62 protein-coding genes and 1 tRNA gene (1 of these 63 only partly in view) are annotated in these 52,149 nt (G+C 71.6%); 33 read left to right on the plus strand and 30 right to left on the minus strand.

The window, feature by feature from the left end:
* Positions 1-1,135: the 5' portion of a cation:proton antiporter gene (locus KAF39_RS01475; protein ID WP_210675633.1), read on the minus strand. Its footprint begins 80 nt before the window's first position; 1,135 of the gene's 1,215 nt are visible here — the first part of the coding sequence; its start codon is at positions 1,133-1,135; its stop codon lies off the left edge, out of view.
* An 83-nt stretch (positions 1,136-1,218) separates the two neighbouring features.
* Here KAF39_RS01475 and purU point away from each other — a divergent pair, with 83 nt between their 5' ends.
* Entirely contained in the window at positions 1,219-2,070 is an 852-nt protein-coding gene (gene purU / locus KAF39_RS01480; RefSeq protein WP_210675634.1) for a formyltetrahydrofolate deformylase, read from the plus strand.
* Between the two features lie 11 nt (positions 2,071-2,081).
* Here purU and KAF39_RS01485 read toward each other — a convergent pair whose 3' ends face one another.
* From KAF39_RS01485 to KAF39_RS01495, 3 genes are read right to left on the minus strand one after another with little or no spacing between them, the layout of a single operon-like run.
* Positions 2,082-2,471 carry a type II toxin-antitoxin system VapC family toxin gene (locus KAF39_RS01485; RefSeq protein ID WP_210675635.1) on the minus strand — a complete coding sequence of 130 codons (390 nt, stop codon included), beginning with the start codon at positions 2,469-2,471 and terminating at the stop codon, positions 2,082-2,084.
* On the minus strand, positions 2,468-2,725 hold the full coding sequence (locus KAF39_RS01490) for a type II toxin-antitoxin system Phd/YefM family antitoxin (RefSeq protein ID WP_210675636.1): 258 nt from the start codon (positions 2,723-2,725) through the stop codon (positions 2,468-2,470). The genes KAF39_RS01485 and KAF39_RS01490 overlap by 4 nt, the downstream gene beginning before the upstream one ends.
* Before the next feature lie 31 nt (positions 2,726-2,756).
* Positions 2,757-3,794 (minus strand): nitronate monooxygenase family protein, encoded by a 1,038-nt coding sequence (locus tag KAF39_RS01495; RefSeq protein WP_210675637.1) that lies wholly within the window; start codon positions 3,792-3,794, stop codon positions 2,757-2,759.
* Between the two features lie 91 nt (positions 3,795-3,885).
* Between KAF39_RS01495 and KAF39_RS01500 the strand changes: the two genes are divergently transcribed.
* Together KAF39_RS01500 and KAF39_RS01505 are read left to right on the plus strand one after the other, a co-directional pair.
* Positions 3,886-4,158 carry a DUF6412 domain-containing protein gene (locus KAF39_RS01500; protein WP_210675638.1) on the plus strand — a complete coding sequence of 91 codons (273 nt, stop codon included), beginning with the start codon at positions 3,886-3,888 and terminating at the stop codon, positions 4,156-4,158.
* Positions 4,159-4,221: 63 nt separating this feature from the next.
* Entirely contained in the window at positions 4,222-4,986 is a 765-nt protein-coding gene (locus KAF39_RS01505; protein ID WP_210675639.1) for a membrane protein insertase YidC, read from the plus strand.
* A gap of 16 nt (positions 4,987-5,002) precedes the next feature.
* Here KAF39_RS01505 and KAF39_RS01510 read toward each other — a convergent pair whose 3' ends face one another.
* From KAF39_RS01510 to KAF39_RS01520, 3 genes are all read right to left on the minus strand, one after another.
* On the minus strand, positions 5,003-5,920 hold the full coding sequence (locus KAF39_RS01510) for a DMT family transporter (protein WP_210675640.1): 918 nt from the start codon (positions 5,918-5,920) through the stop codon (positions 5,003-5,005).
* Between the two features lie 59 nt (positions 5,921-5,979).
* Positions 5,980-6,879 (minus strand): SDR family oxidoreductase, encoded by a 900-nt coding sequence (locus KAF39_RS01515; RefSeq protein WP_210675641.1) that lies wholly within the window; start codon positions 6,877-6,879, stop codon positions 5,980-5,982.
* 110 nt (positions 6,880-6,989) lie between these two features.
* Entirely contained in the window at positions 6,990-7,331 is a 342-nt protein-coding gene (locus KAF39_RS01520) for an ATP-dependent DNA ligase (RefSeq protein ID WP_210675642.1), read from the minus strand.
* On the opposite strand from KAF39_RS01520, the gene KAF39_RS01525 reads away from it, so the two are divergent.
* Complete coding sequence (locus KAF39_RS01525; RefSeq protein ID WP_246878200.1) at positions 7,318-8,064, plus strand: FHA domain-containing protein; 747 nt, start codon at positions 7,318-7,320, stop codon at positions 8,062-8,064. The genes KAF39_RS01520 and KAF39_RS01525 overlap by 14 nt on opposite strands.
* Here the strand turns inward: KAF39_RS01525 and KAF39_RS01530 are convergent.
* Complete coding sequence (locus KAF39_RS01530) at positions 8,040-8,717, minus strand: DUF6766 family protein (RefSeq protein WP_210677903.1); 678 nt, start codon at positions 8,715-8,717, stop codon at positions 8,040-8,042. The two genes, KAF39_RS01525 and KAF39_RS01530, sit on opposite strands and share 25 nt — an antisense overlap.
* A gap of 264 nt (positions 8,718-8,981) precedes the next feature.
* Between KAF39_RS01530 and KAF39_RS01535 the strand changes: the two genes are divergently transcribed.
* Complete coding sequence (locus tag KAF39_RS01535; RefSeq protein WP_210675643.1) at positions 8,982-9,491, plus strand: CinA family protein; 510 nt, start codon at positions 8,982-8,984, stop codon at positions 9,489-9,491.
* 4 nt (positions 9,492-9,495) lie between these two features.
* Here KAF39_RS01535 and KAF39_RS01540 read toward each other — a convergent pair whose 3' ends face one another.
* Together KAF39_RS01540 and KAF39_RS01545 are read right to left on the minus strand one after the other, a co-directional pair.
* Positions 9,496-10,584, minus strand: a complete 1,089-nt coding sequence (locus KAF39_RS01540; RefSeq protein WP_210675644.1) for an alcohol dehydrogenase catalytic domain-containing protein — start codon at positions 10,582-10,584, stop codon at positions 9,496-9,498.
* A gap of 419 nt (positions 10,585-11,003) precedes the next feature.
* Positions 11,004-12,146: a sensor histidine kinase gene (locus KAF39_RS01545; protein ID WP_210675645.1), complete on the minus strand. Its 1,143-nt coding sequence runs from the start codon at positions 12,144-12,146 to the stop codon at positions 11,004-11,006.
* Positions 12,147-12,372: 226 nt separating this feature from the next.
* Between KAF39_RS01545 and KAF39_RS01550 the strand changes: the two genes are divergently transcribed.
* Entirely contained in the window at positions 12,373-13,026 is a 654-nt protein-coding gene (locus KAF39_RS01550) for a response regulator transcription factor (RefSeq protein WP_246878201.1), read from the plus strand.
* Between the two features lie 12 nt (positions 13,027-13,038).
* On the opposite strand, the gene KAF39_RS01555 is transcribed toward KAF39_RS01550, so the two are convergent.
* Positions 13,039-13,902, minus strand: coding sequence for an EamA family transporter (locus KAF39_RS01555; RefSeq protein ID WP_210675646.1), 864 nt, complete (start codon positions 13,900-13,902; stop codon positions 13,039-13,041).
* Positions 13,903-14,008: 106 nt separating this feature from the next.
* Between KAF39_RS01555 and KAF39_RS01560 the strand changes: the two genes are divergently transcribed.
* From KAF39_RS01560 to KAF39_RS01570, 3 genes are all read left to right on the plus strand, one after another.
* Positions 14,009-15,292, plus strand: a complete 1,284-nt coding sequence (locus KAF39_RS01560) for a M18 family aminopeptidase (RefSeq protein WP_210675647.1) — start codon at positions 14,009-14,011, stop codon at positions 15,290-15,292.
* Positions 15,293-15,336: 44 nt separating this feature from the next.
* The gene (locus KAF39_RS01565) at positions 15,337-16,776 is read left to right on the plus strand and encodes a cytosine permease (RefSeq protein WP_210675648.1); all 1,440 of its coding nucleotides are present in this window, start codon (positions 15,337-15,339) and stop codon (positions 16,774-16,776) included.
* A 110-nt stretch (positions 16,777-16,886) separates the two neighbouring features.
* On the plus strand, positions 16,887-17,414 hold the full coding sequence (locus KAF39_RS01570; RefSeq protein ID WP_210677905.1) for an isochorismatase family protein: 528 nt from the start codon (positions 16,887-16,889) through the stop codon (positions 17,412-17,414).
* Between the two features lie 207 nt (positions 17,415-17,621).
* Here KAF39_RS01570 and KAF39_RS01575 read toward each other — a convergent pair whose 3' ends face one another.
* Entirely contained in the window at positions 17,622-18,332 is a 711-nt protein-coding gene (locus KAF39_RS01575) for an MBL fold metallo-hydrolase (RefSeq protein ID WP_210675649.1), read from the minus strand.
* 78 nt (positions 18,333-18,410) lie between these two features.
* Here KAF39_RS01575 and KAF39_RS01580 point away from each other — a divergent pair, with 78 nt between their 5' ends.
* From KAF39_RS01580 to KAF39_RS01605, 6 genes are all read left to right on the plus strand, one after another.
* Positions 18,411-18,935, plus strand: a complete 525-nt coding sequence (locus KAF39_RS01580; protein ID WP_210675650.1) for a TetR/AcrR family transcriptional regulator — start codon at positions 18,411-18,413, stop codon at positions 18,933-18,935.
* Between the two features lie 51 nt (positions 18,936-18,986).
* Positions 18,987-20,045 (plus strand): alpha/beta hydrolase, encoded by a 1,059-nt coding sequence (locus KAF39_RS01585; protein ID WP_307805006.1) that lies wholly within the window; start codon positions 18,987-18,989, stop codon positions 20,043-20,045.
* 156 nt (positions 20,046-20,201) lie between these two features.
* A complete protein-coding gene (locus KAF39_RS01590; protein ID WP_210675651.1) occupies positions 20,202-21,053 on the plus strand; it encodes a tryptophan 2,3-dioxygenase in 852 nt (283 codons plus the stop codon).
* The gene (locus KAF39_RS01595) at positions 21,053-22,072 is read left to right on the plus strand and encodes a hydrolase (RefSeq protein ID WP_210675652.1); all 1,020 of its coding nucleotides are present in this window, start codon (positions 21,053-21,055) and stop codon (positions 22,070-22,072) included. Before KAF39_RS01590 ends, KAF39_RS01595 begins: the two co-directional genes overlap by 1 nt.
* Position 22,073: 1 nt before the next feature.
* Positions 22,074-23,345 (plus strand): kynureninase, encoded by a 1,272-nt coding sequence (locus KAF39_RS01600; protein ID WP_210675653.1) that lies wholly within the window; start codon positions 22,074-22,076, stop codon positions 23,343-23,345.
* On the plus strand, positions 23,335-24,156 hold the full coding sequence (locus KAF39_RS01605; RefSeq protein ID WP_210675654.1) for a PaaX family transcriptional regulator C-terminal domain-containing protein: 822 nt from the start codon (positions 23,335-23,337) through the stop codon (positions 24,154-24,156). The genes KAF39_RS01600 and KAF39_RS01605 overlap by 11 nt, the downstream gene beginning before the upstream one ends.
* On the opposite strand, the gene KAF39_RS01610 is transcribed toward KAF39_RS01605, so the two are convergent.
* Positions 24,153-24,647, minus strand: a complete 495-nt coding sequence (locus KAF39_RS01610; protein ID WP_210675655.1) for an FBP domain-containing protein — start codon at positions 24,645-24,647, stop codon at positions 24,153-24,155. The genes KAF39_RS01605 and KAF39_RS01610 overlap by 4 nt on opposite strands.
* A gap of 294 nt (positions 24,648-24,941) precedes the next feature.
* On the opposite strand from KAF39_RS01610, the gene KAF39_RS01615 reads away from it, so the two are divergent.
* Positions 24,942-25,289, plus strand: coding sequence for a hypothetical protein (locus KAF39_RS01615; protein ID WP_210675656.1), 348 nt, complete (start codon positions 24,942-24,944; stop codon positions 25,287-25,289).
* 21 nt (positions 25,290-25,310) lie between these two features.
* On the opposite strand, the gene KAF39_RS01620 is transcribed toward KAF39_RS01615, so the two are convergent.
* Positions 25,311-25,688 carry a hypothetical protein gene (locus tag KAF39_RS01620; protein ID WP_246878202.1) on the minus strand — a complete coding sequence of 126 codons (378 nt, stop codon included), beginning with the start codon at positions 25,686-25,688 and terminating at the stop codon, positions 25,311-25,313.
* A gap of 213 nt (positions 25,689-25,901) precedes the next feature.
* Between KAF39_RS01620 and KAF39_RS01625 the strand changes: the two genes are divergently transcribed.
* Positions 25,902-26,108, plus strand: a complete 207-nt coding sequence (locus KAF39_RS01625; RefSeq protein WP_025102515.1) for a CsbD family protein — start codon at positions 25,902-25,904, stop codon at positions 26,106-26,108.
* A gap of 69 nt (positions 26,109-26,177) precedes the next feature.
* Here the strand turns inward: KAF39_RS01625 and KAF39_RS01630 are convergent, their stop codons facing one another.
* On the minus strand, positions 26,178-26,342 hold the full coding sequence (locus KAF39_RS01630) for a hypothetical protein (RefSeq protein ID WP_164498167.1): 165 nt from the start codon (positions 26,340-26,342) through the stop codon (positions 26,178-26,180).
* 124 nt (positions 26,343-26,466) lie between these two features.
* Between KAF39_RS01630 and KAF39_RS01635 the strand changes: the two genes are divergently transcribed.
* The 6 genes from KAF39_RS01635 to KAF39_RS01660 all read left to right on the plus strand — a co-directional run bounded on the left by KAF39_RS01635 (position 26,467) and on the right by KAF39_RS01660 (position 31,487).
* Positions 26,467-26,733 (plus strand): Rho termination factor N-terminal domain-containing protein, encoded by a 267-nt coding sequence (locus KAF39_RS01635; RefSeq protein ID WP_210675658.1) that lies wholly within the window; start codon positions 26,467-26,469, stop codon positions 26,731-26,733.
* A 5-nt stretch (positions 26,734-26,738) separates the two neighbouring features.
* Positions 26,739-27,815 (plus strand): YbdK family carboxylate-amine ligase, encoded by a 1,077-nt coding sequence (locus tag KAF39_RS01640; protein WP_210675659.1) that lies wholly within the window; start codon positions 26,739-26,741, stop codon positions 27,813-27,815.
* 37 nt (positions 27,816-27,852) lie between these two features.
* On the plus strand, positions 27,853-29,259 hold the full coding sequence (locus KAF39_RS01645) for an MFS transporter (RefSeq protein WP_210675660.1): 1,407 nt from the start codon (positions 27,853-27,855) through the stop codon (positions 29,257-29,259).
* Positions 29,259-30,134 carry an endo alpha-1,4 polygalactosaminidase gene (locus KAF39_RS01650; protein WP_210675661.1) on the plus strand — a complete coding sequence of 292 codons (876 nt, stop codon included), beginning with the start codon at positions 29,259-29,261 and terminating at the stop codon, positions 30,132-30,134. The genes KAF39_RS01645 and KAF39_RS01650 overlap by 1 nt, the downstream gene beginning before the upstream one ends.
* Before the next feature lie 103 nt (positions 30,135-30,237).
* Entirely contained in the window at positions 30,238-31,284 is a 1,047-nt protein-coding gene (locus KAF39_RS01655; protein WP_210675662.1) for an iron-containing redox enzyme family protein, read from the plus strand.
* A complete protein-coding gene (locus KAF39_RS01660; protein WP_210675663.1) occupies positions 31,281-31,487 on the plus strand; it encodes a CDGSH iron-sulfur domain-containing protein in 207 nt (68 codons plus the stop codon). The genes KAF39_RS01655 and KAF39_RS01660 overlap by 4 nt, the downstream gene beginning before the upstream one ends.
* Before the next feature lie 7 nt (positions 31,488-31,494).
* Here KAF39_RS01660 and KAF39_RS01665 read toward each other — a convergent pair whose 3' ends face one another.
* On the minus strand, positions 31,495-32,277 hold the full coding sequence (locus KAF39_RS01665) for a YggS family pyridoxal phosphate-dependent enzyme (RefSeq protein ID WP_210675664.1): 783 nt from the start codon (positions 32,275-32,277) through the stop codon (positions 31,495-31,497).
* 26 nt (positions 32,278-32,303) lie between these two features.
* On the opposite strand from KAF39_RS01665, the gene KAF39_RS01670 reads away from it, so the two are divergent.
* Entirely contained in the window at positions 32,304-33,017 is a 714-nt protein-coding gene (locus tag KAF39_RS01670) for a glutamine amidotransferase (protein WP_210675665.1), read from the plus strand.
* A 67-nt stretch (positions 33,018-33,084) separates the two neighbouring features.
* On the opposite strand, the gene KAF39_RS01675 is transcribed toward KAF39_RS01670, so the two are convergent.
* Positions 33,085-33,630 carry a carboxymuconolactone decarboxylase family protein gene (locus KAF39_RS01675; protein ID WP_210675666.1) on the minus strand — a complete coding sequence of 182 codons (546 nt, stop codon included), beginning with the start codon at positions 33,628-33,630 and terminating at the stop codon, positions 33,085-33,087.
* Between the two features lie 120 nt (positions 33,631-33,750).
* Between KAF39_RS01675 and KAF39_RS01680 the strand changes: the two genes are divergently transcribed.
* Complete coding sequence (locus KAF39_RS01680) at positions 33,751-34,602, plus strand: AraC family transcriptional regulator (protein WP_210675667.1); 852 nt, start codon at positions 33,751-33,753, stop codon at positions 34,600-34,602.
* A 2-nt stretch (positions 34,603-34,604) separates the two neighbouring features.
* Here KAF39_RS01680 and KAF39_RS01685 read toward each other — a convergent pair whose 3' ends face one another.
* The 5 genes from KAF39_RS01685 to KAF39_RS01705 form a co-directional block, all read right to left on the minus strand.
* Positions 34,605-35,717, minus strand: coding sequence for a DegT/DnrJ/EryC1/StrS aminotransferase family protein (locus KAF39_RS01685; RefSeq protein WP_210675668.1), 1,113 nt, complete (start codon positions 35,715-35,717; stop codon positions 34,605-34,607).
* Positions 35,718-35,763: 46 nt separating this feature from the next.
* Positions 35,764-35,834: transfer RNA gene (locus KAF39_RS01690), tRNA-Cys, on the minus strand.
* A gap of 13 nt (positions 35,835-35,847) precedes the next feature.
* The gene (locus KAF39_RS01695) at positions 35,848-37,095 is read right to left on the minus strand and encodes an aminotransferase class I/II-fold pyridoxal phosphate-dependent enzyme (RefSeq protein WP_210675669.1); all 1,248 of its coding nucleotides are present in this window, start codon (positions 37,093-37,095) and stop codon (positions 35,848-35,850) included.
* Positions 37,092-38,444, minus strand: a complete 1,353-nt coding sequence (locus KAF39_RS01700; RefSeq protein WP_210675670.1) for an aminotransferase class I/II-fold pyridoxal phosphate-dependent enzyme — start codon at positions 38,442-38,444, stop codon at positions 37,092-37,094. The genes KAF39_RS01695 and KAF39_RS01700 overlap by 4 nt, the downstream gene beginning before the upstream one ends.
* 51 nt (positions 38,445-38,495) lie before the next feature.
* Positions 38,496-38,645 carry a hypothetical protein gene (locus KAF39_RS01705; protein ID WP_210675671.1) on the minus strand — a complete coding sequence of 50 codons (150 nt, stop codon included), beginning with the start codon at positions 38,643-38,645 and terminating at the stop codon, positions 38,496-38,498.
* Positions 38,646-38,836: 191 nt separating this feature from the next.
* Between KAF39_RS01705 and KAF39_RS01710 the strand changes: the two genes are divergently transcribed.
* Together KAF39_RS01710 and KAF39_RS01715 are read left to right on the plus strand one after the other, a co-directional pair.
* Complete coding sequence (locus tag KAF39_RS01710; RefSeq protein ID WP_210675672.1) at positions 38,837-39,526, plus strand: DedA family protein; 690 nt, start codon at positions 38,837-38,839, stop codon at positions 39,524-39,526.
* A 37-nt stretch (positions 39,527-39,563) separates the two neighbouring features.
* Entirely contained in the window at positions 39,564-40,349 is a 786-nt protein-coding gene (locus KAF39_RS01715; RefSeq protein ID WP_210675673.1) for a DNA/RNA non-specific endonuclease, read from the plus strand.
* Between the two features lie 17 nt (positions 40,350-40,366).
* Here the strand turns inward: KAF39_RS01715 and KAF39_RS01720 are convergent, their stop codons facing one another.
* From KAF39_RS01720 to KAF39_RS01735, 4 genes are read right to left on the minus strand one after another with little or no spacing between them, the layout of a single operon-like run.
* Entirely contained in the window at positions 40,367-41,455 is a 1,089-nt protein-coding gene (locus KAF39_RS01720) for an alkene reductase (protein ID WP_210675674.1), read from the minus strand.
* Positions 41,456-41,515: 60 nt separating this feature from the next.
* Positions 41,516-42,007 (minus strand): MarR family winged helix-turn-helix transcriptional regulator, encoded by a 492-nt coding sequence (locus tag KAF39_RS01725; protein ID WP_210675675.1) that lies wholly within the window; start codon positions 42,005-42,007, stop codon positions 41,516-41,518.
* A 52-nt stretch (positions 42,008-42,059) separates the two neighbouring features.
* On the minus strand, positions 42,060-42,515 hold the full coding sequence (locus KAF39_RS01730; protein ID WP_210675676.1) for a MarR family winged helix-turn-helix transcriptional regulator: 456 nt from the start codon (positions 42,513-42,515) through the stop codon (positions 42,060-42,062).
* A gap of 1 nt (position 42,516) precedes the next feature.
* Positions 42,517-44,244 carry an MDR family MFS transporter gene (locus KAF39_RS01735; protein WP_210675677.1) on the minus strand — a complete coding sequence of 576 codons (1,728 nt, stop codon included), beginning with the start codon at positions 44,242-44,244 and terminating at the stop codon, positions 42,517-42,519.
* A gap of 123 nt (positions 44,245-44,367) precedes the next feature.
* Here KAF39_RS01735 and KAF39_RS01740 point away from each other — a divergent pair, with 123 nt between their 5' ends.
* Positions 44,368-44,829, plus strand: a complete 462-nt coding sequence (locus KAF39_RS01740; protein WP_210675678.1) for a DUF2243 domain-containing protein — start codon at positions 44,368-44,370, stop codon at positions 44,827-44,829.
* A 5-nt stretch (positions 44,830-44,834) separates the two neighbouring features.
* Positions 44,835-45,716 (plus strand): cytochrome c oxidase assembly protein, encoded by an 882-nt coding sequence (locus KAF39_RS01745; RefSeq protein WP_307805009.1) that lies wholly within the window; start codon positions 44,835-44,837, stop codon positions 45,714-45,716.
* Here KAF39_RS01745 and KAF39_RS01750 read toward each other — a convergent pair.
* The 3 genes from KAF39_RS01750 to KAF39_RS01760 all read right to left on the minus strand — a co-directional run bounded on the left by KAF39_RS01750 (position 45,650) and on the right by KAF39_RS01760 (position 47,671).
* The gene (locus KAF39_RS01750; RefSeq protein ID WP_210675679.1) at positions 45,650-46,018 is read right to left on the minus strand and encodes a hypothetical protein; all 369 of its coding nucleotides are present in this window, start codon (positions 46,016-46,018) and stop codon (positions 45,650-45,652) included. The two genes, KAF39_RS01745 and KAF39_RS01750, sit on opposite strands and share 67 nt — an antisense overlap.
* Before the next feature lie 56 nt (positions 46,019-46,074).
* A complete protein-coding gene (locus KAF39_RS01755; protein ID WP_210675680.1) occupies positions 46,075-46,239 on the minus strand; it encodes a hypothetical protein in 165 nt (54 codons plus the stop codon).
* Between the two features lie 106 nt (positions 46,240-46,345).
* On the minus strand, positions 46,346-47,671 hold the full coding sequence (locus KAF39_RS01760) for an NAD(P)/FAD-dependent oxidoreductase (protein ID WP_210677908.1): 1,326 nt from the start codon (positions 47,669-47,671) through the stop codon (positions 46,346-46,348).
* A gap of 251 nt (positions 47,672-47,922) precedes the next feature.
* Here KAF39_RS01760 and KAF39_RS01765 point away from each other — a divergent pair, with 251 nt between their 5' ends.
* The 3 genes from KAF39_RS01765 (at position 47,923) to KAF39_RS01775 (ending at position 49,097) form a co-directional block, all read left to right on the plus strand.
* Positions 47,923-48,129 (plus strand): hypothetical protein, encoded by a 207-nt coding sequence (locus tag KAF39_RS01765; RefSeq protein WP_210675681.1) that lies wholly within the window; start codon positions 47,923-47,925, stop codon positions 48,127-48,129.
* Positions 48,130-48,177: 48 nt separating this feature from the next.
* Entirely contained in the window at positions 48,178-48,612 is a 435-nt protein-coding gene (soxR, locus tag KAF39_RS01770) for a redox-sensitive transcriptional activator SoxR (RefSeq protein WP_210675682.1), read from the plus strand.
* Between the two features lie 146 nt (positions 48,613-48,758).
* Entirely contained in the window at positions 48,759-49,097 is a 339-nt protein-coding gene (locus KAF39_RS01775) for an ATP-dependent DNA ligase (RefSeq protein WP_210675683.1), read from the plus strand.
* 29 nt (positions 49,098-49,126) lie between these two features.
* On the opposite strand, the gene KAF39_RS01780 is transcribed toward KAF39_RS01775, so the two are convergent.
* A complete protein-coding gene (locus KAF39_RS01780) occupies positions 49,127-50,584 on the minus strand; it encodes a serine/threonine-protein kinase (RefSeq protein ID WP_246878204.1) in 1,458 nt (485 codons plus the stop codon).
* 133 nt (positions 50,585-50,717) lie between these two features.
* On the opposite strand from KAF39_RS01780, the gene KAF39_RS01785 reads away from it, so the two are divergent.
* Positions 50,718-52,118 carry a threonine/serine exporter ThrE family protein gene (locus KAF39_RS01785; RefSeq protein ID WP_210675684.1) on the plus strand — a complete coding sequence of 467 codons (1,401 nt, stop codon included), beginning with the start codon at positions 50,718-50,720 and terminating at the stop codon, positions 52,116-52,118.
* The last annotated feature ends 31 nt before the right edge of the window (positions 52,119-52,149 follow it).

Genomic DNA, 52,149 nt, shown 5'->3' on the forward strand with positions numbered 1-52,149 from the left:
TCAGCGGATACAGGAGCACCGACAGCATGCCCGCCCCGACGAGGGCGGCCGCGGTCCCGGAGTCGAGCATGTCCTGGTCCACGCCGATCGCCGTGACGGCCACGATGATCGGCAGGCCGGTGGCGGCGAGCAGACCGAGCGCGGCCCGGTCTCGGCGGCTCGCGCCGGTCGGCGCCGAGAGCTGAGCGGCCGATCCGCGGATCACCAGGAGCGCCAGCAGGAACACCGGCACCAGCGACATCGCGGAGGGGGACGCCAGCAGCGCCTCCAGGTCGAACGTCACGCCGGTGTAGACGAAGAACACCGGGACGAGGAACCCGAAGGCGATGCCCTCGATCTTGCTCTCGACGTCCTCCGCGTCCTTCTCCGGTGCGCGCGCCATGATGATGCGCCAGATCGCACCGGCGACGAAGGCGCCGAGCAGCATGTCCAGATCCAGCATCACGCTGAGACCGACCAGCGCGGCGATGAGGAGGATGACGAACCGCACCCCGAACTGGTCGGAGGTGTGCAGCGTCGCGCGCACCAAGCCGTGCAGGCGCCCGTGCGGCATGCGGCGGGCGAGGAGGACGGCGAGCCCGGCCAGGACGACGAAGGTCAGCAGCACCGCGGTCGCGAGCGGCGTCGCGCGGGTGCTGAGGAAGATCGAGATCGCGATGAGCGGCAGGAACTCCCCGACCGCGCCGATCGTGCTGATGGCGTGCCCGAACGGGGTGTCCAGCTCCTTCGCGTCACGAAGGATCGGCATGAGGGTGCCGAGGGCCGTCGAGCTGAGGGCGATGCCGATCACGACCATGCCCTCGCCGGGGGCGAAGAAGAACCCGAGGCCGATGCCCAGCAGCACGCTGAGCAGCCAGCCGAGCGACGCCCGGACGAGCGGCCTCCCCGACACCTGACGGAAGTCGATCTCCGAACCGGCGATGAAGAACAGCACGGCGAGGCCGAAGTCGCTGAGCTTCTCCAGCACCGGTCCCGGTTCCACCCAGCCCAGCAGCGCCGGCCCGACGAGGATGCCGAGGACGAGCTCGAAGACGACGATCGGCACCCGGACGAGCGGACGCACCCCGCGGGCGAGAAGTGGCGCGGCCACCGCCAGCAGCGGGATCAGCACCAGCCCGACGTCGCTCGCATCCACGGTCTCAGGGTAGCGACGACGCCCGCGATTCGCTCCCCACCCGCGCTTCACGGCAGAATCGATGCACACCCCGAGGAGCAGCCATGACCCAGCCCGATACCGCCCGACTGCTGATCGCCTGCGACGATCAGCCCGGCATCGTCGCCGCGGTCGCCGGCGTGCTCGCCCAGCACGGGGCGAACATCATCTCGCTCGACCAGCATTCGACCGACTCCGAGGGAGGCCGGTTCTTCCAGCGCACCGTCATCCACCTCGACGGGCTGGCCGCCGCGCGTCCCGCGCTGGAAGCCGACATCGCGACGGTCGCCGAGCGCTTCGGCATGGAGTGGTCGCTGCACGACGTCGCCCGCCGCAAGCGCGTCGCGATCTTCGTCTCGAAGTACGACCACTGCCTCATGGAGCTGCTGTGGCGCACGCAGCGCGGACAGCTGGACATCGACATCACCATGGTCGTCTCGAACCACCCCGACCTCGCCGAGGCGGTCCGCTCGTTCGGCGTCCCGTTCGTGCACATCCCCTCGACGGACAAGCAGGCGATGGAGCAGCGCCAGCTCGACCTCCTCCGCGGCAATGTCGACCTCGTCGTGCTCGCCCGGTACATGCAGATCCTCAGCGACGACTTCATCACGCGGCTCGAGGCTCCGGTCATCAACATCCACCACTCGTTCCTGCCCGCGTTCATCGGCGCGAACCCGTACGCGCGGGCGAAGGAGCGCGGCGTGAAGCTGATCGGCGCGACGGCGCACTACGCCACCGCAGACCTCGACGAGGGCCCGATCATCGAACAGGACGTCACGCGGGTCACGCACTCCGAGTCCGCGGCCGAGCTGCAGAGCCGGGGCGCCGACGTGGAGCGCCTGGTCCTCGCCCGGGCCGTGCAGTGGCATGCCGAGGACCGTGTGATCGTGCACGGCCGCTCGACCGTCATCCTGTAGCCCTCCGCCGCTCAGCGGTCGAGGATGTCCACGGCGAGCCCGTGCGACGCGGCTGCGAGGCGCTTGTCGTTCGTCCACAGCTCCGTGCACCCGGACAGCTGGGCGGCGGCGAGGTGCAGCGCGTCAGGGGTCTTCAGCCCGAAGTCGGCCCGGAGCTCGGCCGACCGGATGAACGCGGCCGCATCGAGTGCGACGGTCTCCATCCGCTCGAAGAGAGCCAGGTACCGGTCGCGCAGCTCCGGATTGCGCTCGCGCGCGGGCAGCACGAGGCACTCGTGGAGCGCCAGCGCACTGGAGGCCACCGCGACATCCACCTCGCGGAGGGCCCGCCGCACCGCGTCGCCTCTCGGGCCGGCGTCCTCCACCGCACAGATGAGGATGCACGAGTCGAGATAGATCATTCCCAGGCGTCCCGGTTCTCGTCGATCCGGGCATCCAGCTCCTCGGCGGTCCGAGCGAGCCGGGGCGGAAGCGGATGCTCGTCGATCCACTCGACGAGGAGGCGCCCGCTCCGCACCGCGTCGACGGGCCCGATGGGGACCAGGCGGGCGACCGGAGTCCCGCGCTTCGTGATGACGACGTCCTCCCCCGCCTGGGACTCGGCGATCAGGCGCGAGAGGTTGTTGCGCGCCTCCAGGACGTTCTGCGTGGACATGACGCCATTCTAGCCAGAAACATGGCGTTCGTCACCGGCCGGGGACACCAGCCGCGAGCTCCGCGAAGACATCGACGGCGGTCGTCCCGCGGGCGAGAGGAGCCGCCTGCCCCATCCAGAGCGACTGCAGCTCGCCGAGGTTCTGCTCCCCGGCGGGCGTGCGGAAGCGTCCGGTGAGCCAGTTCTGCATGGGGAACGGGGCGATCGTGCCGCTCGCCTCGATCGCCCGCACGGCGCGGTTGCGTGCTCCCCGGGCGAGGCGTCCGCTCATCGCCCTGGTCAGCACGGTCTCGTCGGCGGCAGTGGTCCGGATGGCATCGCGGTGCGCTGCCGTCGCGGCCGACTCGGCCGTCGCGAGGAACGCCGTGCCCACCTGCACGCCGGAGGCCCCGAGGGCGAAGGCCGCAGCGACGCCGCGGCGGTCCGCGATCCCGCCGGCGGCGATGACCGGCACGTCGACCGCGTCCACGACCTGCGGCACGAGCGCGATCGTGCCGACGAGCGACTCCGCTGCGGGGCGCAGGAACGACACGCGGTGCCCGGCCGCCTCGGCTCCCGAGGCGACGACCGCATCGACTCCGGCCTCGGCGAGCGCGACCGCCTCGGCGACGGTGGTGGCGGTGCCGACGACCCGGATGCCGCGGTCGCGCGCTTCGGCGACGAGAGCGGCGGACGGCACCCCGAACACGACGCTCAGCACCGCCGGGGCGACCTCCCAGATCGCGTCGAGCTGTTCGTCGAACTCGGGGACGTAGCGCTCGGGCCGGGCCGGCACCGGAACCCCGACGGCCTCGTAGAACGGCTCCAGCGCCTGCGCGAACACCGCGTGCTGCGGGTTCGGCGCGACCTCGTCCCCCAGCGGCAGCCAGATGTTCAGGGCGAAGGGCCGGTCGGTGGCGCGGCGCAGCTCGGCCCCGACAGCGCGGATCCGGTCGCCGTCGTAGCCGTACAGCCCGTACGATCCGAGTCCGCCGGCTTGACTCACCGCCGCCGTCAGCGCCACGGATGAGTTGCCTCCGAACGGCCCCAGCACGATCGGCTGCTCGACTCCCAGAAGTTCTGTCGCCATACCCCGACGGTACGCCTTCGAATCGCCCGACTGGCGCCATCCGGGGCCCGACGCAGCCGTTCGGGCGATTCGAACGGGGTAAGCTCGCGGCATGAGCGAGTGGTTCGGGCAGATGCTCGGCTTCGTCGCGGCCGCGATCGGCCTCGTGACGATGCCGGATGCCGCCGCGCTCGGCCTCGCCATCGCGCTGCTCGCCGTCACCGTCCTCACGCTGGCCGTCGTGCTGAGCGTGCGCCACCAGGCCTCTGCCGACGCCCCGCACCCGTTGCGGGCGATCGATGTCGGAACGCTCCTCCCGCAGAGCGATCCGGATGCCGCCGGACACCCTCGTCCGCGAGCGCCGGGAGCAGCGACCGCCGCGTAGTCCGTCCGACCGGGACCGCGCGGCCTTCGCCGACCCTTCCCGACCTCATCGAACGGACATCCCGTGGACATCTTCGCCTTCCCTCCCCTCGCCGCGCTCCTGGACGCCGCCTACGCCGCCCTGAACGGCCTCTCCACCCTTCTCGAGCCCCTCGCCGGCGCCTCCGCCGCCGCCCTCGCCGTGATCCTCGTGACCCTTCTCGTGCGCGCCCTCCTCATCCCCGTCGGCATCTCGCAGGCAAGAGCCGAGCAGACCAGCGCCCGCCTCGCTCCGCAGCTGCGCGCACTGCAGCAGCGCCTCCGGAAGAACCCGGAGCGCCTGCAGCAGGAGATGATGGCCCTCTACCGGGCCGAGAACACCTCGCCCTTCGCCGGGATGCTGCCCGTGCTCGCCCAGGCGCCGGTCGTCGGGCTGCTTTACACCCTTTTCCTGCGACCGGAGATCGCCGGGCATCCGAACGAACTGCTCACCCACGACCTCTTCGGCGCCCCGCTCGGCACGAGTCTCGTGTCGGCCCTGTTCGGCGGTACCGCGACCCCGGCGACGTTCGCGGTCTTCGGAGTGCTGCTGGCCGTCATGGTGGCCGTGGCGGAGGTCTCCCGGCGGGTGTTCCGCCCGGTGCCCGTCGAGGGGGACGACTCTCCCCTCAGCTCCCCCGGCGTGCTCCGGATGATGTCGGCGCTGCACTACCTCACCGCGGTGTTCGCGGCCTTCGTCCCGCTGGCCGCCGCGCTGTACCTCACGGTGACGGTGGTGTGGACCCTCGTGCAACGGGTGATCCTGCGGCGCCGGTTCCCGCTGCCGCAGCCCGCCACCACCCGCGTGTGAGACGGGAGCGGAGCCGTCAGTCGGGAAGCGGGATCGGGGCGGTGAACGGTCCGGCGGGCCCGTCATTCCGGCGGTCCCGGCGCACGCCGAGGGTCGTCCCCACGCTCGCCGCGATCACGAGCGCCACGGCGAGCACCCGCAGCGGGGTGGCGTCCTGTCCGAGGATGAGCCACCCCGCGAGGGTCGCGAACGCCGGTTCGAGGCTCAGCAGCACCCCGAACACCCGCTGTGGGAGGCGGCGGAGCGCCGCGAGCTCGAAGCTGTACGGGATCACGGACGACAGCACGGCGGTGACCGCGGCGAGCAGGAGGAGCTGCGGATCGGCCGCCACGGTCGCCGCCGCCGGCACGCCCACCGGGATGAGGAGCACCGCTGCGACGACGAGCCCCATCGCCAGGCCGCTGCTGCCGGGGATGAGGGCGCCGACACGGGCGCTCATCCGGATGTACATGGCCCAGAATCCGGCCGCGATGAGGATGAACAGGACCCCGAGCGGATCCAGGGCCTCGGCGCCGGCGAGGCCGTCCACCCCCAGCAGCGCCATGCCGAGAAGGGCCACTCCCACCCAGACGGCGTCGGCGAGACGGCGGGTCAGCACGGCGGCGAGCACGAGCGGGCCGAGGAACTCGATCGCGACGGCGGGGCCGAGCGGGATGCGGTCGATAGCGGCGTAGAAGAACCCGTTCATCGCGGCCAGCGAGACCCCGAAGAGCACGGCGGCGAGCCATTGCGCCCTGGTCCACCCGCGCGGCCGCGGCCGTACGATGACGATCAGCAGCAGGGCCGCGATCGCCACCCGGAGCGACGTCACTCCCCACGGCCCGAGCACCGGGAAGAGCTGCGCGGCCACAGCGGCGCCGAACGGCAGCGAGAGGCACGATCCGATGACGAGCGCGACGCCCACGAGGGGGCCGGATGTCGCTGGTCTCTGCACCGGACAAGCTTAGGCGGCGGGGTCCCGCCTCCCCGCCGCCCTCGCCGCCCTCGTCGGGGTCAGAGCGGCTTGCCGCCCGTGACCGCGAGGACTGCACCGGACACGTACGACGACTCCGCCGAGGCGAGGTAGACGTAGGCTCCGGCGAGTTCTGCGGGCTGTCCCGCGCGTCCGAGCGGGGTGTCCTGCCCGAAGGTCTCCAACCGCTCCGGCCCCCATCCGGTGGCCGGGATCAGCGGCGTCCAGATCGGACCGGGGGCGACGGCGTTGACGCGCACACCGCGCGGACCGGCCTCCTCGGCGAGCGCCTTCACGAACGCGACCTGCGCGGCCTTCGTCATGGCGTAGTCGATGAGGTTGGGCGACGGCTGCGCCGACTGCACCGAGGAGGTGACGATGATGCTCGAGCCGGGCTCGAGGTCGGGGAAGGCGGCGCGTGCGGAGAACACGAGGCCGGCGAGGTTCGTGTCGAACACGCGCCGCATCTTCTCGGTGTCGAGGTTCTCGAAGCCGTCGATGTCGTGCTGGTACGCGGCGTTGAGCATGAGGACGTCGAGTCCGCCCAGCTCGTTCCGCGCCCGGTGCACGGCGTCGGTCGCGAACGCCTCGTCGCGGACATCGCCGGGGATGCTCACTCCGGTGCGGCCGGCCTCACGGACGAGTGCGAGCGTCTCCTCGGCATCGGCCTGCTCCTCGGGCATGTGCACGATGGCGACGTCGGCGCCTTCCCGGGCGAACGCGATCGCCACGGCCCGGCCGATGCCGGAGTCACCGCCGGTGATGAGGGCGCGTCGGCCCTCGAGGCGTCCATGACCCACGTAGGACTGCTCGCCGTGGTCGGGTTCCGGTGTCGTCTTCTCGGTGAGCCCGGGCTGTTCCTGGCTCTGCGCGGGGAACCCGTCCTCGTGATGGGCGTGTCGCGGGTCGGTGAGGCCGCCGTCGCGGGTGGTGTCGGTCATGTCCGCTCCTCCTGTGTCGGGGTGTCGATCAGCTCATGTTCGACACTCGCGGTCCCGAGCGGGAGACGGCAGGGGGTTGACAGCCCCGGGGGTCGTCGCGAACGCGCGGCTCAGCCGGCGCCGGGGTGGTCTCCCTGCCCGGGAGGCTCCGCGCCTTCCACGGGCTCCGGCACGAGGTACAGACCGCTGGGGGCGTTGGCGGTGAAGGCGAGTGCTTCGATCCATGCACGGTTGACGGCCGGCTGGCGGCTGCCGAAGTACTTGAAGACGAGGGAGCTGCCGGGCTGGATCCACACGGTGGTCCGGCCGCCGCCGACGCTGGCGTCCTCGCGCCAGCTGAACGGGAACGGCTCGCCGCGACGGAGCTTCGCCGTGATGACGAGCTGCAGATGCGTGAGCGCCCGATCCTCGATCTCGGTCTTGACGCTGCCTTCGTAGATGAACTTGCCCATCGGGGTGATGCTCCTCGGTCGGATGGTCTTCAGCCCGGCGGACACCGCCGGGATCGGCCTATGGGTAGAGGGTATGCCCTCCGGCGGGGCGCGCGGCAAATCCGCGTCGGAGGGCGACGCGGGCGCCGAAGTCAAGGCCCTGCGCGCGATCCGCGTGCGGGCTAGCCTCGAGACATCGACACCCGAGGAGGGCACCGCCATGACCGAACGCCACATCGACGACCGTCCCGACGAGGGCTACACGCCCGGAACGACCCACGCCGAGCGGGGTGCGGGCAACCCCCGGCTGCGGGTGCGCCGTGACGATGAGCGCACCGAGTTCGCCCTCGACATGGAGGAGGTCCGGATCGGCTCGGCGGCGGGCAACGAACTCCGCCTCGCGGACACCGAGCCCGTGCACGCCACGGTGGTGCACGACGATCGCGACGAGTACGTCGTGACCCTGCACGCGGACGGCGAGATGAACTCCAACCCGGACGCCGACGCGACCCACCCCGGCGAGCGCACCGAGACCCTGCGGACGGGGTCGCGTTTCACGGTCGGACCGTGGGAACTGGTGTTCGCCCGCGAGGAGTTCGCCGACCACGGGCGCCCCTTCGGCGGACGCCAGGGCGGCGAGTACTCCGACCAGCCGCTGCAGGAGCCGCGTCCGGGCTACGACGGCGACGACGAGCGGCTGTCGCAGGCCGACGTCAACGACGAGCGCTCTCAGTCGGACTCCAGCGCCGACTGATGGTGCGGGGTGCCGACGGGCTTCGACTCCGCTGAGCCCCGCTGGCGGAGGTAGATCGCGAACGCGACCATCGTCCCGACAGCGAGGAACTCGGACTGCCAGTTCTGCAGGGTGCGGTCCCAGAAGTCCGAACTGGTCACGTAGTCCAGCCAGGTGATCGCGGCGGCCCCGTGCATCGCGTTCTCCTCGTTCATCACGACCGTCCCGGCGAGCGACTGCGCGAACCAGGACAGCACGAACACCGCCCCCATCACGATCAGCAGGGAGTTGCCGAACACGGCGGCGCGCCACCCGCCCGCCCGGGCCCACCGCGGCGAATCCGGGCGGGCGTGCGCGCCGACGAGTTGATCCGCATCACTGCCCGGCCCCTCGTCGCCGGGCTTCTTCGACTCCGGCGACCCCTTCTGGACGAACCAGATGGTGGCGGCGATGAAGAGGAAGAACTGCAGGAACTCCGACTGCCAGTTCTCGGCGACGTCGACGGCGAAGTCCGACGACCAGAGGAAGTCGCCGAACCCGATCGCCGGCTGCCCGTGGTCGAGGAGCTCGTCGTTGTTCCGCAGGTACCCGGCGATCGCCTGTCCCCCCAGCGCGAGCGCGAACAGGGCGAGGAAGAAGAGGCTGAGGGCGTGATCCCTGATCCGGGCGCGCATCGTCATCGGCCTCCCAGCGGCAGGCCGATCATCACGGCCAGCCCCACCCCGATGATCCCCGCCCAGATCCAGAACATCGCCCGCATTCCTGCGGTGTCGCGTGCCTCCTCGGCCATGTCCATCTCCTTCTCGATGTGCCTCCCCCGACCATGGCTCCGGGCTCCGGGTGCCTCCAGGGGCTTGACGCGGACGCGATTGTCAATCCCCTCCGGCCGCGCAGCGGGCCCCCGTACGGTGGCAGGGAACCGCTGAGAGGAGCGCCCGATGACCGCACCGAACGAGACCCCCGACCTCGAGCGCCTGAGCGAGCTCGCCCGCAGCAGAGATCTGCGCGTGAGCGTGGCCGAGTCGCTGACTTCCGGACGCCTCGCGAACACGATCGGCGCCGGCGAAGGAGCGTCCGGGTGGTTCGCGGGTGGGATCGTGGCCTATTTCACCGAGGTGAAGGAGCGCGTCCTCGGGCTGACCCCCGGCACCGATCCGACCTCGGCCGCGTGTGCCGAGCAGCTGGCGTCCGGGGCGCGCGAGCTCTTCGATGCGGACATCGCCGTCTCCACCACCGGCGTGGGCGGTCCCGGGCCGGAGGGCGGTCATCCCGCCGGCACGGTGTACCTCGGCTGGGCGACGGCCGACGACGCGGGGCACCGGAGGCTGGCACTGACCGGCGACCCGGAGGACGTGCTGTCGGCGAGCGTCGACGCCGCGCTCCGGTTGCTCACGTTCCACGCCGAGGCGTTGCACCCCGCAGGGCCCCGTCGCACCGGCACGGACTGAGCGGTCAGCGACCGGGGACGAGGGCGACCCGCAACGGGGCGCCCGGCGCTCCGGCCTCGACCAGTGCCGCGTCGATGTCGGCGAGCGATCGCACCGCACCCACGGCGTCGCCGAATGGATATGCGCGCCCCCGGCCGCTGAGGAACGACGCCGCGGCCGCGAGGTCGTCGGCACCGTAGCCGTGCACGCCCGCGACCGTCACGAGTCTCCGGACGAGATCCTCCGCCTCCAGCGGGACGGATGCTGCGGGGAACACGCGGCCGACGAGGACGACCGTGCCGCCGACGGCGACGCCGGCGAGCGCCTCCCCGATGGAGTACCCGGAAGTGTCGATCACCGCGTCGGGCTCGCGGTCGAGCGCGGTCGCCCCGAAACGGGAGGCGAACGCCCGGCGATCATCGTCCGGGTCGCACACCTCGACGACGGCCCCGTGCTCGGCGGCGATCGCGGCAGCCGTGATCCCCACGAGTCCCGCGCCGAGGATGCGCACCGCGGCACCGTCGAGATCGATGTCACGGGCGGCGCGCGCGACGGCGGCCCATGCCGACGCCGTGGCGCAGGCGGCCGGCGCCAGCACTGCGGCGGGCAGCGCCTCGGGGACGCGCACGATCGCCGTCCCCTCTCGCAGCTGTACATGACTGGCGAATGCCCCGGTGAGGTCGCCGTGGACGCCGATGCGATCGTGGCCATAGGTGGCGAGGGCCCGACACGTCTGTGCGAGGCCGCGCCCACAGCGGTCGCAGGTGCCGCACGACACCGTGGACGCCCACACCACGCGGTCGCCGATCCGCAACGGCGTGCCGTCCACCGCGTCCGCGCCGTCGTCCCCCGTGGCGATGACCCGGCCGACGCTCTCGTGCCCGAGGACCAGCGGAACCGGAGCCGACCGGAGCCCCTGGACGGTCCGCACGTCCGTGTCGCAGATCGTCGACATCTCGACGGCGACGAGCACGTCCCGATCCGCGAGTGCGACGCCCGGGACGGCGATCGTCTCCTGCGGCTGCCCTTCGCCGAGCCACACCATCGCGGTCGCGGCGGGGCGCAGCGCGACGTCTCTCCGATGCCCGGGCGGGCGGATCAGCAGGGTTCCCACGGCTCGGCCCTCTGCGGACGATGGCGGCGGCAGAGAGCGCGAAGCGTCATATGGACCTTTCGGGTGGGGGTGATCCACCTCGACTCTCCCAGCGAGTCCGAGCCGTGGGACGAATGGCCGGTGAACGCCGCCTGAACTCTTGCGAGACGGGGCGAAGGAGGGCACAGCGACGGACCGGCACGAGAGGCGTGCGGTCGACGGCGGTGAGCCGGAGTCAGATTCGCGATCGCGGGCACGGGAGTCTCAGAAGCCAGAAAGATCGCGCCCGCGATCGCAGCGCTGGGGACGCTTTATCTGGGGAGCCTTCAGGATATGCCGGCGCGACGAAGACGCTGAAGAGCCGTATGTCGAGAAGTGCCTAGACTTTCGTCTATCGTCTCGGGGCTGGGGCGGGGGCGTCGTCTCAGGATACGCGCGGGTCACACCACCGGCAACACCGCGGACACGAGCCAGTGTCCGTCCACTTCTCCGGCGTTGAACTCGCCGCTCGCTCCCATGACCCGTTCGGCCATGCGACCGAGCCCCGTCCGGCTGGACGACAGTTCCCGACGCGGCGTCGTGGGCAACGGGCTGCGGAGGGACAGGTGGGCTTTGTCGTCGTCCACCGCGAGGCGGATCTCGACGGTCCCGGGGCCGGCGTACTTGAGGACGTTCGTCGCGGACTCGCGCACGATGCGCGCGAGCACGATCTCCACGGCCCGGGGGATGCGCTCGTCGCCGGGATCGCCATCGAGGATGACGTCGTGCCCGGCCGCTTCGAACTCGGTCCGGGCCTCCTCGACCGCCGCGACGAGATCGCCGGTGGGCATCCCGGCGGCGCGGGGTCCGTCATCGGCGAGGTCGATCACGAATCGGAGGTCGGTCATGGCCTTGCGGGCGGCGACGCGGATCGCCTCCCGGGAGCCATCGCTCGCTTCAGGGTCTTCCAGCATCTGCACGTGCAGCGACACCACCGTGAGGTGGTGCGCGATGCTGTCGTGCAGCTCGCCGGCGATCCATCGCCGCTCGGCGAGAACGGCTTCGCGCTCCTGCTCGGCCGCAGCCTCCAGCTGACGTTCGAGCCGGCTCCCGCGAGCGAACGCCACGCGAAGGGCGAAGCCGACGGCGCCGGCCACGGCGGCGAAGACGAGATAGAGGGCCACATTCACGTCGGAGTCCGCGTCGCCGATGGCGACGATGGCGGCGGAGACGAGAAAAGCGCCCGTGTACGACAGGATCAGCGCGGTCCAGCCGAGTCGCATGACCAGCCCGGCCGCGACAGCGGCGGCGGTCAGGACCTGGGATTCGGTTCCTGCCAGAAAAGAGAGGGCGAACACGACGCCGAGGGCGCATGTCGCGATGAGGGGTTTCCAGAGATAAAGGGCGAACACTGCCGATGACGCGATGCTCACCAGGACGGCCGCGGGATTCACACCCGGGGCGACGATGAGGCCGATGACGTCGACGGCGACGGTGATGGAGATGATCGCCAGAACGACGATGCGCTCGATGGCAGTGAGCTTCTCGCCTCGAACCAGCCGGAGCGAATCCGCGGAACCGCGAATCGAATGGTCGAAGGCCATGGTTCACTATCTCCTATTCGCCAGGTACTCTAGCGGACGAGACCAAAGAACTTGCCAACCTGCTGCCAGAAAGTCATTACATTCACCTCCGTTCTAGTGCCGTTTGTCGATGTCTGTATTCATCTTCTCGGCGGCGCGCGGAGCGCACATCTGCCTTCCGTCCAGACCTCGATAGCCAAAGGTCTACATCCTCAGAGCGCCCTCGCCGCGCGGTTAGGCTTCCTCCATGCAGGAAATCCGCGTCGTGATCGTCGATGACGATCCTCTGGTCCGCTCCGCGTTGTCGCACTTCGTGTCGCGCGCGCCCGAGATCACGGTGGTGGCGCAGGCGGAGGACGGTCTGGAAGCGCTGACGACCGTCGAGCGCGAGAAACCGGACGTCGTCATGATGGACGTGCAGATGCCGGAGATGAACGGGATCGAGGCGACCGCCGCGATCGCCGAGCGCTGGCCGGACGTGCGCATCCTCGCCGTGACCACGCTCGACGGGAGCGACACCGTGCTCCCGATGCTGAGCGCCGGCGCCTCCGGCTACCTGCTGAAGGACTCCAGTGCCGAAGAGATCGTCACGGGCGTGCGCGAGGTGTTCGCCGGGGCGAGCTCGCTCTCCCCGCGGATCGCCTCGATGCTGATCCGCCACGTCCGCGACTCCACGCCGGCGCCGTCCGCCGAGGCCCTCGAACCTCTCACGGATCGCGAGGAGGAGGTGCTGCAGTGTCTGGCGAAGGGCATGTCCAACGCCGAGATCGCCAAGGCCCTCATCGTCTCCGAGGGGACCGTGAAGGCGCACCTCGGCCGCATGATGTCGAAGTGGCACCTGCGCGACCGCGTCCAGATCCTCGTGACGGCCGCGCACGCGGGGCTCGTCACCTTCCGCTGACCGCCCTTCGGGTCATAGCGCGAGCAGCACGATGCCCGCGAGGACCACGAGGGACGCCGCGATGCGCCAACTCGGTCTCGACTCCCGCAGGACGAAGGCGCCGAAGAGGCTCACGAGCACCACGCTCACCTCTCGCAGCGGTGCCACCAGAGCCACCGGCGCGATCTGGATCGCCGACAGCACGAGGATGTAGGACAGGGGCGACAGCACGCCGAACGCGACGATGCGCCGCCACTGCGTACGCCCCAGGGCGACGACCGCACCCCACCGCCGCCGCACGGCGAGGGAGTAGAACGGCACCTGCACGAGCGTCGTGCCGACCATGAAGGCCACTGGCGAGAGACCCCACGTCCGCACCGCATGGGTGTCCCAGATCGTGTAGACCGCGATCGCGACCCCCGTGAGGACGCCGAAGACGAGACCGGGGTCGATGCGGCGCCCCGTTCCCGCCGGCCGGCGATCGACGAAGCCGATCGCGACGACCCCGACGATCACCGCGGCGACGCCGACCAGCGCCAACCCGGATGGCCGCTCCCCCAACAGCAGGACGGCGACGATGACCGAGAGGAACGGTCCCGTGCCTCTCGCGGTGGCGTAGACGGTCGACAGGCTGCCCTCGCGGTACCCGCGCTGCAGCACGGCCATGTAGACGACGTGCAGGACGGCCGACACCGCCACCCCGAGCGCGAAGGCCCCGAGATCCGCCGTACCGAGTCCGCCGGTGAACGGCACCACCCCGACCCACACGAGCGTGCTGGCGACTGCGCCCCACCAGAGGAACGGAGCGCCCGCGCGGCTGATGCCGTGCGCGACGATGTTCCAGGACGCGTGGGCGACGGCGGCGGAGAGGACGAGGACCAGAGCCAGAGCGGACACGACAGACCCCTCCCTCGGCCATCGCCCCCACCCTATCGCCGCCGCGGCGGGGGCCCGGTCGCGCCGCGACTACGCTCGAAGGACACCCGTGCAGGAAGGTCATGCCATGCCCGTCACCCCGGACGCCCTCGCTCACGCCGAAGACCTCGCCGACTTCGTCGCCGCCTCGCCGTCGAGCTACCACGCCGCCGCCGAGACCGCCCGTCGCCTCGAGGACGCCGGCTTCACGCGGCTGCCGGAGGAGGACTCGTGGCCCGCGCCGGCCGGAGGGCGCTACCTCGTGGTCCGCGACGGCGCGACGATCGCCTGGGTGGTGCCGGAGGACGCGACCGCCACCACACCGGTGCACGTGTTCGGGGCCCACACCGACTCCCCCGGCTTCAAGCTCAAGCCGCAGCCGACCACCGGCGCCCGCGGCTGGCTGCAGGCGGCCGTCGAGGTGTACGGCGGCCCGTTGCTCAACTCCTGGCTCGACCGCGAGCTGCGTCTCGCGGGGCGTCTGGCCCTCGCCGACGGCCGCGTGGTCCTCGCCGACACGGGCGCCCTGCTGCGGCTGCCGCAGCTCGCGATCCACCTCGACCGCGGCGTCAACAACGGGCTCGCCCTCGACAAGCAGACCGAGACGCAGCCCGTCTGGGGGCTCGGCGACCCGACAGAGGCCGACATCCTGGCCGAGCTCGCCGATTCCGCCGGAGTGGACGCCGCCGAGATCCGCGGGTACGACGTCGTCGTCGCCGACGCCGCGCGGGGCGCCGTCTTCGGCAAGGACGACGCCTTCTTCGCCTCCGGCCGGCTCGACGACCTCGCCTCGGTGCACGCCGGCGTCGTCGCCCTCGCCGCGCACGACCCCGCCGCCGGAGGGCCGATCGCGGTCCTCGCCGCGTTCGACCACGAAGAGCTCGGCTCCGAGTCGCGCTCCGGTGCCGCTGGCCCCTTCCTCGAGGACGTGCTGGAGCGGCTGTATGCCGGGCTCGGTGCGGACGGCTCCGCCCGCCGCCAGGCGTACGCGTCGTCCTGGTGCCTGTCCAGCGACGTGGGCCACTCCGTGCACCCGAACTACATCGGCCGGCACGACCCCGTCGTGCAGCCCGTGCTCGGCTCCGGCCCCATCCTCAAGCTCAACGCCAACCAGCGCTATGCGACCGATGCGGTCGGCGCCGCGTCGTGGCGGAACTGGTGCGATCGGGCCGAGGTGGTGACGCAGGAGTTCGTCTCGAACAACAGCGTGCCGTGCGGCTCGACCATCGGTCCCATCACCGCGACGCGGCTCGGCATCCGCACGGTCGACGTCGGCATCCCGATCCTCTCGATGCACTCCGCGCGCGAGCTCGCCGGGGTCTCCGACCTGCACGACCTGACCCGCGTGGCCGGAGCCTTCTTCGCCGGGTGAATCGGGCCGCGCGGAGTGCGCCCCCGGAGTGCCAGGATGTGAGGATGACCGACATCAGGCCGGCTCTCATCGAGCGTGCAGGCATCGAGATCATCCCCGAGTCCGAGCGGACCGCCCAGCCCCGTGACCTGTTCTGGCCGTGGTTCGCGGCGAACGTCTCGGTGTTCGGGATGTCGTACGGCTCGTTCGTGCTCGGCTTCGGCATCTCGTTCTGGCAGGCGACGCTCGTGTCGGTCATCGGCATCGTCGTGTCGTTCCTGCTGTGCGGGCTCATCGCGATCGCGGGCAAGCGGGGCTCGGCGCCGACGATGGTGCTCTCCCGGGCCGCGTTCGGTGTGCAGGGGCAGAAGGTCCCCGGGATCGTGTCCTGGCTCACCTCGATCGGGTGGGAGACCTTCCTCGCGATCATGGCGGTGCTCGCGACGGCGACCGTCATCACGCAGCTTGGCGGCGACGGGGACAGCCTGTGGCTGAAGATCGTCGCGACCGTGATCGTCGCGGCACTGATCGTCGCCGCCTCCGTGCTCGGATACCACACGATCATGCGGCTGCAGTCGGTGCTCACGTGGATCACGGGCGTTGTCACCATCCTCTACATCATCCTCGCCGCGCCGACCATCGACCTCGCCGCGGTGCTGGCCCGTCCCGACGGCGGCATCGGCCAGGTCGTCGGCGCGCTCGTGATGGTCATGACCGGGTTCGGGCTGGGCTGGATCAACATCGCCGCGGACTGGTCGCGCTATCAGAAGCGCACCGCGTCCGACGGGGCGATCGTCGCCTGGAACACGATCGGCGGCTCGGTGGCGCCGGTCATCCTCGTCGTCTTCGGTCTGCTGCTCGCCGGATCGGACGCCGAGCTCATGGACGCGATCGCCGCGGATCCGATCGGCGCGCTCGCGAGCATCCTGCCGGTGTGGGTCCTCGTGCCGTTCCTGTTCACGGCCGTGCTCGCGCTCGTCTCCGGCGCGGTGCTCGGCATCTACTCCTCCGGCCTGACCCTGCTCAGCCTCGGCATCCGCATCCCGCGGCCGTCGGCAGCGGCGATCGACGGCGCCATCCTCACCGCGGGCACCATCTTCGTGGTGTTCTTCGCGACCGACTTCCTCGGCCCGTTCCAGAGCTTCCTCATCACCCTCGGCGTGCCGCTGGCCTCCTGGGCCGGCATCCTCATCGCCGACATCCTGCGGCGGCGGAAGGACTACGACGAGGCTGCGCTGTTCGACAGTCGCGGACGGTACGGCGCCTGGGACTGGGTCTCGATCGGCACGATGATCGTCGCGAGCGTGATCGGCTGGGGCCTCGTGCTCAACGGCTTCGCGGACGCCGCACCATGGAACAACTGGCAGGGATACCTCCTGTTCCTCGTCGGCGGGGCGGACGGCGACTGGGCGTACGCGAACCTCGGGGTGTTCGTCGCCCTGGTGCTCTCGTTCCTCGTGACCTGGTTCGCCCGGGCGGGGAAGATCCGGCGGCAGGAGTCGTGAGCCCTTCGACAAGCTCAGGGACCCCGGAGGCGGCAGGCTCAAGGACCCAGGAGGCGGCGGGCGCGGGGACCCCGGAGGCGGCAGGGTCCGGGGCCAAGGAGCGCTGGCTCGTGGTGATCGACCCGCAGGCGATCTTCGCGTCGCCCGACTCCGCCTGGGGCTCGCCGTTCTTCTCCGACGCGATGGCGAACATCCGGCGGCTCGCGGACGCCTTCGGCGAGCGCGTGATCGTGACCCGGTGGCTTCCGACGGCCGACCGCTCCACCTCCTGGGGCGAGTACTTCGCCGCGTGGCCGTTCGCCGACCGGCCCGCCGACGACCCGCTGTATGCGCTGGTCCCCGACGCGGAAGGCCTCTCGCCGCACCCCACCCTTGACCTCCCGACGTTCGGCAAGTGGGGCCCGGACCTGGAGGCCATCGTGGGGCGCGGGGGTCGGATCGTGCTGGCCGGGGTGTCGACCGACTGCTGCGTCGTGTCCACCGCGCTCGCCGCCGCGGACGCCGGGGCGCACGTGGCCCTCGCGGCGGATGCCTGTGCCGGCTCCACCGCCGAGAATCACCCGGCCGCCCTGCAGGTCATGAGCCTCTATCCCCCGCAGATCACCATCTCCGACACCGCCACCCTCCTCTCCCCCTGACCCCCGCCCCCTCCCCCGCGCCCGTTTTCGATCCCGCACGCCGGCGAGACCTCCCAGCGGGACGGATTCCGCCCCTCGCGGGGGTCCGCTGGGCACGGATTCGATCCGGCACCGTGCTGCGGCGTTCGGGCGGGACGGAAAGTGCACCTCGGCAGCCGCGGGGAGGGGCGTTATTGGACCCGGCAGGGGCGAGCGTCAGGGCGAGCGTCAGGCGCAGGCGCGGACCGCGGCAGCGATGTCGGCGGGAGTTCCGCGCCAGGGAGCACCATGACCGGGAAGGACCCACTCAGCGTCGAGCGCGGCGAGGCGGTCGAGCGAGGCCAGGGCTTCCGTGGGCTCGTCGGTGAACGGGGCGGGTTGCGCCCCCTCCTCCCCCGTGAGCACATGCCGCGTGGTCAGGGCGTCGCCGACGAACACCGCGCCGACCGCCGAGATGTGCACCGCGATGCTCCCCGGCGAATGCCCCGGAAGACCCACGACGACCGGAGCGCCTGGGAGGTCGAGCACGTCACCGTCCGCGATCTCGGACACCTCGGCGACGTGGTGCGTGCGGAGCGCACTCTTGCGGAGGCCGTAGGCGAGGAACCCGAGCGTCGGACCGAGCCGGGCAGGACCCATCGGGGTCTTCGGCTTCTCGCCGGTACGCACGCGGTGTGCATCGGCCCCGTGGATGAACACCGGAACGCCGGACTCGCGACGCAGTCGTTCCGCGAATCCGATGTGGTCGCTGTCGCCGTGCGTCAGCACGAGTCCGCGGATGTCGGACAGCGGTCGGCCGATCACGGCGAGCTCTCGCTGAAGGTCATGCCAGTGCCCGGGCAACCCGGCGTCGACGAGGGTGATGCCCTCGGGGAGGTCGATGAGGTACGAGGCGACGATGTCGTTGCCGAGGCGGTGGAGGTGGGGGGCGAGCTTCATGATGATCCTCTCGGACGATTGCGATGGCTACGTTACGTAGCTATCATGGCTACTGTCAATAGCCATCGAGGAGGATCCATGCCCACCCCCGAACGCACATCGATCGATGCCATCGTCGCGGCCGGCCAGGAGATCATCGAGGCCGACGGCCCTGCGGGACTCACGATGCAGGCAGTCGCGGAGCGTGTGGGCGTGCGCGCCCCCTCCCTCTACAAGCGCGTGCGCGACCGTGAGGCCTTGCGTGTCGCGGTCGCCACGGCATCCGTCGATGCCCTCGCGACCCGGCTCGAGGCGGCCGGCGACGACCTCTCCACCCTCGCCCGGACCTATCGCACCTTCGCTCACGCACACCCGGAGGGCTTCCGCCTCATGTTCAACGCCGCGGTCCCCCGCGAGACCCTGGAACGCTCCGCCGCCCCCGTCATCCGCGCCTGCGCCACCGCGGTCGGCGAGGCGGACGCTCTCGACGCCGCGCGTCTCTTCACCGCCTGGGCCACCGGATTCCTGCAGATGGAGCTGTCCGGGGCCTTCCGACTCGGCGGTGACGTGGACCGCGCCTTCGAGTACGGCCTCCGGCGTCTCCTCGCGAGCCTCGCCGGGTGAGGACGCCCGTCATTCTCGATCCCGGGTCGCGGATGCTGGCACACTGAGGCCGTGGACGACTCCAGGAACAGCGACGCGACCGGGCCCGCACCATCGACCTCCCGCCGGAAGCCCTGGCGCCGCACGAAGATCGTGCTGGGAGCCCTCGCCGCCGTGGCCGCCGTCGTCGCGATCGTCGGAGCGCTCACCCCGTGGCCCTCGGCGATGATCATCCGCTCGGTCTTCACGAAGGGCGGCGATGAGACCGCGGCGGAGATGACGAAGCATGTCCCCGACACGGCCCTCGACGAACGCAAGGACGTCGCCTACGGGGACGCCGGCGCGGACACGACGATGGACGTGTTCCGTCCCGCCGCCGCCGACGGTCCGCTGCCGACCGTCGTGTGGATCCACGGCGGCGCGTGGATCTCCGGTTCCAAGGAGGATGTGGATCCGTATCTCCGCATCCTCGCCGCGGAGGGCTACACGACCATCGGCGTGAACTACACCCGCGGACCCGAGGGCGTGTATCCGCTCGCCGTCCACCAGCTCGACGCGGCCCTCGCCTACATCGACGCGCACGCCGAGGAGCTGGGCGTGGACCCGCAGCGCATCGTCCTCGCCGGAGACTCGGCCGGCGCACAGCTCGCCAGCCAGATGGCCACCCTCATCACCAATCCGGAGTACGCCGAGATCCTGGGCATCCGGCCCTCCCTGCGGTCGGACCAGCTCGTCGCGACGGTGCTGAACTGCGGCGTCTACGACCTCGCCGCCCTGGCCGAGCTGGACGGCGTCGCCGGGTGGGGCTTCAAGTCGGCGATGTGGGCGTACTCCGGGACGAAGACGTGGGCGGAGGACTCCACCGGGGCCACGATGTCGACGGTGGACTGGGTCACGGCGGACTTCCCCGCGACGTACATCTCCGGTGGCAACGGCGACGGGCTCACCTGGCTGCAGTCGATTCCGATGTCGAAGCGGCTGCAGGAGCTCGGCGTCGAGGTGACTCCGGTGTTCTGGCCCGCGCCGCACGAGCCGGCCCTCCCCCACGAGTACCAGTTCCACCTCGATATGCCGGAGGCCCGGAAGGCCCTCGCCGACACCCTGGACTTCCTCGAGGCCCACACCCGCTGACCCGTCTGCACGACCCCGGTCCGGATGCACGACTCGTTCCCCCGGGAGTCCGTCCATCCGTCCTCCGGTCGTGCAGGTGGACCTGATCGTGCAGGCGGGCCGGGAATGGACATAACAGGTCTGTGACGACCGACACGGAAGTGATATGTTCACGGAATGCACACCGAGAACGAACGCGCCCTCGAATCCGGCATCGTCACCGACCTCTCGGGTCGCATGACCTACGGCTCGTACCTCGCGCTCGACCAGCTGCTCACGGCGCAGCACCCGGTGAGCGAGCCGCAGCACCACGACGAGATGCTGTTCATCATCCAGCACCAGACGACGGAGCTCTGGCTCAAGCAGCTGCTGCACGAGCTCAGCTCGGCCCGGGAGCTGCTGGCGGCGGACGATCTGCGCGAGGCCCTCAAGCGCATCGCCCGGGTCAAGCGCATCCAGGACGTGATGACGCAGCAGTGGTCGGTGCTCGCGACGCTGACGCCGACCGAGTACGCCCAGTTCCGCGGCGCCCTCGGCAACTCGTCCGGCTTCCAGTCGGTGCAGTACCGGGCGGTCGAGTTCGCGCTGGGGAACAAGAACGAGAAGATGCTGAGCGTCTTCCGCGACCACCCCGCGAACCTCGCGCTCCTCACCGCGGAGTGGGAGAAGCCGACGCTGTACGACGAGTTCCTCCGCTACGCCTCCCGCCGCGGGCTCCCCGTCCCGCAGGAGATCCTCGACCGCGACGTCCGAGAACCGTACCGTGAGACCCCGGATCTCGTCCCCGCCATCCGCGCGATCTATCAGGACCCCGGCACCCACTGGGACCTCTACGAGGCGTGCGAAGACCTCGTCGACCTCGAGGACAACTTCCAGTTCTGGCGCTTCCGTCACCTCAAGACCGTCTCCCGCACCATCGGGATGAAGACCGGGACCGGCGGCTCCAGCGGAGTCGGCTTCCTGCAGCGCGCCCTCGACCTCACCTTCTTCCCGGAGCTGTACACCGTCCGCACCGAGATCGGGCCCTGATGCTCCGGGCGACGTTCTTCGACGGCGAGCGCTGGCGCGAGGGCGTCGTCGGGCTCGGCCGGGACGGGCGCCCCGAGCTCCGCGACGAGATACCGGAACCCGGCTCTCCGGCCCTCCGCGGACGCATCGTCGGCGGCTTCACCGACCATCACGTGCATCTGCAGCTCGTCGACCACGCCCTCCTCGCCTCATCGCGGCTCGGACGGGTGGTCGATCTCGGCGGCGACCCGTCGACCGTCGCGTCGATCGCCGTCCACAATGCAGGAGAACTGGCCGACGGAGGCGGCGCCGGCGCGGATTCGCGCACGGTGGGGCCGGATTCTCCTGAGTTGCGAACCGTGCGGTACGCCGGCGCCTTCCTCACTCCGCCGGGTGGCTACCCCTCGGATCGGGCATGGGCTCCGGCCGGATCAGTGCGGGAGATCGCGGACCCCGCCGGGGCGGCGGCCGCCGTGGCGGAGATGGCGGCGTCGGGCGCGTCCTGCATCAAGATCGCGAGCAACAGCACCGCAGGCCCGGTGTTCGCCGACGATCTCTTCCGCACGATCGTCGAGCGCGCAGCCGCGCACGGCCTGCCCGTGGTGGCCCACGCGGAGGGCCCCGGTGAGGCGCAGCGTGTCGTGCGCCTCGGAGCGACCCGGCTCGCCCACGCCCCGTTCACCGAGCGCCTGGACGACCAGGAGATCGCCGCCCAGGCGGCCCGCGCCTCCTGGATCTCCACGCTCGCCGTCCACGACCCGGACAGCCAGGCGATCGCGATCGACAACGTCGCCCGGTTCCACGCAGCCGGCGGCATCGTCCGCTACGGCACCGACATGGGCAACGGGCCCACCCCCGTAGACCTGAACTCCGCCGAGGTGGCAGCGCTCCGCGCCGCCGGACTCGACGACGACGCACTGCTCCGCGCCCTCGCGCCGACCGACCCGCTCCTCCGCCCCGCCCTGCTCCTCCTGCTCCCCGACGGGTCCGCCGACCCGCTGACCGCCCGACCGCTCACCCCCGCCGACCTGAAGGTGTGACATGACCGCACGCTCCTCCGACGCCGCCCTCCTCGATGCCGCCCGCGCGCTCGACGCCGCCGACCCGCTCTCCGCGCACCTCGACGCGTTCGTCGACGCCCCCGGAGTGACGGCCTACCTCGACGGCAACTCCCTCGGCCGACCGCTGCGCGACGTACCGGAGAAGCTCGCCGCCTTCGTCCGCGACGACTGGGGCACGCGCCTCATCCGCTCCTGGGACGAGCAGTGGATGGCGCTGCCCATGGAGCTCGGCGACCGCATCGGCGCCGTCGCCCTGGGCGCGGCGGCGGGGCAGACCGTCGTGTCGGACTCGACGAGCGTGCTCCTCTACAAGCTCATGCGGGGGGCCCTGCGACAGGCTCAGGGACCCACGGGGCAGGCTCAGGGACCCACGGGGCGGACGGAGCTTGTGATCGAGGAGGGGAACTTCCCCACCGACCGGTTCCTCGCGGAGGGCGTCGCGGCGGAGATGGGCGCCACGCTGCGCTGGATCACCCCCGACCCCGTGCACGGCGTCACGGTCGACGACGTCGCCGCCGTCGTCTCCGAACGGACCGCGCTGGTGTCGCTGAGCCACGTGGACTACCGCTCCGGGAGCCTGGCGGACATGCCCGGCATCACCGCCGTCGTCCACGAGGCCGGCGCACTGATGATGTGGGATCTATGCCACTCGGCGGGCGTCGTCCCGATGCAGCTCGACGACTGGGGCGTCGACATGGCGGTCGGCTGCACCTACAAGTACCTCAACGGCGGGCCGGGTTCGCCCGCGTTCGCCTACCTCCGCCGTGACCTGCAGGGGGTGCTGCGGCAGCCGATCCAGGGCTGGTGGAGCGCCGCCGACATCTTCGCGATGGGTCCGGAGTACGTTCCGGCCGACGGCATCCGCCAGCTCCTGAGCGGCACGCCACCGGTCACCTCGATGCTCGCGATGCAGGGGATGCTCGACCTCATCGCGCAGTCGACCATCGACGGCGTCCGCGCGAAGTCGGAATCGCTCACCGCCCTGGCCGTCCGGGCGTACGACGAGGTGCTCGCCCCGCTCGGCGTCCGCCTGCTGAGCCCCCGCGACCCGGCACGACGCGGCGGCCACATCACGATCGGCCACCCCGACTTCCGGGAGGTCACCCGGCGGCTGTGGGCGGAGGGGGTCATCCCCGACTTCCGTTTCCCGGACGGCATCCGGCTCGGGCTGTCGCCGCTGAGCACCTCGCACACCGAGACGATCGCGGGAGTGCTCGCCGTGCGGGACGCGCTGGAGACCGGTGTCTCCTGACCCCGCGGCACCGGTCGTGCTCGATGACATCGACGCCCGGCCCGGCAGCACCGCGTCGCTCCTGCGGACCCTGATCGGTCTGTACCTGCGGCCGCTCGGCGGCTGGATCTCGGCCGCCGACCTCGTGTCCCTGGCCGGCGACCTCGGCATCCCCGACGCCCCCGCCCGCACAGGGATCGCCCGTCTCAAGCAGAAGGGGCTGCTCCTGCCCGAGCGCGGCACGGCCATCGGTTACCGGCTCAGTCCCGCCGCCCTGCCGATGCTGGAGCGGGGCGACCGGCGGATCTTCCGCATGCAGGAGATGACCGACGACGATCCGTGGTGTCTCGTCTCGTTCTCGATCCCGGAGAGCGCGCGCAGCGTGCGCCACCAGCTGCGGCGGCGGCTGCACTGGATCGGTGCCGGCGTCGTGTCCCCCGCGCTGTGGATCTGCCCGGGCCATCTCCGCGACGAAGCCGTCCAGATCCTGGACGACCTCGGTGCCCGGCGCTGGGCGACGCTGTTCGAGGCCTCGGCACCGGCCCCGGCCGGGACGCTGCCGGAGGCCGCCGCCGAGTGGTGGGACCTCGACGCGCTGCGCGCCGAGCACGAGGCGTTCCAGGCGTCGCTCGCCGGCCTCCCCGCCGATCCGTTCGCCGCGTACGTGCATCTGATCGACCGCTGGCGGGTGCTGCCCTACACCGACCCGGGGCTGCCCCCGGCGATGCTGCCGGCCGACTGGCCGGGGCGACGCAGCTTCGATGCGTTCGCCCGGCTGTCCGCACGGTGGGCGGCACCCGCCCTCGCGCACGTGCGCGCGGCGACGACCTAGTTCCGGCGGTCGGCGACCTCGCGCAGGAACCCGGTGACGTGCTCCTGCAGCCGGAGGATCCGCATCTCGCGCGCGAGCTCGCGGTCGTACCCCGGATACGCCAGGGGCGGGAGCAGGCGCACCGACCGGTTGCAGTCGAACTCGGCGCACACCAGCACGCCCACCGTGTCCCCCTTCCGACCGGCGGCGCCGGCTCGTCGGGCGACGTAGAGCTGCACGTCGTTGCGGAGGGTCACGTCCTCGCACCACGAGCACTGGGCGCGGGCGAGCACGCGCTGTTCGGCACGCTGCAGGACGACCCCCACCGGCTCGTCGTCGATCCAGGTGACGACGTAGGCCCGTCGGGGCAGCTTGGGGTCGACCCAGCCGAGGTAGTCGAGGCGGTCGAAGTCCGTCTCGGCGAAGCCGGGCGGCAGCGTGATGTCGGAGACCTCCTTGCGGGAGGCGTTGCAGAAGGAGGCGCGCAGGGCGCGCTCGTCGATGGGACGCATGACAGGAAGAGCTTTCGGTGTGATCGCCGGGACGGCGAGACGGATCGGAGGATCACCCGGACGGATGCCGGGGTACGACGCAGCACCGGGGACGGGGGGTCCGCCTCCGGCCGGTCCTCAGCCTCTGTCTGCGGCGCTGGACGCGCCTGCAGCTCCGCTCCGCGCCCCGAGGGCGCTCATCGACGACAGCACCCGGCGAGCCTACACCCGTTTGTTTCGTCGCGTGTCGGGGTCGCTCGGCCGGCGGTGGCCCCACGACGTACTCTGGCCGGACGCCGATCCGAAGGAGTCCCCGTGTCCACGCCGCTGCACCGCCGTCCGCCCCTCGAGGTGCGTGAGCGTGCGGCGTGCATGTGCAGCAGCGGCGGACGCTGCTCGTCCGCGGCACCAGGGCACGCCCTGCACCTGATCCAGGAGCGTCTCGCTGCGGCGACCCCGGCGCGATGGGCGGATGCGTTCGTGACCGCGGCCGACCCCCGCACGGGAGACCTCGTGGTGCGCACGCTCGACGGCGCGACGCATGCACTGTGGAACAGCGCCGGCGCGGCCCTGGAGGCCGTGGTCGGCAGCCCCGTCGCCCTCCACCTGGACTACGCGGTGCTCGCCGTCGGACGCACCCGCTTCAACGTCGCCACCGTGTGACGACGCCCTGACCCGTCGGGGTCAGGCGCTCGCCATCATCATGTCGCGGACCGCCATGCAGGCGTTCATGCAGGCCTGGCATGCCTGCGCGCAGAGACGGCAGACGTCGCTGTGGTCGGCGTGCGTCATGCACTCGTCCATGCACATCTGGCACATCGCGATGCAGGCGTCCAGCATCGCCATCATCGTGGCGGGCGTCATGCCCTGCATGCGGAGCATGGAGCGCATCATCGTGTGACACATGTCGGCGCAGTTCATACAGGCCGGCGCGCAGTCCATCTGCTGCGTCGCGCACACCGTGCAAGCCTGCTCGCAGGCGGCACAGGCGTCCATACAGGCCTGCAGCACCGACATGTCCATCATCGCCATGTCGGGCATCGACTCCATGCTCTTCGACATGGCCCCCATCATCATCGAATCCATCGTCGTGCTCCCTTCGTCGCGGACGACGGGCAGGTCACCCGCCTGGCGCCAGGCTAACCCCTGGGCGGACGGGAGTCGATGGGGGCGGAACGGTGACACGCAGTGCCGCGAATGTCAATCCCGTGGACGGAGCGGAGAGCCGGTGCGAGGCTCGCAGAGCAATCGATCCGTCCAGGAGAGGAGCCTCACATGAGTGGCGCAGACGACATGAAGAACTCGGCCGAGAAGCTGGGTGGCAAGGTCAAGGAAGGCTTCGGGAAGCTGACCGACAACGAGAAGCTCGAGGCCGAAGGCCAGGCGGATCAGGTGAAGGCCGACGCGAAGCAGGCCGGCGAGAACGTGAAGGACGCCGCCGGCAAGGCCGGCGACAGCGTCAAGGACGCGTTCAACCGCTGATCCTCCACCCGCTGAACCCATGAAGAGGGGGAGGCTCGCCCGTGGCGAGCCTCCCCCTCCGCACTCGGGTCAGACCTTGCGGCTGCCGGTGATGGCTCGGATCAGCCAGGCGATCACGGCGATGGCCAGGAGCACCAGACCGACCCACAGCAGGAACTGGAGCGACTGCACCAGTCCTCCGGTGATCGCGAGGATCACGGCGATGACGATGACGATGATCAGGAGGATGTTCATCGGGTCTTTCCCTTCTCTGGGGGGCGCGGGCGCCCGACTGCGGTGAGACCACGCTAGACCCGGATGACCGCCTCACCGGAGGGGGTTGACTTCCACCCTCACGATGCGCGAAGGAGCAGAACAGATGCCAGGACGACGCAACAACTCCCTGAAGGATCCCGAGCTGTACGAGGAGCTCCGCGACGACGGCGCCTCGAAGGAGAAGGCCGCCCGGATCTCGAACGCCGCGGCCCGGGACGGCCGCAGCACGGTCGGACGACGAGGCGGGAAGCACGGCGACTACGAGGACTGGACCGTCCCGGAGCTGCGCACGCGCGCGAAGGAGCTGGGCCTGACCGGCTACAGCTCCCTGCGCAAGGGCGAGCTCATCTCCGAACTGCGGAACCACTGACGCGGATGACGCGCTTCGGGATCGAGGAGGAGTTCCTCCTGCTCGATGAGGATTCGCTCGTCCCCGTCGCCCTGAGCGGCGACATCCTGGAGCGCATCGGCGACGGCATCGTCGTCGGGCGCGTGACCACCGAGTACCTGGCCTCGCAGCTCGAGGCCCTCACCGACCCGGTGCGGACCGGTGCGGAGGCCGTCGGACAGCTCACGGCGCTGCGCGCGGCGATCGGCACGGCGGCGCACTCCCGCCGTGCGATCGCCGCCCCCACCGGCTCGCCGTTCACGACCCTCCGCTCCCCCCGACTCTCCCCCTCGGCGCACTACGACGACGTGGCGCGGCGCCTGGCCCATCTCACCCGCGAGCACGAGGTCAACGGGCTCCACGTGCACGTCGAGGTGCCGGACGAGGAGGAGCGCGTCCGCGCGCTGAACCGGCTCCGGGCGTGGCTGCCCCTGCTGCTCGCCCTCAGCGCCAACAGCCCCTTCGGCAACGGCATCGACACCGGCTTCGCGAGCTGGCGGAGCATGCTCATCCGCCGGCTGCCGTCGTCGTGGTGCCCGCCCCGCTTCGCGGACGCCGACGACTATCGGCGCCGTGTGGATCAGCTCCTCGATCTCGGGACGATCGGCGAGGCGACATCGCTGTCGTGGGCCGTGCGGCTCTCGGAGCGCTACCCGACGGTCGAGGCGCGGGTCGCCGACACGCAGCTCACCCCGGAGGACGCCGTGCTCTCGGCGCTGCTGACCCGCGGGATCGCCCTCGCCACCGGGCAGCGGATCGTCGCCGACGAGACCGACGCGATCGACGCCTCGCTGTGGATGGCGTCGCGCGCGGGCATGGAGGCACGGATCGTCGACCCGCTGACGGGTGAGGTCGCCCCGGTGCGGACCGTCGCGGCGCACCTCCTCGACGACCTCTCCCCGGTGCTGGACGAGCTCGGCGACGAGGACACCGTGCGGGCCGGCGTGGACCGGCTGCGGACGGACGGACCCGGCGCGACGAGGCAGCGGGCGGCGCACGCGCACGGCGGGGTGCCCGCCCTGCGGAACCTCCTGCGCGACGGCAGTCCCGCCGGGAGGACGTGATCGCCCCGACGTCGCCGGGCGGGAGTAGGGTCGGCCTGTGTCATCCTCCGCCCCGCTCCAGCGGCTCGTCATCGCGATCGCCGTGCTCGCGTCGTTCGTCACCTTCCTCGACGGGACGGTCGTCAACGTCGCCCTCCCCGCGATCAGCGAAGACCTCGGCGGCGGCATCACGACGCAGCAGTGGGTGGTCGACGCCTATCTCATCACCCTCAGCGCACTGATCCTCCTCGCCGGCTCCCTGTCCGACGCCTACGGCCGGGTGCTGGTGATGCGGATCGGGCTCATCGCCTTCGGCATCTCGTCGATCGCTGTCGCCGCCGCGATCGATCCGCTCATGCTCATCGTCGCCCGGGCGGCGCAGGGCGCAGCCGGGGCCCTGCTGGTCCCGAGCTCCCTGGCCCTCATCACCGCCACCATGCGCGGCGACGTGCAGGCCAGGGCCATCGGCGTCTGGACGGCGTTCACGACAGCGGCGCAGCTGGTCGGCCCGCTGCTGGGCGGCCTCTTCGTCGACTTCCTCTCCTGGCGGTTCGTGTTCCTCATCAACGTGCTGCCCATCGGCATCACGCTGCTGCTGCTCGCCCGTCTCCGCCTGCCGGAGCATCCGCGCGGCGTCCGGGTCGACTGGGGAAGCGGGGTCCTCTGCGCGCTCGGACTCGGCGCGATCGTCTTCGCGCTCATCGAGCAGCCGAACCTGGGATGGTCCTCCCCCGCCATCTGGATCCCCGCGGCGGCCGGAACCGTCCTGTTCACCGTGTTCCTCCTGCGCCAGCGCGGCTCCGCCACCCCGCTCCTGCCCCTCTGGCTGTTCCGCGTCCGCGATTTCGGCTGGGGCAACCTGGCGACGCTGTTCGTCTACGCCGCCCTCTCGCTCAACGGCTTCGTCGTCGGCGTGTACCTGCAGCAGGGAGCCGGACTGAGCGCGACGGCGGCGGGGCTCGCGAGCCTGCCCATGACGATCCTCATGATCCTGCTGAGCTCCCGTGCCGGTGGCTGGGCGGGACGCTGGGGGCCGCGGGTGTTCATGACCGTCGGACCGCTCATCATGGCCGTCGGCGCGGTGATGCTGCTGACCGTCGAGGCCGACTTCGACTACTGGACGCAGGTGCTCCCGGCCATGATCGTGATGGGCGTGGGCCTGTCGCTCACGGTCGCCCCGCTGACCGCCGCGATCCTCGGGGCGATCGACGAGAGCCATTCGGGCATCGCCTCCGCCGTGAACAACGCGGTCTCGCGCGTGGCCGGACTGCTGGTGGTCGCCATGCTGTCGACCATCGTCGGCGGCGCCCTGGACCTCGACGGGTTCCACAGTGCGGCAGCGGTCACGGCCGTCCTGCTCGTGCTCGGCGGTGTGGTGTCGTGGATCGGGATCCGCCGCAATCCGTCGCAGGACGCCGCGGAGCCCGCCGGCGCCCCCGCCGCACCGGCACCGCAGCCCCGCTGATGCGCCGACCGACCGCGACCCCCGGCGACCGCCGCGCATCCGGCCACGCCGCCGCCGGTGTGGTCCTGCTGCTCGCCGCGGCCCTCGTCCTCGCCGGCTGCACCGGCGGCTCCGCCCTTCCGTCCCCGGGCGCGGACGATCGGTCGGCCACTGTCACGCCGCCGCCGGTCGGCGCGCTGCCCGACTACCAGCTCGGGGGTGCGTACGACCCGCCGGAGGCGGTGGGCATCGTCGGCCGTGACCGGAGCGCGGAGCCCGCAGCGGGGCGATACTCGCTGTGTTACGTCAACGGCTTCCAGACCCAGCCCGGCGAGCTCACGGACTGGCCGGAAGACCTCCTGCTCCGCGACGGCGGCGACGTGGTGTTCGACCCCGATTGGCCCGACGAGGCCCTGCTCGACACCGGGACGGCGGAGCGGCGGTCCCGGATCGCGGCGATCGTGCGCCCGTGGATCGAGGGATGCGCGGCGGCCGGGTTCCAGGCCGTCGAGTTCGACAATCTCGACTCCTTCTCCCGTTCGGCGGGCGCGCTCACGCTCGAGGACAACCTCGCCCTCGCGGAGGTCTTCGTCGACGCGGCCCACGACGCCGGACTCGCCGCGGGCCAGAAGAACGCGGCGGAGCACGCGGCGGCCCTGCGGGAGCGGGCGGGCTTCGACTTCGCCCTCACCGAGGAGTGCGCGGCGTACGCCGAATGCGCCGGGTACGCGGAGGTCTACGGCGACCACGTGATCGACATCGAGTACACCGATCAGCTCCCCCGGTCGTTCGCGGAGCTGTGCGCTGACGCGGAGTCCCCGTCCTCGATGGTGCTCCGGGATCGCGACCTCGTCACGCCGGACGACCCGGGGTACGTGTTCGCCTTGTGCCCGTGACGGCCGGGCGCTTGCCTGCCCGGCGCCTCGGCGTCAAGACCCTGGCGGGGATCACGCGGGCGGGTGAGGATGCGGGTGATCGCATCGATGGGAGCCCCTCCTCATGACCGTTTCCGCCCTCGACTCCGACACCGCCGTCGCCTTCTCGGCCCGCGGTCCGCTGTCGGACGCCGTCCTCTCCGTCCTCACCGGTCGCGGTGCGGACGCCGCCACCCTTCCGGACCTCGCCGTCGCCGCGGTCGCCGCCAGCTCCGACGTGGTGCGCGACGACGACGTCCAGCTCGCCCTGTTCGTGCTCTACGCCTCCTCCTACGGCTCGCTGCCGCAGCTCGATGACACCCTGGAGTGGGAGGCGGGCGTGGTCACCGCGCGCCGCATCCTGGAGGACGCCTTCGAGGCCGCGCTGCGGGCGACCGTCCCGGTGCCGGAGCTTCCCGAGCCGACGGTGGACGCGGTGGGGCGCGCCCTGTTCGCCCTCGCCGCCGCCGACACGGGTCCGAGCCTGTCGCGGCACATCGCGCGGAAGGCCACTCGCGAGCAGGCGGAGGAATCGCTGATCCTCCGCTCGGTGTACACGCTGCGTGAGGCCGACCCGCATTCCTGGGCCATTCCGCGGCTGACGGGTCGGCCCAAGGCGGCCCTCGTCGAGATCCAGTCCGACGAGTACGGCGGCGGACGCCCGCAGCGCGTGCACGCCGAGCTCTACGCCCGGGCCCTGCGCGCCGCCGGGCTCGACGACACGTACGGCGCCTACGTGGACGACGCGCCGGCGATCACTCTGGCATCGCACAACATGATGAGCCTCTTCGGCCTCAACCGCCGCCTCGTCGGCGCCATCGTCGGGCACCTCGCCGCCTACGAGATGACGTCGTCGATCCCGTGCCGGTTCTACGCCGACGGCCTGCACCGCCTGGGGTTCGCCGACGAGGTGGCCGCCTACTTCGAGGAGCACGTGGAGGCGGATGCCGTGCACGAGCAGATCGCCGCGCGCGACCTCGCCGGCAGCCTCGCCGAGGACCGCCCGGAGCTGCTCGCCGACATCCTCTTCGGAGCCGCGGCCTGCCTCACGGTCGACGGCTGGGCGGGAGCGCACACGCTCGAGGCGTGGACCGCGGGCCGGTCGGCGCTCCGCGAGAGGACCACGGCATGAGCACGCGCGACGAACCGGTCACCGTCACGGCCTATCCGGACGGCCCCCTGCTCGTGCGCGGCGAGATCCAGCTGCAGGCCGGCGACGGGACGATCATCGACCCGCGTCGACGCACGGTGGCGCTGTGCCGCTGCGGTCTCTCCGCGCTCAAGCCGTTCTGCGACGGCACGCACAAGGCGGCCGGCTTCCGCACGGACGACTGAGGCCGCGTCAGCCCTCCGGCCAGTAGTGGCTGTCGGGGACGGCGCGCGCACCGAAGATCGCCTGACCGACGCGGACGCAGGTGGCCCCCTCCTCGACCGCGATCTCGTAGTCGCCGGACATCCCCATCGACAGCTCGCCATCGCCGATGAGCTCGGGGGTCTCCTCCCGCGCCCGGTCCCGCAGGTCGCGCAGGAGGGCGAAGCAGGCGCGCACGCGCACCTCGTCGGGCGTCAGCAGCGCGAGGGTCATGAGGCCGCGCACGCGGAGAGAGCCGTAGGCGGGGAGCGCCCGGAGGAAACCGGGCAGCTCTTCCGGCGGCATGCCGAACTTGGACTCCTCGGCGGAGGTATTCACCTGCACGTACACGTCGAGGCTGCGGCCGGCGGCCTGGAGGCGCCGGTCGAGCGCCTCCGCGACCTTCAGGCGGTCGAGCGCCTGGAACTCGGCGGCGAACGACGCCACGTCCCGCGCCTTGTTGCTCTGCAGGTGCCCGATGACGGACCACTCCACGTCGAGGTCGGCCGTCTCCCTGTGCTTGCGCATCGCCTCCTGCACCTTGTTCTCCCCGAGTCGCCGCATCCCCGCCCCGATGGCCACGCGGACCCGGTCGGTCGGGACGGTCTTGCTGACGGGGAGGAGGCGCACGGCCTCGGGATCACGACCGACGCGGCGGGCGGCGGCGGCGATCCGGGCGCGGACGTCGGCGACGTTCGCCCGGAAGTCGGCGGGAGTGAACGCGGTCGGATACCGGTCTGCGCCGGCGCCGTCACCCTGTGATACTTTTGGCATAGGTCAAACATACCGCAGGAGGCTCCATGACCACGCCGCGCGTCCCCCGCACCGCGATCGCCGTGCGCCACGTCCCGTTCGAAGACCTCGGCCTCCTGGCCCCGCTGCTGACGGAGCGCGGCTACCAGACCACCCTGCTGGACGCCGGCATCGACGAGCTGGACGCGGACCGGATCGCCGCCACCGACCTCCTCGTCGTCCTCGGCGGGCCGATCGGGGTGTACGACGACGACCGGTACCCCTTCCTGCGCACCTCGAAAGCCGTCATCGCCGAGCGCCTCGCCCGCGGCGGGGCCACGCTGGGCGTCTGCCTGGGCGCCCAGCTCCTCGCCGAGGCGCTGGGCGCCCCCGTGCGACCGACGGGGGCGGTCGAGATCGGCTACGCGCCGCTCGCGCTGACCCCCGAGGGGACGGACTCTGTGCTCGCGCCGCTCGACGGCGAGCGGGTGCTGCACTGGCACGGCGACGAGTTCGCGATCCCCTCCGGCGCGCACTCGCTCGCCCGCACCCCCGGCTTCCCCCACCAGGCGTTCGCGGTCGGACGCACCCTCGCGCTCCAGTTCCACCTCGAGGCCGACCACCGGGCCATCGAGCGCTGGCTGATCGGCCATGCCCACGAACTGCACCACCACGGCATCGATCCCCGCACGATCCGCGAGGAGGCGCAGATGTACGGTCCCCGCCTCGAGAGCCTCGCCCGCACGGTGCTCGACCGCTGGCTGGACGAGGTCGAGACCTGAACGCGGACCACCCGGGCAGCGGAAGAGGCCGGACCCCCAGCGAATCCGGCCTCCGTTCCCCCTGGCCTCAGGCGGCGCGACGCAGCGGCACCGTCGGGAAGTCGATCGGCACGTCGAGCGCGATGTTCACGTAGTTCGTGAACAGGTTCAGCGCGACCTGGCCGATGGTCTCGACGATCTGCTCGTCGGTCCAGCCGTGGGCGCGGAGAGCGTCGACGTCGGCCGAGGTCACCTGACCCCGCTCGTCGACGAGCTTGAGGGCGAAGGCCAGAAGCGCGGCCGTGCGCGGGTCGTCCGACGCGCCGTCCTGCGCCTCCGCGAGGACCTCCTTCGACAGCCCGGCCTTCCGGCCGAGCGCCGTGTGCGCGGCCAGGCAGTAGCCGCACGAGTTGCGGTTCGCGACGGCGACGGCGATCTGCTCCCCCAGAGCAGCACCCAGCGTGCCCCCGCCGTAGGCGCCGAAGGCGCTCCACATGCTGGTGAGGGCGGCGGGCGAGTTGGCGACCGCGCGGAACATGGCGGGGACGGCGCCGAAGGCGGAACCGATCTGCTCGAGCTGGTCCTTGACGGGGCCGGTGGCGGTCTCGCGGTCGACGAGAGGGACGTTGGGCATGAGTGCTCCTTCGATATCGGACGGGCCGGGTTCGGCTTCCCCTCCAGTCTTGCGGGGCGGCACGTACGATACGCATCATTTGGTCTTGCATTCATGACAGATCGTCCAGAGAATGGAGGAGTGCCGCCTCTCGACCGCCTCACGCCCCTGCTCGATCGCTTCCGCGTGCGCAGCCGCCTCTTCCACACCGGTCCGCTCTGCGGGACCACGGTCTTCGCGGCGAGCGCCGGCCACGGGTTCCTGCACGTGCTGCGTCGCGGCGAGATGGAGGTCACGCATCAGCGCGCCGACGGCCGCGTCGAGCGGGAGACGATCACCCGACCGAGCCTGCTGTTCTTCCCTCGCCCGCTCGACCACACCTTCCTCAACGCCCCCACCGAGGAGTCCGACTTCGCGTGCGCGACGATCGACTTCGACGGCGGCGCGACGCATCCCCTCGTTCGCACGCTCCCGCCGGTGGTCGTCCTTCCGCTCGACGAGGTCTCCACGCTGGCCCCCGCCCTCGATCTGCTCTTCGCCGAGGTCGACAACGTCCGCTGCGGGCGCCCCCTGCTCGCGGACCGCATGTTCGAGGTGGTGCTCATCCAGCTCCTGCGCTGGATGCTCGACCACTCGGCAGAGCTCACGCTGCCGCCCGGCCTGCTCCCCGGCCTGGCCGACGAGCGCCTCGCGCCCGCTCTCGTCGCGATGCACGAGGCGCCAGGCGACCCGTGGACCCTCGACACCCTCGCCCGGACCGCCGCGATGTCACGCAGCGCCTTCGCGGCGCGCTTCAAAGAGGTCGTAGGGCGCGCACCGGGCGACTACCTCACGGAGTGGCGGCTCACGATCGCCCAAGAGCAGCTGCGCGCGGGCCTGTCGGTGAGCGCCGTCGCCACCGACCTCGGCTACGCGAGCGCCTCCGCGTTCTCCCGCGCCTTCGCCCAGCGCCTCGGCCACTCGCCGCGCGCCTGGCTCGGCCTCGCGGCCTGAGCTCAGCCGCCGGCCGCCATCACGGCCGCGACACCGGTCACGATCCGTTCGAGGTGGTCCGCGCTCAGCGACGGGTGGACCGGGAGGGACAGCACCTCCTGCGCCGCGCGCTCGGTCTCGGGCAGGTCGCCGGCCGGAGCGAAGGGCGCGAGCGCCGGCAGCCGATGGTTCGGGATCGGGTAGTAGACACCCGACCCCACGCCGTGCTCGTCGCGCAGGGCCTCCCGCACCCGGTCGCGCTCGCCACCCGCGATGCGCACGGTGTACTGGTGGTATACGTGCACGGCCCCCGCGGCGACCGCGGGTACCGTGAGGCCGTCGATGCCGGCGAGCCCCGCATCGAGGAACGCCGCGTTCTCCTGCCGCTGCCGGGTCCACGCGGCGACGCGGCGGAGCTGCACCCGGCCGACGGCGGCGTGCACCTCGCTCATCCGGTTGTTGTAGCCGACGACCTCGTTCGCGTAGGGGGTCTCCATGCCCTGATTGCGCAGCAGGCGGACGCGGCGTGCGACGCGCTCATCGGCGCACGACACCATGCCGCCCTCGATCGCCGTCATGTTCTTCGTCGGATACAGGCTGAACATGCCGAAGACGCCGATGGTCCCCACCGGCCGCCCCTGCCACGCGGCGCCGTGGGCCTGGGCGGCGTCTTCGTAGATGTCGAGGCCGTGTTCCCCGGCGACCTCCTCGATGCCGTCCACGAGGAAGGGATGCCCGTAGAGGTGCACCGGCATGATGCCTCTCGTGCGGGCGGTGACGGCGTCGCGCACCCGCTCCGGGTCCAGCGTGAAGTGCGTCGGCTCGATGTCGACGAACACCGGGGTCGCGCCGGCCAGCACCACCGAGTTCGCGACCGCGGCGAAGGTGAACGACGGCACGATCACCTCGTCGCCCTGACCGACGCCGGCGGCGAGCAGCCCCAGCAGCTGGCCGCTCGTCCCGGAGTTCACGGCGACCGTCGGACGCCCCTCCACGAACTGCGCCGCGAACTCGTCTTCGAACGCCGCCACCTCGGGCCCTTGCGCGAGCATGCCGCTACGAAGGACCCGTTCGACGGCGGCCACCTCCTCGTCGCCGATGAGAGGTGCGGCGGCCGGGATGACGTCCGTGTGCATGGAGGGAAGCCCTTCGTCGGGTACGGCTCGGGGCGAGCCGGGTCGGAGGTGGAGGCAGGAATCGAACCTGCGTGCGCGGTCTTGCGGACCGCGACCTGGCCACTCGGTCACTCCACCGGGTCGGGGATCGTCAGCGGCCCGGCGGGGAGTATCCCTGCAGGAACCTGCCGAAGCGCTGCACCGCGTCGACGAGGACGTCGGTCTCGGGCAGGAAGGCGATGCGGATGTGGTCGGTGTCGCGACCGTTGAACGCGCGACCGTGCACGAGCAGGATGCGCTCGGCGTCGAGGAGGTCGAGCACCAGGCGCTCGTCGTCGCGGATGCCGTGCACGGCGGGGTCGAGGCGCGGGAACAGGTAGAGCCCGCCGCCCGCCTCCTGGACGTCGACGCCGGGGATGGCGCGGAGCGCCGCGGTCGCCGCATCGCGCTGCCGGGTCAGTCGTCCGTCCGGGGCGACGAGCGCGTCGAGCGACGTGTCGTGGCGGAGCGCCGCGGTGATCGCGTGCTGCGCCGGCACGGACGCGCACATGCGCATCGAGGCGAGCAGCCGCACGCCGGAGAGGAAGGGGTCGTCCGGGGTGAAGCCGGTGGTGAGAGCCCAGGCGGCGCGGTATCCCGCGACCCGATGCGTCTTGGAGAGCCCGGCGAAGGTGACGCAGGGGACGTCCGGGGCGATCTGCGCCGTGGAGAGGTGCGTGAACCCGGGGTACACGACGCGGTCGTAGATCTCGTCGGAGAGCAGCAGCAGCCCGTGGCGGCGGGCGAGGTCGGCGATCCCCGTGAGCGTCTCGCGGTCGTACACCGCCCCCGTCGGATTGTTCGGGGTGATGACGACGATGGCCACCGTGCGCGGACCGATCGCTGCGGCCATCGCCTCGAGGTCAGGCAGCCAGCCTGCCTCCTCGACGCAGGGGTAGTGCACCGCGGTTCCTCCGGCGAGCACCGTCGATGCGGTCCACAGCGGATAGTCGGGGCTGGGGATGAGCACCTCGTCCCCGGGTTCCAGGAGCGCCTGCAGGGTGAGGCCCACGAGCTCGGACACGCCGTTGCCGACCGTCACGTCCTCGATCCCGATCGTCGGGAACCCCGGACGACCGGCGTAGTGCGCGCGGATGGCCTCCCGCGTCTCCGGCAGACCGGGCGACTCGGAGTAGCCGTGCGCGTGCGGGAGGGCCGCCCGCAGCGCATCGACGATCACCGGGGGCGCCTCGAACCCGAAGGGCGCCGGGTTGCCGATGTTGAGGCGGAGGATGCTCTCTCCGCGCGACTCGAGCTCGGCGGCCCGATCCGCGACGGGACCGCGCAGGTCGTAGAGCACACCGTCCAGCCGCGACGAGCGTCCGACCCGGAAGGGCGCGCGGTTGTCGTGGTCGATCATTCCTCCTCCTCGACGGCCGTACCGGCGGAGGCGGCGACGTCGTCCGCGAGTCGGCGCAGCGCGGCGTCGTCGAGGTCGTGCACCGTGAGCCGCAGGTGGCGGCCACCGGCCGACCCGGGTTCGAGCGCGAACTCGGAGCCCGGGCGCACGAGCCAGCCTCGCTCCGCGAGCCGCGCGGAGACGGCGGGCGCCTCGTCGCGGACGTCCACCCACACATTCAGGCCGCTCTCCGCGCGGACGTCCAGCCCGCGCGCGGAGAGCAGGGCGGCGAACGACCGGCTGCGCATCGCGTAGTGCGCCCCGGCCTCCGCGATGAGCCCGTGGACCTCCTGGTCCCGCAGCAGGATCGCGGCGAGCTGCTGCATCACGTGGCTCACCCACATGGTGCCAGGGCTGAGGCGCAGGGCGAGTCGCTCGGCCGTCACGGGATCGGACGCGGTCACGGCCAGGCGCATGTCCGGACCGAGGAACTTCGATACCGAGCGCACCAGCGCCCACCGCTCGTGCGCGGGTCCGATGATGCTGGCGTACGGGGTCGGGGCGAGCAGCGAGAAGTGGTCGTCCTCGATCACCAGGACGTGCGGATGCGGCGCGAGGATCTCCCGCAGCGCCGCCGCGCGGGCGGGCGTGATACTGGCGCCGGTGGGGTTGTGCGCCCGGGGCGTGCAGACGATCGCCCGCACCCCGGCGTCCAGCGCGTCGCGCACGCCGTCGGGCGTCATCCCCTCGTCGTCGACGGGAATGGCGACGGGCGCGTAGCCCGCCAGACGCGCGGTCTGGATGCTGGAGAGGAAGCAGGGGTCTTCGAGTCCGACGCGATCGCCGTGCACGAGGGTCTGCGCGAGCAGACGCTCCACCGCATCGACGGCCCCCGCCGTGACGGACAGCCGGAACGGCCGCGCCTGGTCCTCGGAGATCCACCGGGTGGCCCACTCCGCGAGCCCGGGGTCGATCACGGACTCGCCGTACAGCACCGGGGCGGGCTGCACCGCCGCGAGCGCGGCGGAGAGGTCGGGAAGGAGCGCGGCCTGCGGGTTGCCGCTGCCGACGTCGCGCAGCGCCGTACCGGGCGTGAAGCCCTCGTCGGGGGTCGCTGCCGGGCCGAGCACCGTCGTCCCGGTGCGCCCGCCCGTGGTCGCGATGCGGGCGGTGACGAGTGCGCGGTACGCGGCGAGCACCGTGTTGCGGTTGACGCCGAGCCGTTCGGCGAGGGTGCGGACGGGCGGCAGCCGGTCTCCCGCCACGAGCGTGCCGCGTTCGACGAGGTCGCGCACGCTCTCCGAGATCTCCGCGGCGGTGATCCCGCTGATCGCGTCCGTCTCGCCGCCCGTGTCCTCTGCGCTGCCCATGCTCCGACGGTAGGGGACATTTTGGCCTATGTCAAAATGTCCCCTCCGGGATCAGGGGCGGTCGTCGACCTCCACGCCGTCTTCGACCTCTTCCGGCTCCAGGTCGGTGACGTCGACCTCGGGGGCGTCGCCCTCTCCGTTCGTGGCCGTCGGCGGCTCCCCGTCGAAACCAGTCGTCTCGTCCTGTCGCGGATCGCTCATGCTGCCTCCTCGGTTGGTGGGACCCTCAGCATCGAGGAGGACCGGCCGGCCCGCGAGTGGCTTGACAATCCCCTCCCCCGGCCCCGCACGCAGGCGAGACCCAGGGAGGGGCGATAGCGTGCAGGGGCGCGCGCCCCCTCACGGACCCGCGCACTCCGACCGATCACCGCGATCCCCCGACAGAGGACACGATGACCCCCGGCACCCTGCCACTCGCCGCTTCCGCCCCCGGCTATGACGGATTCATCGGCTGGGTGCTCAGCCTGATCGAGACGCTCGGCGAGGTCGGTGTCGGTCTCGCCGTGCTCATCGAGACCTTCGTCCCGCCGATCCCCTCGGAGGCGATCCTCCCCGCGGCGGGATTCCTCGCGTACGACGGGCGCATGAACGCGTGGGGGGCATGGGCCGCGGCGACCCTCGGCGGGCTCGTCGGCGCATGGATCTGGTACGGGCTCGGCGCCGCCGTCGGCCGGGACCGCACACGGCGCATCGTCGGACGCATCCCGCTCCTCGACCACGACGACTTCGACAAGGCGGAGGCGTTCTTCGCCCGCTGGGGCGGCGGCGCCGTGCTGTTCGGCCGCTGCGTGCCCCTGGTGCGCTCCTTCATCTCGATCCCCGCCGGCATCGAGCGCATGGCGCTGTGGAAGTTCACGCTGTACACGCTCGTCGGCTCGGCGGTCTGGAACGGCATCTGGATCGGCCTGGGCTTCGCCTTCGGCCCCGCCATCCGCCCGATCCTCGAGCAGTGGAGCGGCGTGATCTCCGATGTCGTCGTCGGCGTGCTGATCCTGCTGCTGCTCGTCTTCATCGCCCTCCGCATCCGCCGCCGCATGCGGGAGGCGGCCGCCCGACGCGCGGAGGACAACGGCCCGGCCTGAGGCCCCCGATGTCGGCGGGACGGGGCACGATGGGGGCATGACGGACGGCTACGACCCCGGTTTCCTCGGCATCCCGCTCCCGCTTCCCGTGCCGCCGATGCCGGTGCGTACGTTGCCGTCCCCACGGTTCACGGTCCTGCTCGACCCGGCGCGGCGCCTCGCCGCGGTGACCGCCGTCACGATCGACGGCGCCCGCCTGCGGGAGCTGCCCCGCACCGGCGAATGGCGCCTCGATCCCCGGGTGACCGCCGACGAGCAGACGGGTCCGGCGGCGTACGCCCGGAACGATCTCGACCGCGGACACCTCGTCCGCCGCCGCGACCCGGGATGGGGCGAGCCCGCCGACGCCCGCGCCGCTGCGGAAGCGACCTTCACCTACCCGAACGCCGCGCCGCAGGCGGCGGTCTTCAACCAGTCGAAGGACCTCTGGCTCGGCCTCGAGGATCACGTGCTCACCTACGCCGAGGCCACCGCGCAACGCGTGTCGGTGTTCACCGCGCCCGTGCTCGCGGACACCGATCCGCCGTATCGCGGCATCCGCATCCCGGTGCGGTACTGGAAGATCGCCGCGTGGCGCGAGGCGGACGAGCTCGCCGCCGCCGCGTTCGTCCTCGACCAGTCCGCTCTCGTGGACGACCTGGCCGGCGCCCTCGCGATCACGTCACTCAGCGCCTTTCGCACCTTCCAGGTGCCCGTCTCCGAGGTCGCCGCCCTCACCGGGATCGACCTCGGCCCCCTGCCCGCTGCCGATGTGCTCGCCCGACGCGGGCTCCGCGAGAGTGGATGGCGCCCGCTGCACTTGGGCGACGACATCGTCGTCTGAGTGCAGCGGGCCGCCCGTCACTCGCCGGCGCGCGCGACCTCCAGCGACGGGTAGTCGATGTAGCCCTCGGCGGTCGAGCCGTAGAACAGCTCCGGGCGCGGCTCGTTCAGCTCGGCCCCGGTCCGCCACCGCTCGACGAGGTCGGGGTTGGCGATGACGGGACGCCCGGCGGCGACCGCATCGGCCCAGTCCTCGGCCACGAGCTCCTCGGCGGCGGCGCGGGTGGTCTCGACGCCGAAGCCGGTGTTGACGATCAGCGGAGCGCCCGCAGCCCGGCGGATGGCCTGCACGAGGTCTCCGGCCGGCTCGGGGTGCAGCACGTCGACGAAGGCGAGCCCCAGCGGAGCCAAGCCCTCGGCGAGGGCCGTGTAGGTGGACAGCACATCGGCCGCGTCGTCCTCGATCACGCCCTGGATCCCGTGCGCGGGCGAGAGACGGATGCCGGTGCGGTCGGCCCCCACGGCCGCCGCGACGGCGGTCGTGACCTCGATCGCGAAGCGCGCGCGGTTCTCCGGCGAGCCGCCGTACCGGTCGTCGCGGATGTTGGACACCGGCGACAGGAACTCGTGCACGAGGTAGCCGTTGGCGCCGTGCACCTCGACGCCGTCGAAGCCCGCCGCGATCGCGTTGCGGGCAGCCTGGACGAACTGCTCGACAACCTCGGGGATTTCGTCGAGGGTGAGGGCGTGGGCGACCGGGAGGTCGGCCTTGCCGCGAGGCGTCCGTGTCTGGCCGGGGGCGGCGAGGGCGCTGGGGCCGACGACACGGGGCTCCCCCGAGATGTCCGGGTGCCCGACGCGCCCGCCGTGCATGAGCTGCATCACGATCGTGCCGCCCTCGGCGTGCACGGCGCCGGCCACGCGTCGCCAGCCGTCGATCTGCGCGGGCGTGACGATCCCCGGCTGGCCGGGATACGACTTGCCCTCGAGGACCGGCCAGACGCCCTCCGAGATGATCAGCCCCTGCCCCGCGCGCTGGCGGTAGTACTCCTCGATGATGGCGGTCGGCACACCGTCGGCGTCCGCACGCGTACGGGTGAGCGGCGCCATCACGACGCGGTTGGACAGATGCAGCGAGCCGAAGTCGGCGGAGTCGTAGAGAGTCACAGAAGGACCAAGGACGCCGCCCGCCACTGTATTCCCGTGAATCGACCGTATTCCGGTGTATCAACCACCGAGGTCGGCGACGAGGTTCGCGAAGTGATCGAGGTCGGCGGCGGTCCACTTGCGCAGACGTTCGCCGATGCGCCCCTCGTACCGGGAGCGGGCCAGCGCCACCCGCTCCTCGGCCAGCGGTGTCGCGACCAGCACCCGCGCGCGCCGGTCCTCCGGGTCGGGGATGCTCTCGACAAGACCGAGCTGTTCGAGTTGCCGCACCTGCCGGCTCACGGCCGACTTGTCGGTCTGCAGGCGCTCGATGAGCGCGCCGGCCGTGGTCGCCCTGCCCGCGAGGATCGAGGTGAGGACCTGGTACCCGAGAGGCTGCAGATCCGGGTGCACGGTGACGGCGGCCTCGCGCCAGCCGACGCGGATGCGGGCGAAGAGGCGCCCGAGCTCCTGCTCGACGCGGGAGATCGCGTGGTCCAGATCGTCGATCGGCGCGCCGTCGGCGGAGCCGGAGGCCCCGTCAGCGGCGGGGTCGTCGGTCGAGGCGCTCATGTCGCCAGTGTACGGCGCAGCCCCGCCGCCGGATGCGGCGGCGGGGCTGCCCTCAGATCTCGGAGAGGAGGCGGAAGACCTTCGACGCCGCCTCGATCTCGGCGGGCGTGAGCTCGTCGATCACGGTGCGGAGCCGGGAGCCGTACTCGCGACGCACCTCGGTGAGCGCGGTGCACGCGGCGGGCGTCGCGGTGAGCACCCGCAGCCGCCCGTCGCGCTCGTCCGGCACCGCGGCGATCAGTCCCAGCTCCTCCAGCATGCGCACCTGGCGGCTGACGACCGACTTGTCCATCTCGAAGCGCTCGGCGAGCTCGTGCGCATTGGCGGAGCCTGCCCGGTCGATGAACGTGAGCAGCTTGTACCCCGCCACCTGGAGCTCCGGGTGGACCCGGGACGCCGATTCCTTCCAGAGCGACCGGGTCCGCGCGAAGATGAGGTTGAGGTGCGCCTGGAGGTCGCTGAGGGCGGTGTCGACGTCGGGCGTGCCGACCGCCTCGGACGCGCTCATGTCAGCTCTCCTGCTTCCGATCCTCGCGCTCGAGCACGCGGACCGTGCCCGTCGTGGCGGCCGGCTCGGCCTGCCCGGTGCGGATCGTGCCGGTCGACAGGTGGGCGCCGACCTCGGCCTCGGAGACCTCGATCACCGACTCCTCGGCCTGCTCGCGCAGCTGCTCCGCGGCGTTCTTGGTGGAGAGCGGCTTGTTCTTGATGAACGCGATCGCGATGATCGCGATCACGGCCAGCGGGATCGCGAGGATGAACGCGTCGGCGATGCCGTGCCCGTAGGCGCTCTCCACGATCGTGCGGATCGTGTCGGGCAGCTCGCCCACCTTCGGCACGTCACCGGATCCGAGCCGTTCGAGGGCGGTGACCTCGTCCGGAGTCGTGGGGACGAAGCCCTTCAGGCCGTCCTTCATGAAGTCGGCGACGCTGGTCGACAGCAGCGACCCCATGACGGTGACGCCGATGGTGCCGGCGATCGTCCGGAAGAAGTTGACGTTCGAGGAGGCGGCGCCCAGCTGCTGCGGCGCGGTGTCGTTCTGCACGATGAGCGTGAGGTTCTGCATCACCATGCCGAGCCCCGCGCCGAGGACGAACATGTAGACCGCGACCAGGGTGAAGGGCGTGTCGTAGCGGAGCGTCGCCATCAGGCTCACGCCGATGGTGGCGAGGATCGAGCCGGTGATCATCCAGCCCTTCCACTTGCCGAAGCGGCTGACGAGCTGGCCGATGATGATGGACGCGCCCATCTGACCGATGATCATCGGGATCGTCATCAGACCGGACTCGGTGGGCGTGGCGCCGCGGGCCAGCTGGAAGTATTGGGCGAGGAAGACCGAGGTCGCGAACATCGAGACGCCGATCGCGATCGAGGCGACGACCGAGAGCGTGAAGGTACGGTTGCGGAACAGCGACATCGGGACGATCGGCTCTTTCACGAAGAACTCGACGGCGATGAACCCGGCGATCGCCACGCCCGCGGTCACGGCGAGCGCGATGCTCGTGCCGGAGTCCCAGTCGAACTGGTTGCCGCCCATGGAGACCCAGATCAGCAGGGTCGAGACGCCGACGGCGAGGAGGACGATGCCGAAGTAGTCGATGGAGACCTTGGTGTCGCGCTGCGGCTTGGGCAGGTGCAGCGTGAACTGCAGCAGCACGAGCGCGACGATGGCGAACGGGACGCCGACGAAGAAGTTGGCGCGCCAGCCCCAGGCGTCGGTGATGACGCCGCCCAGCAGCGGGCCGCCGATCGTGCCGAGGGCCATGATCCCGCCGACGACACCCATGTACTTGCCGCGCTCGCGCGGGGAGATGATGAGCGCCACGGCGATCATGACGAGCGACATCAGGCCGCCGACACCGATGCCCTGCACGACGCGGACGGCGATGAGCATGTTGGTGTCGGTCGAGAAGCCGGCGATGACGGTGCCGACCGTGAAGAGGATCAGCGAGATCTGGATGAGGACCTTGCGGTCGACGAGGTCGGCGAGCTTGCCCCAGATCGGGGTCGAGACCGCGGTCGCGAGGAGGCTCGCGGTGATGACCCAGGTGTACTGGGACTGGGTGCCGCCGAGGTCGGCGATGATGACGGGCATCGAGGTCGAGACGACCGTGCCGGAGAGCACGGCGACGAACATGCCGACGATGAGGCCGGAGATCGCGGTGAAGACCTCGCGGGCCGAGCGCGTGGTCTCGGAGGTGGATGAGGTGTGTGTCACGGGGGAATGCTCCTGCATAGAAAGTTGATCGAGATCAACCATACGCCGATAGTTGCGGTTTCGCAACTATCGCGGATACCGCACGCCGAGGACGCGGTCAAGGGTGTCGCCGCGCGCTTCGCACCGACCGACCCTGACCCCATGACCACCGCCTCCACGCCCCGCCCCGACCGGCGCCTGCTGGTGTCGGGCTTCCTTTTCGGATGCGGGATCGCCGCCTCGATGATCGACCTCTTCGTCTTCCACCTCGTGCTGCACTGGCACCACTTCTACGATCTGTCGACCTCCGACGTCGCCCTCGTCTCCGACGGCTTCTTCCATGCGTTCGGCTGGTTCCTCACGATCTTCGGCGCCTTCCTCCTCGCCGACGTCCGCCGGCGGAGGCCCGTGCGCTGGGCGCGATGGACCGGCGCGGTGATCGCCGGGGTCGGGTTCTTCCAGCTCTTCGACGGCGTCGTCGACCACAAGCTCCTGCGCATCCACCAGATCCGCTACGGCGTCGACCTCGTGCTCTACGACACCGTCTGGATCGTGTCGGCCGTCGTGCTGCTCGCTGCCGGAGCCCTCACGGTGTGGCGGACCCGACCGGCCCCGAGGGGGTGACAGCCGTGCACGACGGACACGACGGGCACGACGACCCGCCCCGGCTTCCGGACCTCGATGCGGACGCGACGAGCGGGGGCATCGACGTCCTCCCCTTCCTCGCCCTCGTCCTCCTCCTCTGCGGCGCCGTGCTGTATCTCGTCGCGCTGCGGCGGACCCGCGACCGCAGCCCCTGGCCGCGGCCACGGACGGCCGCCTGGATGAGCGGCCTGCTGTGCGCCGCGGTCGGCACCGTCGGACCGTTCGCCGCCCTGGCCCACAGCAGCTTTCCGGTGCACATGGCCGGCCACGTGCTCGTGGGCATGCTGGCCCCGCTCCTCCTCGTGCTCGGGCATCCCGTCTCCCTGGCCCTCCGCGCCCTTCCCGTCGCCAGGGCGCGCATGCTCTCCCGGCTGCTCCGCTGCGGCCCGGTCCGGACACTCACACACCCGGTGATCGCGGGTACCCTCAACATCGGCGGGTTGTGGCTCCTCTACGCCACGCCGCTGTTCCCCCTCATGCACGCCTCACCGTGGCTGCATGCTGCGGTGCACCTGCACGTGCTGCTGACCGGGTACCTGTTCACCGCGAGCATCCTCGGCCTCGATCCCGATCCGCATCGAGCCTCCGTCACCGTACGGGCGTCCGTCCTCATCGTCTTCATCGCCGCGCACTCGATCCTCGCCAAGTGGCTGTGGGCACACCCGCCCGCCGGGGTCCCGGTGGCCGACGCGCGGATCGGCGCGGAACTGATGTTCTCCGCCGGTGACGCCGTCGACGTGCTGCTGATCGTGCTGCTGCTCCGGCAGTGGTACGTGGCGACGCGACCGCGGGACTCCGCTCAACCGCAGAACGAGGAGAGCCCGTCGTGGAGGCGCTCGATCGCCTCGACGGCCTCCGGCGCCTGAAGGTCGGTCATGCCGCTGAGCTGATCGGCGCCGGAGCGGATGAGGTCGCCGAGCTGTCCGTCCATCCCCTCGGCCACGCCGTCGAGGGTTGCGACGAGGTCGTCACGGGCGGCGTCGAGCTGTTCCGCCGACACGTCGCCCTGGGTCAGGAGGGCCTGGTACTGCGCGTAGGCGTCGTCGATCGTCGCGCAGGTCTCCGCGACAGGAACCCCGAACGCGTCGCCCGCGACCTGGGTGACCTGGGCGCACCCCGCGAGGAGGCCGACGGAGAGCAGCAGGGGGACGAGGACGATTCGGCGCATGCCCCGAGGGTAGCCGCGGCGCCTGGACCGCGGCTGACCCCCGGGCGGTGCGGCGGTCAGCCGCCGGACGGGTTCTCGAGGGGCTTGCCCTCGTCGTCCGTCGTCTCGCGCTCGAGCACGTCCTCCGTGCTCTCGCCGCTGTCGTCCGGAGCGCCACCGGAGGCCGTGTCGGCCTCTTCGTCGGCGCCGGGCGTGCCCTGCGTGTTCTGGGGATCGCTCATGTCGTCCTCCTCTGTTCGGTCCGACGACCGTAGCCGCACGCCCGGGCGCCCCTCAGGGGGTTGACCGCAGGCGCGCCGACGACCACACTGCCGCCGCCCCGGCGGATCAGCCCTGCACCCAGAGCCGTTCGATCGGCACGGCTCGTCCGAGGATGCGTTCAGCGGCACGATGGCCGGAGAGCATCGCCGCCGGCACGGTCGCCGGGTCGTCGGTCCACGTCGCCTCGCCCGCAAGGTGCAGGACGCCGCCGATGGGCGCCGCGAGGTCGTCATGGTCGGAGGTGGCCGACCCCACGGTCATGTAGGCGTACGAGCCGTGCGCGAACGGATCGTCCTGCCAGGCGGTGCGGTGCAGACGCGTCGGCTCCGGGATGCCGTCGCCGTACAGCCGTCGGAGCTGCCGCATGATCGACTCCTGCACCTCCGCGTCGCTCCAGTCCCGCGTCGCCACCGCCGCCGGACCCGCGGCGAAGGTGAGCAGGAGGGGATCGTCGTGCAGCGGCGTGAGGTCGTACCAGGAGTGCCACCATCGGGCCTCCGGTCCCTGCTGCCGGATGGCGTACACGCCGTCGCCCCAGAACCGCTCAGGGAAGCGGAGGAACACCTTCTCGAACGCGTTCATCCGCAGTCGTCCCAGCGCCGCGGCGTTCACGGCGGGCAACGGCGGGACGATCTCCAGGATGCCCGCGTGCAGCACCCCCACCGGCACCGTCACGACCGCCGAGTCCGCCATCACGTCTCCGCGCGGAGTGCGCACCCAGACGCCGTCCTCGCTCCAGTCGACGCGCGTGACGATCTGCTCCAGCCGGACGTCGAGCCCCTCGGCGAGTCGCTCCGGAAGCACGCCGTAGCCGTCGGGGAAGACGACCTCGTCCCCCTCGATCGCGTCGTCGTCGAGGCCGTGCGCCGCGAGATCCTCGATCCACGCGCCGTACTGCTCCTCCGCGCGATGCTCCAGATACTCGCGCACCCGCTGGGTGCGGTCGGCACTCCAGCCCTGCGTCGCCAGTGCCTCCTCCGTGACGTCGCGGTACGAGGCCTCCGGAGCCGAGGCGGCGATCACCGCGGGGAGCGCCGCATCCACCGCATGCACATCGTCCGCGAACGCCCGGGCCTCCTCCGGGGAGAGCCGCCGGCCGTCCGGGCCGTGGGACGCGATCGGGCGGCTGTCCACTTGGTAGCCGCCGACGGTGAACTCCTGCGTCCGCATGCCGAACGCCTCCGCGGCCGCCGCCACCGGACTCCCGTCGACGCCGTGGATCCAGGACGCGCCGAGGTCGACGACACCGTCGCTGCGGTCGGTGTGCACGCGGCCGCCGACACGGTCCCGCGCCTCGAGCACGATCACCGTGCGCCCGGCGTCCTGCAGCAGCCGCGCCACGGTCAGCCCCGCGACCCCGGCTCCGACGACCACCGTGTCGACCTGCTCCATGCGCTCCTCCTCGTCGCCCGCCGTGGGGCCGTGCCCCGAACGATAGCCGAGCAGGACGGACACCGACAGGGCCGCAGGGCCGCTGGCGCTGCCCCGACGCGGCGAACGGGATGATGGCGACATGCCCCGCATCTCCGCCGCGACCGTCGCCGAGCGGACGACGCCGGGTTCGCGGGCGCACCCGTGGACCACAGGTCCGGCGGGATGACAACCCCCTGGGCGGCACCCGCGGAACCGCGGACCCTGGACTCATGAGCCACCACCCCGACGACATCAAGCAGCCCCTGGACCACCTGCCCCCGGCGGACGAGCGGGACAAGGCCGTCGAGATCGACGAGCCGCACTACCCCACCTCGGACGCCCCGACCGGGCCCGCGCACGCGACGCCGGAGACCGCAGCGGAGCCGGACAAGCCGAACCGCCACGGCGTCGACAAGCTCCCGCCCACCTCGCGCTGACCCGCTCGTCCCTCAACTATTGTTGAGGTCGACGAAGGGACAGCGCGGATGGAACCGGAGGACCTCCTCCCGATCGGCGAGGTCACCCGGCGCACGGGAGTGGCGCCGTCGGCGCTGCACTTCTACGAGCAGCTCGGACTGATCGCCTCCACCCGCACGCCGGGGAACCAGCGGCGGTACCGCCGCCACATGCTGCGGCGGATCTCGATCATCGTCGTGGCGAAGCGCATCGGGATCCCGCTCAGCGAGGTGCAGGAGATCTTCGAGACACTGCCGGTCGACGCCCCGCCCTCGCACGGCGACTGGCGCCGCGTCGCCAAACGCTGGCGCGCTGAGCTGGAGGAGCGCCGCACCCAGCTCGAGCATCTGCAACGTGATCTCGCCGGCTGCATCGGCTGCGGCTGCCTGTCGATGAAGGCGTGCCGGCTGCTGAACCCCGAGGACGCCCTCGGCGAGAGCGGCCCGGGCCCCCGCCGCATCTGACCCGGGATGCCTGTCACGGCCGCCACGTCAAGGGGGTGTCGGGAACCGTCGAACGGTGGGACCGTGGACCCATCCCCACCAGCGATCAGCATGGTTGCGCCTCTTGGCACCAGGTTCCTGTGGAGATGGAACGAAGGATCCATCCGATGGGCAAGTTCATCTATGAAGGCGGTCCGAAGATCGAGATCGAGGACCGCGCTCTCACGCACATCCAGCTCGTCATGACCACCAAGCTCCGCCGCGGCGAGCCGCTCCCGTTCTCGTGGAAGGAAGACGCCTCCATCGGCGGCGGCCGGACGACGGTCTGGGTGCACGCGCACTCGAACATCGTGTTCAAGTTCGCCGGCAGCCGTCCGCCGGCCATCAACCGGCAGTGGGTGGAGGCGCTGTCGTACACCGCGAACACGCCGACCGGCCTGTACCTCGTGCCGGAGCCGGAGGGGACGAGCGCGGCCTCCCGGCAGCTCGCCGACATGACCGCCTGACGACGATCGACCAGGGCGGCCCCGGGGACTCAGTCCTCGGGGTCATTCTTCTTCTGCGCTTTCTCCGCGTCCTTCTCGGCGCGCTCCTGTGCCTTCTCGGCCTCTCTCTCGGCCTTCTCCTGCGCCTTCTCGGCCTCCTTCTCGGCCTTCTCGGCGGCTTTCTCGGCGGCTTTCTCGGCGGCATCCTGCGCCTTCTCGGCCTTCTTGTCGGCCTTGCCGTCGGCCTTCGTGTCGTTCGGGGGCCCGGGCGCCGGAGCCGGGGCGTCGACCGGTATCACCGCCGGCGCCTCCTCCTCCGGGACGGTCTCGGCGACGACGACGGCGGGGGTCGGGGTGGAGCGCGGTGCCGGCTCGGTGTCGACGCGCATCAGCACGGGCCCCGGGCTCCCGTCCCCCGCCGCCCAGAACGAGCCGACGACGGTGACCACGACCGTGAGGGTGACCGCCGCCGCGACGACGCCGGTCACGAGGCCGCGTCGCCACCGCGCACGCTGTCGGCGGGGGGCGCGCGACCGCAGGGCCCCGGACGGGTGCGGAGCCGGAGCCGGGAGCACGCGGGTGCGCGTCGTACCGGAGCCGGCCGTCGGCGCCTGCGCCGCGAAGGCGGCCGCGGCGATCGGAGCCGGTACGGTCGGCCGCGGCGGCAGCGGTGCGCCACGGGTGATGTCTGCGACCGCCGCGAAGACGCCGGCGGCGGTCGGACGATCGGCCGGGTCCGTGGCGGTCATCCGCCGCAGCAGCGCCGCCCACTCCGGCCCCACGGAGTCGGGGATGTCGGGCTGCTCGATCAGCCGCGCGAGAGTGGCACCGATGCCTTCCGCCTGAGCGAACGCCCGCTCCCCCGTCAGCGCTTCCCGCAGCACCAGGCCGAGCGCGTAGATGTCCACCGGAGGCGCCGGAGACGCCCCGTTCAGCTGCTCCGGCGCGAGATAGGCGGCGGTGCCGATGACCGTGCCGGGCGTGGTCACGCGGGCTGCGTCGACGAGCACGGAGATCCCGAAGTCCGCGAGCTTCGCCCCCGAGCGGCTTCCGCCGAGCGCGCACCCGGTGAGCAGGACGTTGGAGGGTTTGATGTCGCGGTGCACGATGCCCGCGCCGTGCACGACGTGCAGGGCCTCGGCGAGGTCGGCGGCGAGCGCGGCGACCTCGGCGGACGACACCGGGCCCTGGGCGATCCGCTCCGCGAGGGTCGGGCCGTCGATGAACTCCATCACGAGATACTCGGCGCGGCCGGGACGGAGCTCCGCGTCGTACAGCGTGACGAGCGCGGGATGGTTGAGGGAGGCGAGCACGGTCATCTCGCTGCGCGCACGATCGGAGGCCGCCCCCTCCTGCGTCTCCGCCCGGAGCATCTTGATGGCGACCGTGCGTCCGAGCAGCGAGTCGTCCGCGCGGTACACGCGGGCCATTCCGCCCTGCCCGACGCACTCCCGGAGGTGGTACCGCCCGTCGAGCAGCGCTTCCGTGGGGAGCGAGTCATCCGTCATCGTGGAGTCCTTCTGTCGCGGCATCGGGGTCTGCGCGACGATGGTCACTCTAGGGTCTGGGACGGTTCCGTCCACGGGCCTTGACAGGGGCCCCGGCACCGGGGTGGTGTCCCGGCGCGGGAGAATGGGACATATGTCCGCGCGTTCCCCCCAGCGACTGCTCCTCTCCGTCCGCCGGCTGCTGCACACCGACCCGTCGTCCGTCGCCCACACCGAGGCGATGCCCGTGATCGACGAGCACACCGTCCCGCGGGTGCTCGATCTGGCGACCCGCATCGGGGAGTCGATGTTCGCGGTCGGGGCGTCGGCCCACGAGGTGACGCTCGCGATCACCCGCGTCTGCGAGGCGTACGGCCTGAAGGGCGTCCAGGTCGACGTCACCTACAACTCGATCACGGTCTCGTTCCACCTCAGCGGCGAGGTCTGGCCGGAGACCCTCGTGCGCGTGGTCCGCGTCGCCGCCCCCGACCACGCCAAGCTGCAGCGGGTGCAGGCCCTCGTCGCCGACATCGACGGCGGCCTCGATCTGGAATCCGCCCGTACCGCGTTCCGGGTCATCCGCCGGGTGCCCTTCCGCTACCAGCAGCCCGTCGTGATCGTCGCCCGCGCACTGCTCGCGGTCGGCGTCAGCATCATGCTCGGCGCGTCCCCGCTCATCGTGGGGCTCACGTTCGTCGCCGCCCTCGGCGCGGCGCTGACCCAGGCCGGCCTCGCGCGACTGCGTGTGCCGCTGTTCTTCAGCCAGATCGCCGGAGGCCTGGTCACCACGGTCGTCGCGGTGGCGGTCTCGGCGCTGGGCGGTGCGGGGATCGAGCCGTTCGTCGGCATCCGCCCCTCGATCATCGTCGCCTCGGGCATCGTGCTCATGCTCGCCGGGCTGACGGTGGTGGGGGCCGCGCAGGACGCCATCGACGGGTTCGCGCTCACCGCCGGCGGCCGCATCCTCGACCTCACGATGCAGACCCTCGGGGTGGTGATCGGTATCCTCGTCGGTCTGGAACTCGGCAGCACCCTCGGGTTCACGATGGAGCTGCCGGACGACCCGGCCCCGTTCGGCCCGCTGCTGAACCAGTTCGTCGGAGCGATCATCATCGCGGTCGCCGTCGCCGTGTTCAACGGTGCGGGCATCCGCATCATCCTCGTGAGCGCGCTGCTGAGCGCCGTCACCCTCGCGGGCTATGCCGGCACCGTCGCCCTCGATCTGCACCCGGCGGCGGCGAGCGCGGTCGGCGCCCTCCTGGCGAGCTTCATCGGGATGCTGATCGCCCACAACCTGCATGTGCCGTCGGTGGCGGTGACCACGGCCGCGATCGTGCCGCTCGTGCCCGGTGTGGCGGTGTTCCAGGGCTTGCTGGAGGTCGTGCACGCCGCCGGCACGTCCACCGGGATGCTGGCCGTCGGCGGGTCGCTCATCGACGCCGCCGTGATCGGCATCGCTCTCGCGTCCGGTGCCTCCCTCGGGCTCTACCTGGGCACGCCCGTGCGCGCGACCCTCGCCGGCGTCGCGAAGACGAGGGCACGCGTGCGGCGCTGACGCCGCGGTGCGCCCGGCGCGGAACGCATCC

This window comes from Microbacterium sp. BLY, assembly GCF_017939615.1.
Taxonomy (GTDB): Bacteria; Actinomycetota; Actinomycetes; order Actinomycetales; family Microbacteriaceae; genus Microbacterium.

Excerpts from the sequence above, each read along its gene's own strand:
- KAF39_RS01755 (WP_210675680.1), bottom strand. The coding sequence starts at position 46,239 with ATGAGCGATCCCCAGAACACGCAGGGCACGCCCGGCGCCGACGAAGAG.
- KAF39_RS01485 (WP_210675635.1), bottom strand. The coding sequence starts at position 2,471 with ATGATCTATCTCGACTCGTGCATCCTCATCTGTGCGGTGGAGGACGCC.
- KAF39_RS01620 (WP_246878202.1), bottom strand. The coding sequence starts at position 25,688 with ATGTCGAAGAGCATGGAGTCGATGCCCGACATGGCGATGATGGACATG.
- KAF39_RS01780 (WP_246878204.1), bottom strand. The coding sequence starts at position 50,584 with ATGACGGATGACTCGCTCCCCACGGAAGCGCTGCTCGACGGGCGGTAC.
- soxR (WP_210675682.1), top strand. The coding sequence starts at position 48,178 with ATGGAACCGGAGGACCTCCTCCCGATCGGCGAGGTCACCCGGCGCACG.
- KAF39_RS01735 (WP_210675677.1), bottom strand. The coding sequence starts at position 44,244 with ATGCAGGAGCATTCCCCCGTGACACACACCTCATCCACCTCCGAGACC.
- KAF39_RS01730 (WP_210675676.1), bottom strand. The coding sequence starts at position 42,515 with ATGAGCGCGTCCGAGGCGGTCGGCACGCCCGACGTCGACACCGCCCTC.
- KAF39_RS01500 (WP_210675638.1), top strand. The coding sequence starts at position 3,886 with ATGAGCGAGTGGTTCGGGCAGATGCTCGGCTTCGTCGCGGCCGCGATC.
- KAF39_RS01700 (WP_210675670.1), bottom strand. The coding sequence starts at position 38,444 with ATGGGCAGCGCAGAGGACACGGGCGGCGAGACGGACGCGATCAGCGGG.
- KAF39_RS01665 (WP_210675664.1), bottom strand. The coding sequence starts at position 32,277 with ATGCCAAAAGTATCACAGGGTGACGGCGCCGGCGCAGACCGGTATCCG.
- KAF39_RS01655 (WP_210675662.1), top strand. The coding sequence starts at position 30,238 with ATGACCGTTTCCGCCCTCGACTCCGACACCGCCGTCGCCTTCTCGGCC.
- purU (WP_210675634.1), top strand. The coding sequence starts at position 1,219 with ATGACCCAGCCCGATACCGCCCGACTGCTGATCGCCTGCGACGATCAG.
- KAF39_RS01695 (WP_210675669.1), bottom strand. The coding sequence starts at position 37,095 with ATGATCGACCACGACAACCGCGCGCCCTTCCGGGTCGGACGCTCGTCG.
- KAF39_RS01610 (WP_210675655.1), bottom strand. The coding sequence starts at position 24,647 with ATGCGTCCCATCGACGAGCGCGCCCTGCGCGCCTCCTTCTGCAACGCC.
- KAF39_RS01535 (WP_210675643.1), top strand. The coding sequence starts at position 8,982 with ATGACCGCACCGAACGAGACCCCCGACCTCGAGCGCCTGAGCGAGCTC.
- KAF39_RS01630 (WP_164498167.1), bottom strand. The coding sequence starts at position 26,342 with ATGAACATCCTCCTGATCATCGTCATCGTCATCGCCGTGATCCTCGCG.
- KAF39_RS01560 (WP_210675647.1), top strand. The coding sequence starts at position 14,009 with ATGCCCGTCACCCCGGACGCCCTCGCTCACGCCGAAGACCTCGCCGAC.
- KAF39_RS01525 (WP_246878200.1), top strand. The coding sequence starts at position 7,318 with ATGAACTTGCCCATCGGGGTGATGCTCCTCGGTCGGATGGTCTTCAGC.
- KAF39_RS01575 (WP_210675649.1), bottom strand. The coding sequence starts at position 18,332 with ATGAAGCTCGCCCCCCACCTCCACCGCCTCGGCAACGACATCGTCGCC.
- KAF39_RS01520 (WP_210675642.1), bottom strand. The coding sequence starts at position 7,331 with ATGGGCAAGTTCATCTACGAAGGCAGCGTCAAGACCGAGATCGAGGAT.
- KAF39_RS01650 (WP_210675661.1), top strand. The coding sequence starts at position 29,259 with ATGCGCCGACCGACCGCGACCCCCGGCGACCGCCGCGCATCCGGCCAC.
- KAF39_RS01765 (WP_210675681.1), top strand. The coding sequence starts at position 47,923 with ATGAGCCACCACCCCGACGACATCAAGCAGCCCCTGGACCACCTGCCC.
- KAF39_RS01750 (WP_210675679.1), bottom strand. The coding sequence starts at position 46,018 with ATGCGCCGAATCGTCCTCGTCCCCCTGCTGCTCTCCGTCGGCCTCCTC.
- KAF39_RS01675 (WP_210675666.1), bottom strand. The coding sequence starts at position 33,630 with ATGCCCAACGTCCCTCTCGTCGACCGCGAGACCGCCACCGGCCCCGTC.
- KAF39_RS01550 (WP_246878201.1), top strand. The coding sequence starts at position 12,373 with ATGCAGGAAATCCGCGTCGTGATCGTCGATGACGATCCTCTGGTCCGC.
- KAF39_RS01760 (WP_210677908.1), bottom strand. The coding sequence starts at position 47,671 with ATGGAGCAGGTCGACACGGTGGTCGTCGGAGCCGGGGTCGCGGGGCTG.
- KAF39_RS01530 (WP_210677903.1), bottom strand. The coding sequence starts at position 8,717 with ATGCGCGCCCGGATCAGGGATCACGCCCTCAGCCTCTTCTTCCTCGCC.
- KAF39_RS01710 (WP_210675672.1), top strand. The coding sequence starts at position 38,837 with ATGACCCCCGGCACCCTGCCACTCGCCGCTTCCGCCCCCGGCTATGAC.
- KAF39_RS01565 (WP_210675648.1), top strand. The coding sequence starts at position 15,337 with ATGACCGACATCAGGCCGGCTCTCATCGAGCGTGCAGGCATCGAGATC.
- KAF39_RS01495 (WP_210675637.1), bottom strand. The coding sequence starts at position 3,794 with ATGGCGACAGAACTTCTGGGAGTCGAGCAGCCGATCGTGCTGGGGCCG.
- KAF39_RS01740 (WP_210675678.1), top strand. The coding sequence starts at position 44,368 with ATGACCACCGCCTCCACGCCCCGCCCCGACCGGCGCCTGCTGGTGTCG.
- KAF39_RS01545 (WP_210675645.1), bottom strand. The coding sequence starts at position 12,146 with ATGGCCTTCGACCATTCGATTCGCGGTTCCGCGGATTCGCTCCGGCTG.
- KAF39_RS01640 (WP_210675659.1), top strand. The coding sequence starts at position 26,739 with ATGACGCGCTTCGGGATCGAGGAGGAGTTCCTCCTGCTCGATGAGGAT.
- KAF39_RS01490 (WP_210675636.1), bottom strand. The coding sequence starts at position 2,725 with ATGTCCACGCAGAACGTCCTGGAGGCGCGCAACAACCTCTCGCGCCTG.
- KAF39_RS01785 (WP_210675684.1), top strand. The coding sequence starts at position 50,718 with ATGTCCGCGCGTTCCCCCCAGCGACTGCTCCTCTCCGTCCGCCGGCTG.
- KAF39_RS01595 (WP_210675652.1), top strand. The coding sequence starts at position 21,053 with ATGCTCCGGGCGACGTTCTTCGACGGCGAGCGCTGGCGCGAGGGCGTC.
- KAF39_RS01600 (WP_210675653.1), top strand. The coding sequence starts at position 22,074 with ATGACCGCACGCTCCTCCGACGCCGCCCTCCTCGATGCCGCCCGCGCG.
- KAF39_RS01590 (WP_210675651.1), top strand. The coding sequence starts at position 20,202 with ATGCACACCGAGAACGAACGCGCCCTCGAATCCGGCATCGTCACCGAC.
- KAF39_RS01715 (WP_210675673.1), top strand. The coding sequence starts at position 39,564 with ATGACGGACGGCTACGACCCCGGTTTCCTCGGCATCCCGCTCCCGCTT.
- KAF39_RS01775 (WP_210675683.1), top strand. The coding sequence starts at position 48,759 with ATGGGCAAGTTCATCTATGAAGGCGGTCCGAAGATCGAGATCGAGGAC.
- KAF39_RS01515 (WP_210675641.1), bottom strand. The coding sequence starts at position 6,879 with ATGACCGACACCACCCGCGACGGCGGCCTCACCGACCCGCGACACGCC.
- KAF39_RS01685 (WP_210675668.1), bottom strand. The coding sequence starts at position 35,717 with ATGCACACGGACGTCATCCCGGCCGCCGCACCTCTCATCGGCGACGAG.
- KAF39_RS01660 (WP_210675663.1), top strand. The coding sequence starts at position 31,281 with ATGAGCACGCGCGACGAACCGGTCACCGTCACGGCCTATCCGGACGGC.
- KAF39_RS01625 (WP_025102515.1), top strand. The coding sequence starts at position 25,902 with ATGAGTGGCGCAGACGACATGAAGAACTCGGCCGAGAAGCTGGGTGGC.
- KAF39_RS01725 (WP_210675675.1), bottom strand. The coding sequence starts at position 42,007 with ATGAGCGCCTCGACCGACGACCCCGCCGCTGACGGGGCCTCCGGCTCC.
- KAF39_RS01635 (WP_210675658.1), top strand. The coding sequence starts at position 26,467 with ATGCCAGGACGACGCAACAACTCCCTGAAGGATCCCGAGCTGTACGAG.
- KAF39_RS01670 (WP_210675665.1), top strand. The coding sequence starts at position 32,304 with ATGACCACGCCGCGCGTCCCCCGCACCGCGATCGCCGTGCGCCACGTC.
- KAF39_RS01580 (WP_210675650.1), top strand. The coding sequence starts at position 18,411 with ATGCCCACCCCCGAACGCACATCGATCGATGCCATCGTCGCGGCCGGC.
- KAF39_RS01705 (WP_210675671.1), bottom strand. The coding sequence starts at position 38,645 with ATGAGCGATCCGCGACAGGACGAGACGACTGGTTTCGACGGGGAGCCG.